The organism is Mesorhizobium sp. WSM3224, assembly GCF_000427725.1.
In the GTDB taxonomy this organism is placed as follows: Bacteria; Pseudomonadota; Alphaproteobacteria; order Rhizobiales; family Rhizobiaceae; genus Mesorhizobium.
Map to the genome: position 1 here is coordinate 222,964 of NZ_ATYO01000007.1, position 57,671 is coordinate 280,634.

The 57,671-nt window shown below is 64.2% G+C and carries 52 protein-coding genes (2 of these 52 only partly in view); 30 read left to right on the top strand and 22 right to left on the bottom strand.

The genetic code is table 11. The annotated features are described in order from the left end of the window. Positions 1-80, top strand: the final stretch of a protein-coding gene (locus YU3_RS0115145; protein WP_027167051.1) for a sugar-binding transcriptional regulator. The gene continues 877 nt to the left of window position 1, outside the view; only the last 80 of its 957 coding nucleotides appear in the window; its start codon lies off the left edge, out of view; it ends in the stop codon at positions 78-80. A 20-nt stretch (positions 81-100) separates the two neighbouring features. On the opposite strand, the gene YU3_RS0115150 is transcribed toward YU3_RS0115145, so the two are convergent. Beyond that, entirely contained in the window at positions 101-286 is a 186-nt protein-coding gene (locus YU3_RS0115150) for a hypothetical protein (protein ID WP_027167052.1), read from the bottom strand. Positions 287-396: 110 nt separating this feature from the next. On the opposite strand from YU3_RS0115150, the gene YU3_RS0115155 reads away from it, so the two are divergent. The 9 genes from YU3_RS0115155 (at position 397) to YU3_RS0115200 (ending at position 10,406) form a co-directional block, all read left to right on the top strand. Next, positions 397-1,305, top strand: a complete 909-nt coding sequence (locus YU3_RS0115155) for a LysR substrate-binding domain-containing protein (protein ID WP_027167053.1) — start codon at positions 397-399, stop codon at positions 1,303-1,305. Positions 1,306-1,480: 175 nt separating this feature from the next. Continuing rightward, positions 1,481-2,791, top strand: coding sequence for a sugar ABC transporter substrate-binding protein (locus YU3_RS0115160; protein ID WP_027167054.1), 1,311 nt, complete (start codon positions 1,481-1,483; stop codon positions 2,789-2,791). A 143-nt stretch (positions 2,792-2,934) separates the two neighbouring features. Further along, positions 2,935-3,807, top strand: coding sequence for a sugar ABC transporter permease (locus YU3_RS0115165; protein ID WP_027167055.1), 873 nt, complete (start codon positions 2,935-2,937; stop codon positions 3,805-3,807). A 9-nt stretch (positions 3,808-3,816) separates the two neighbouring features. Beyond that, a complete protein-coding gene (locus YU3_RS0115170) occupies positions 3,817-4,641 on the top strand; it encodes a carbohydrate ABC transporter permease (protein ID WP_027167056.1) in 825 nt (274 codons plus the stop codon). Positions 4,642-4,689: 48 nt separating this feature from the next. Next, positions 4,690-5,694: an ABC transporter ATP-binding protein gene (locus tag YU3_RS0115175; protein ID WP_027167057.1), complete on the top strand. Its 1,005-nt coding sequence runs from the start codon at positions 4,690-4,692 to the stop codon at positions 5,692-5,694. A gap of 10 nt (positions 5,695-5,704) precedes the next feature. After that, positions 5,705-6,475, top strand: a complete 771-nt coding sequence (locus tag YU3_RS0115180; RefSeq protein WP_027167058.1) for an L-iditol 2-dehydrogenase — start codon at positions 5,705-5,707, stop codon at positions 6,473-6,475. Between the two features lie 164 nt (positions 6,476-6,639). Then, positions 6,640-8,118: a mannitol dehydrogenase family protein gene (locus YU3_RS0115190; RefSeq protein ID WP_027167059.1), complete on the top strand. Its 1,479-nt coding sequence runs from the start codon at positions 6,640-6,642 to the stop codon at positions 8,116-8,118. Between the two features lie 21 nt (positions 8,119-8,139). After that, a complete protein-coding gene (locus tag YU3_RS0115195; protein WP_027167060.1) occupies positions 8,140-8,823 on the top strand; it encodes an HAD-IA family hydrolase in 684 nt (227 codons plus the stop codon). Further along, positions 8,820-10,406: an FGGY-family carbohydrate kinase gene (locus tag YU3_RS0115200; protein ID WP_027167061.1), complete on the top strand. Its 1,587-nt coding sequence runs from the start codon at positions 8,820-8,822 to the stop codon at positions 10,404-10,406. Before YU3_RS0115195 ends, YU3_RS0115200 begins: the two co-directional genes overlap by 4 nt. On the opposite strand, the gene ugpC is transcribed toward YU3_RS0115200, so the two are convergent. From ugpC to YU3_RS0115230, 6 genes are all read right to left on the bottom strand, one after another. Further along, a complete protein-coding gene (gene ugpC / locus YU3_RS0115205; protein WP_027167062.1) occupies positions 10,399-11,493 on the bottom strand; it encodes a sn-glycerol-3-phosphate ABC transporter ATP-binding protein UgpC in 1,095 nt (364 codons plus the stop codon). The two genes, YU3_RS0115200 and ugpC, sit on opposite strands and share 8 nt — an antisense overlap. A 3-nt stretch (positions 11,494-11,496) precedes the next feature. Then, positions 11,497-12,543, bottom strand: coding sequence for an NAD(P)-dependent alcohol dehydrogenase (locus YU3_RS0115210; RefSeq protein ID WP_027167063.1), 1,047 nt, complete (start codon positions 12,541-12,543; stop codon positions 11,497-11,499). Positions 12,544-12,557: 14 nt separating this feature from the next. After that, a complete protein-coding gene (locus YU3_RS0115215; RefSeq protein ID WP_245273509.1) occupies positions 12,558-13,385 on the bottom strand; it encodes a carbohydrate ABC transporter permease in 828 nt (275 codons plus the stop codon). Further along, the gene (locus tag YU3_RS0115220) at positions 13,382-14,248 is read right to left on the bottom strand and encodes a sugar ABC transporter permease (protein WP_027167065.1); all 867 of its coding nucleotides are present in this window, start codon (positions 14,246-14,248) and stop codon (positions 13,382-13,384) included. Before YU3_RS0115220 ends, YU3_RS0115215 begins: the two co-directional genes overlap by 4 nt. Before the next feature lie 109 nt (positions 14,249-14,357). Continuing rightward, positions 14,358-15,632, bottom strand: coding sequence for an extracellular solute-binding protein (locus tag YU3_RS0115225; protein WP_027167066.1), 1,275 nt, complete (start codon positions 15,630-15,632; stop codon positions 14,358-14,360). Between the two features lie 229 nt (positions 15,633-15,861). After that, entirely contained in the window at positions 15,862-16,779 is a 918-nt protein-coding gene (locus tag YU3_RS0115230) for an AraC family transcriptional regulator (protein WP_036258531.1), read from the bottom strand. Between the two features lie 246 nt (positions 16,780-17,025). Between YU3_RS0115230 and YU3_RS0115235 the strand changes: the two genes are divergently transcribed. The 6 genes from YU3_RS0115235 to YU3_RS0115260 all read left to right on the top strand — a co-directional run bounded on the left by YU3_RS0115235 (position 17,026) and on the right by YU3_RS0115260 (position 25,603). Further along, a complete protein-coding gene (locus tag YU3_RS0115235; RefSeq protein ID WP_027167068.1) occupies positions 17,026-18,429 on the top strand; it encodes an MATE family efflux transporter in 1,404 nt (467 codons plus the stop codon). 504 nt (positions 18,430-18,933) lie between these two features. Next, positions 18,934-20,118 (top strand): ROK family transcriptional regulator, encoded by a 1,185-nt coding sequence (locus YU3_RS0115240; protein ID WP_084508079.1) that lies wholly within the window; start codon positions 18,934-18,936, stop codon positions 20,116-20,118. A 78-nt stretch (positions 20,119-20,196) separates the two neighbouring features. Then, a complete protein-coding gene (locus tag YU3_RS0115245; protein ID WP_156913473.1) occupies positions 20,197-21,537 on the top strand; it encodes an extracellular solute-binding protein in 1,341 nt (446 codons plus the stop codon). Positions 21,538-21,614: 77 nt separating this feature from the next. Continuing rightward, positions 21,615-22,535 carry a sugar ABC transporter permease gene (locus YU3_RS0115250; RefSeq protein WP_027167071.1) on the top strand — a complete coding sequence of 307 codons (921 nt, stop codon included), beginning with the start codon at positions 21,615-21,617 and terminating at the stop codon, positions 22,533-22,535. Then, complete coding sequence (locus tag YU3_RS0115255) at positions 22,532-23,437, top strand: carbohydrate ABC transporter permease (protein WP_156913474.1); 906 nt, start codon at positions 22,532-22,534, stop codon at positions 23,435-23,437. Before YU3_RS0115250 ends, YU3_RS0115255 begins: the two co-directional genes overlap by 4 nt. 24 nt (positions 23,438-23,461) lie before the next feature. Next, on the top strand, positions 23,462-25,603 hold the full coding sequence (locus tag YU3_RS0115260) for a beta-galactosidase (protein WP_027167073.1): 2,142 nt from the start codon (positions 23,462-23,464) through the stop codon (positions 25,601-25,603). A gap of 164 nt (positions 25,604-25,767) precedes the next feature. Here the strand turns inward: YU3_RS0115260 and YU3_RS0115265 are convergent, their stop codons facing one another. The 10 genes from YU3_RS0115265 to speB form a co-directional block, all read right to left on the bottom strand. Beyond that, on the bottom strand, positions 25,768-26,511 hold the full coding sequence (locus YU3_RS0115265; protein WP_156913475.1) for an amino acid ABC transporter ATP-binding protein: 744 nt from the start codon (positions 26,509-26,511) through the stop codon (positions 25,768-25,770). Between the two features lie 26 nt (positions 26,512-26,537). After that, on the bottom strand, positions 26,538-27,212 hold the full coding sequence (locus tag YU3_RS0115270; RefSeq protein WP_027167075.1) for an amino acid ABC transporter permease: 675 nt from the start codon (positions 27,210-27,212) through the stop codon (positions 26,538-26,540). After that, positions 27,209-27,880, bottom strand: a complete 672-nt coding sequence (locus tag YU3_RS0115275) for an amino acid ABC transporter permease (protein ID WP_027167076.1) — start codon at positions 27,878-27,880, stop codon at positions 27,209-27,211. The genes YU3_RS0115270 and YU3_RS0115275 overlap by 4 nt, the downstream gene beginning before the upstream one ends. 113 nt (positions 27,881-27,993) lie before the next feature. Further along, positions 27,994-28,782, bottom strand: coding sequence for an ABC transporter substrate-binding protein (locus YU3_RS0115280; protein ID WP_027167077.1), 789 nt, complete (start codon positions 28,780-28,782; stop codon positions 27,994-27,996). Positions 28,783-28,882: 100 nt separating this feature from the next. Continuing rightward, on the bottom strand, positions 28,883-30,046 hold the full coding sequence (locus YU3_RS0115285) for a saccharopine dehydrogenase family protein (RefSeq protein ID WP_027167078.1): 1,164 nt from the start codon (positions 30,044-30,046) through the stop codon (positions 28,883-28,885). Further along, the gene (locus YU3_RS0115290) at positions 30,043-30,552 is read right to left on the bottom strand and encodes an Lrp/AsnC family transcriptional regulator (protein WP_027167079.1); all 510 of its coding nucleotides are present in this window, start codon (positions 30,550-30,552) and stop codon (positions 30,043-30,045) included. Before YU3_RS0115290 ends, YU3_RS0115285 begins: the two co-directional genes overlap by 4 nt. A 262-nt stretch (positions 30,553-30,814) precedes the next feature. Continuing rightward, the gene (locus YU3_RS0115295) at positions 30,815-31,459 is read right to left on the bottom strand and encodes an amino acid ABC transporter permease (RefSeq protein WP_027167080.1); all 645 of its coding nucleotides are present in this window, start codon (positions 31,457-31,459) and stop codon (positions 30,815-30,817) included. Continuing rightward, entirely contained in the window at positions 31,456-32,124 is a 669-nt protein-coding gene (locus YU3_RS0115300; protein ID WP_027167081.1) for an amino acid ABC transporter permease, read from the bottom strand. The genes YU3_RS0115295 and YU3_RS0115300 overlap by 4 nt, the downstream gene beginning before the upstream one ends. 80 nt (positions 32,125-32,204) lie before the next feature. Then, positions 32,205-33,011, bottom strand: a complete 807-nt coding sequence (locus YU3_RS0115305; protein ID WP_027167082.1) for a transporter substrate-binding domain-containing protein — start codon at positions 33,009-33,011, stop codon at positions 32,205-32,207. A gap of 75 nt (positions 33,012-33,086) precedes the next feature. Next, the gene (gene speB / locus YU3_RS0115310; protein ID WP_027167083.1) at positions 33,087-34,142 is read right to left on the bottom strand and encodes an agmatinase; all 1,056 of its coding nucleotides are present in this window, start codon (positions 34,140-34,142) and stop codon (positions 33,087-33,089) included. 215 nt (positions 34,143-34,357) lie between these two features. On the opposite strand from speB, the gene gcvA reads away from it, so the two are divergent. From gcvA to YU3_RS0115350, 8 genes are all read left to right on the top strand, one after another. Continuing rightward, positions 34,358-35,332 carry a transcriptional regulator GcvA gene (gene gcvA, locus YU3_RS0115315; RefSeq protein ID WP_027167084.1) on the top strand — a complete coding sequence of 325 codons (975 nt, stop codon included), beginning with the start codon at positions 34,358-34,360 and terminating at the stop codon, positions 35,330-35,332. A 219-nt stretch (positions 35,333-35,551) separates the two neighbouring features. Further along, on the top strand, positions 35,552-36,856 hold the full coding sequence (pncB, locus tag YU3_RS0115320; protein ID WP_027167085.1) for a nicotinate phosphoribosyltransferase: 1,305 nt from the start codon (positions 35,552-35,554) through the stop codon (positions 36,854-36,856). A gap of 194 nt (positions 36,857-37,050) precedes the next feature. Continuing rightward, positions 37,051-38,511, top strand: a complete 1,461-nt coding sequence (locus YU3_RS0115325) for a hypothetical protein (protein ID WP_027167086.1) — start codon at positions 37,051-37,053, stop codon at positions 38,509-38,511. Positions 38,512-38,657: 146 nt separating this feature from the next. Then, on the top strand, positions 38,658-39,962 hold the full coding sequence (locus YU3_RS0115330; RefSeq protein WP_027167087.1) for an ABC transporter substrate-binding protein: 1,305 nt from the start codon (positions 38,658-38,660) through the stop codon (positions 39,960-39,962). Between the two features lie 215 nt (positions 39,963-40,177). Continuing rightward, positions 40,178-41,059: a branched-chain amino acid ABC transporter permease gene (locus YU3_RS0115335; RefSeq protein WP_027167088.1), complete on the top strand. Its 882-nt coding sequence runs from the start codon at positions 40,178-40,180 to the stop codon at positions 41,057-41,059. Further along, a complete protein-coding gene (locus tag YU3_RS0115340) occupies positions 41,056-42,018 on the top strand; it encodes a branched-chain amino acid ABC transporter permease (RefSeq protein WP_027167089.1) in 963 nt (320 codons plus the stop codon). Before YU3_RS0115335 ends, YU3_RS0115340 begins: the two co-directional genes overlap by 4 nt. Then, the gene (locus YU3_RS0115345; protein WP_027167090.1) at positions 42,015-42,743 is read left to right on the top strand and encodes an ABC transporter ATP-binding protein; all 729 of its coding nucleotides are present in this window, start codon (positions 42,015-42,017) and stop codon (positions 42,741-42,743) included. The genes YU3_RS0115340 and YU3_RS0115345 overlap by 4 nt, the downstream gene beginning before the upstream one ends. After that, on the top strand, positions 42,736-43,464 hold the full coding sequence (locus YU3_RS0115350; RefSeq protein ID WP_027167091.1) for an ABC transporter ATP-binding protein: 729 nt from the start codon (positions 42,736-42,738) through the stop codon (positions 43,462-43,464). Before YU3_RS0115345 ends, YU3_RS0115350 begins: the two co-directional genes overlap by 8 nt. Positions 43,465-43,699: 235 nt before the next feature. Here YU3_RS0115350 and YU3_RS0115355 read toward each other — a convergent pair whose 3' ends face one another. After that, positions 43,700-45,082, bottom strand: a complete 1,383-nt coding sequence (locus YU3_RS0115355; RefSeq protein ID WP_027167092.1) for a sodium:proton antiporter — start codon at positions 45,080-45,082, stop codon at positions 43,700-43,702. A gap of 283 nt (positions 45,083-45,365) precedes the next feature. Next, positions 45,366-45,980, bottom strand: coding sequence for a bifunctional nicotinamidase/pyrazinamidase (pncA, locus tag YU3_RS0115360; protein ID WP_027167093.1), 615 nt, complete (start codon positions 45,978-45,980; stop codon positions 45,366-45,368). 290 nt (positions 45,981-46,270) lie between these two features. On the opposite strand from pncA, the gene YU3_RS0115370 reads away from it, so the two are divergent. Genes YU3_RS0115370 through YU3_RS0115395 form a run of 6 tightly spaced genes read left to right on the top strand, consistent with a single transcriptional unit; the run spans position 46,271 to position 53,395 of the window. Continuing rightward, entirely contained in the window at positions 46,271-47,128 is an 858-nt protein-coding gene (locus YU3_RS0115370) for a xanthine dehydrogenase family protein subunit M (protein ID WP_027167094.1), read from the top strand. A 32-nt stretch (positions 47,129-47,160) separates the two neighbouring features. Beyond that, positions 47,161-49,938: a molybdopterin-dependent oxidoreductase gene (locus YU3_RS0115375; RefSeq protein WP_051333952.1), complete on the top strand. Its 2,778-nt coding sequence runs from the start codon at positions 47,161-47,163 to the stop codon at positions 49,936-49,938. Further along, positions 49,935-51,476, top strand: coding sequence for a hypothetical protein (locus YU3_RS0115380; protein WP_027167096.1), 1,542 nt, complete (start codon positions 49,935-49,937; stop codon positions 51,474-51,476). Before YU3_RS0115375 ends, YU3_RS0115380 begins: the two co-directional genes overlap by 4 nt. Continuing rightward, complete coding sequence (locus tag YU3_RS0115385) at positions 51,476-52,360, top strand: thiamine biosynthesis protein ApbE (RefSeq protein WP_027167097.1); 885 nt, start codon at positions 51,476-51,478, stop codon at positions 52,358-52,360. The genes YU3_RS0115380 and YU3_RS0115385 overlap by 1 nt, the downstream gene beginning before the upstream one ends. After that, positions 52,353-52,937 carry an amino acid synthesis family protein gene (locus YU3_RS0115390; protein ID WP_027167098.1) on the top strand — a complete coding sequence of 195 codons (585 nt, stop codon included), beginning with the start codon at positions 52,353-52,355 and terminating at the stop codon, positions 52,935-52,937. Before YU3_RS0115385 ends, YU3_RS0115390 begins: the two co-directional genes overlap by 8 nt. Then, positions 52,934-53,395 (top strand): MarR family transcriptional regulator, encoded by a 462-nt coding sequence (locus YU3_RS0115395; RefSeq protein WP_027167099.1) that lies wholly within the window; start codon positions 52,934-52,936, stop codon positions 53,393-53,395. The genes YU3_RS0115390 and YU3_RS0115395 overlap by 4 nt, the downstream gene beginning before the upstream one ends. A gap of 145 nt (positions 53,396-53,540) precedes the next feature. Here the strand turns inward: YU3_RS0115395 and YU3_RS38645 are convergent, their stop codons facing one another. The 3 genes from YU3_RS38645 to YU3_RS0115410 all read right to left on the bottom strand — a co-directional run. Further along, positions 53,541-54,626, bottom strand: a complete 1,086-nt coding sequence (locus YU3_RS38645) for a phosphatase PAP2 family protein (protein ID WP_084508084.1) — start codon at positions 54,624-54,626, stop codon at positions 53,541-53,543. 126 nt (positions 54,627-54,752) lie between these two features. Further along, on the bottom strand, positions 54,753-56,459 hold the full coding sequence (locus tag YU3_RS36585; protein ID WP_036258554.1) for a hydantoinase B/oxoprolinase family protein: 1,707 nt from the start codon (positions 56,457-56,459) through the stop codon (positions 54,753-54,755). 241 nt (positions 56,460-56,700) lie between these two features. Then, positions 56,701-57,671 carry the 3' end of a hydantoinase/oxoprolinase family protein gene (locus tag YU3_RS0115410; protein WP_027167100.1) on the bottom strand. The gene runs 1,102 nt beyond the window's last position, so the window shows 971 of its 2,073 coding nt (coding positions 1,103-2,073); its start codon lies off the right edge, out of view — the gene reads right to left on this strand; it ends in the stop codon at positions 56,701-56,703.

Genomic DNA, 57,671 nt, shown 5'->3' on the forward strand with positions numbered 1-57,671 from the left:
TCCTGGCGGCCGTCAACCGCCGGCTGGTCAACGGCCTCATCACCGATGAACGGACGGCCGAAGCCCTGCTCGCCAGCTGATTGCCGATTAAAAGAGCCGGCTATTGCGAGCGGCCGCGTGGATCGTTGCCATCGAGAAAGCCCATGTCGCGCTGCAGATGCTCCGACAATTCCCGGACATCGATATGGCCGCGTCGGCGGCCCGAAAACCGCGAGAATTCCTGCGCCAGCATGAAAAACCAGCCGCGTACCGGGGTTGAAACGAGTTTTTCCTGAACCGTGACCATGATCTTCAGCCTTCGCCATGCTTGAACTGTATTGATCGTCGACCCCAAATATCGGGTTGGCCGGTTCGTGCTTCCAATTAAACCTCGATCATGACCCATAAGGAGGCCTTATGCCCGATCTCAGCTCTCCGCAGCTTGCGCCGCTGCCGCCGCTGCAGGCTATCCGGGTGTTCGAGGCGGTGGCCCGGCACCTGTCCTTCACCAAGGCGGCGCAGGAGCTGGGCATGACCCAGGCCGCGGCGAGCTACCAGATCAAGCTGCTCGAGGAACGCGTCGGCGCGCCGCTGTTCCTGCGCCGTCCACGGCAGATCGAATTGACCGAGCCCGGCCAGCGCCTGGCGCCCGCCGTCAGCGAGGCCTTCGCCATCCTGGGCCAGGCCTATGCCGCGGCGCGCGGCGGCGCCGACGGCCTGCTATGCGTCACCACCGTGCTGACCTTCGCCTCGAACTGGCTGGCGCAGCACCTGGGCGCGTTCCAGCTCGCCCATCCCGCGCTTGCCGTGCGGCTCGACACGTCGAGCCGCCTGACCGATTTCGCGCGCGAGGACGTCGATCTCGCCATCCGTTCGGGCGGCGGCAAGTGGCCGGGCCTGGAGGCGCACAAGCTGCTCGACGCTGATTTCACCCCGATGCTGAGCCCGAAGCTCGCCGCGAGCATTGGCGGCGTCAACGAGCCGGAGGACCTGTTGCGCTTGCCGATCCTCGACCCTGGCGACATCTGGTGGACGCAATGGTTCGAGGCCGCCGGCGTAAACGGGCATGACCTCGCCAAACGTCCCGGCTCAAGCATGGGCGCGCAGGCCTATGAGGCGAACGCGGCGATGGCCGGCCATGGCGTTGCGATCCTGACCCGTGCGCTGTTCAAGAACGAGATCGCCGACGGCCGCCTGATCCAGCCCTTCGAGCTGGTCGGCGATGACGGCCATGCCTATTGGCTGGTCTATCCGACGGCGCGCCGCAACGTGCCGAAGATCCGCGCCTTCCGCGACTGGATCCTGGCCGAGATCGCCTGTCCGTAGGCCAACAGCCCTCAGCTTCCTCCCCGAAAGAGCCCGGCCGCGCCGCCGGACCGGGGTCACGTCGCGTCATTTCTGCTGCGCCGCAGCATAGATTTCGGCTTGACATAATTCACACCAAGTGAGTAATTGCTCAAAGCCAAGGCAAATGCTCATCTTGGTTTAAGGGAGGAATTTGATGAAACTTCGCACGCTCACCCTGGGCCTGTTGTCGGCCAGCGCCCTTGCGTTCGCCGCGCATGCCGAATCCATCACCATCGCCACCGTCAACAACGCCGACATGATCCGCATGCAGACGCTGACGGACGACTTCGCCAAGGCGAACCCCGACATCAAGCTCAACTGGGTCACGCTCGAGGAGAATGTGCTGCGCGAGCGCGTCACCACCGACATCGCCACCAAGGGCGGCCAGTACGACGTCATGACCATCGGCACCTACGAGGTTCCGATCTGGGCCAAGCAGAGCTGGCTCCTGCCGCTCGACAAGCTCGGCGACGACTACGACGCCAAGGACATCCTGCCGGCCATTGCCGGCGGCCTTTCGGTCGACGGCAAGCTCTATGCCGCGCCCTTCTACGGCGAAAGCTCCTTCGTCATGTACCGCAAGGACCTGATGGACAAGGCCGGGCTGAAGATGCCCGACGCGCCGACTTGGGACTTCATCAAGCAGGCCGCCGACAAGATGACCGACCGCGCCAACGGCGTGAACGGCGTGTGCCTACGCGGCAAGGCCGGCTGGGGCGAGAACATGGCCTTCCTCACCGCCATGTCGAACTCCTTCGGCGCCCGCTGGTTCGACGAGAACTGGAAGCCGCAATTCGACCAGCCCGAATGGAAGAACACGCTGCAATTCTATGTCGACCTGATGAAGGCCGACGGCCCCGAGGGCGCTTCGTCCAACGGCTTCAACGAGAACCTGGCGCTGTTCCAGCAGGGCAAGTGCGGCATGTGGATCGATGCTACTGTCGCCGCATCCATGGTCTCCGACCCGAAGAGCTCGAAGGTCGCCGACAAGGTCGGCTACGCGCTGGCGCCCGACAACGGTCTCGGCAAGCGCGGCAACTGGCTGTGGGCATGGTCGCTGGCGATCCCCGCCGGCACCCAGAAGGCCGATGCCGCCGAGAAGTTCGTCTCCTGGGCAACCAGCAAGCATTACTCCGAGCTCGTCGCTTCCAAGCTGGGCTGGGCCAGCGCTCCTCCGGGAACGCGCACCTCGCTCTACGCCAATGCGGAGTACCAGAAGGCGGCGCCTTTCGCCAAGATGACGCTGGACTCCATCAACGCCGCCGATCCGACGCATCCGACGGTCAAGCCGGTGCCCTATGTCGGCGTGCAGTTCGTCGCCATTCCTGAATTCCAGGGCCTCGGCACCACCGTCGGCCAGCTCTTCTCGGCGGCACTTGCCGGCCAGTCGAGCGTCGACGATGCGCTGAAGCAGGCCCAGGACGCAGCCACCGCGGCGATGACCGAAGGCGGCTACATCAAGTAAGGCTCCTCCCGGTGCCGAATGCCGGTCGCGCATCATGACCGGCAGGTGGCCGCCCGAAACCCAGTTCGGGCGGCCACCCTTCAAAATCGGGAAAATTCTGGCGCAACACTGAAAATCCGGCTGACTTTGGGAGGGTGACCATCATGGCTACTCAGCAAACCCGTTCGCTTGCCCGTTTCATGATGGCCCCATCGGTCGTCCTGCTGTTTGTCTGGATGATCGTGCCGCTGGCCTTCACGCTGTGGTTCTCGTTCCAGCAGTACAATCCGCTCAATCCGATCCGCGATGGTTTCGTCGGTTTCTCCAATTACGCGCTGTTCTATTCCAACCCGGCCTTCCTGCAGTCGATCCTCAACACGCTCACCATCGTCGTCAGCGTGCTGGTCATCACCGTGGTCGGCGGCATTCTGCTCGCGCTGCTTATAGATCAGCCGATGTGGGGCCAGGGGATCGTGCGCATCCTGGTGATCTCGCCATTCTTCGTGATGCCGCCGGTCGCCGCCCTGGTGTGGAAGAACATGATCATGCATCCGCAATACGGTGTCTTTGCCGATATTGCGCGCTTCTTCGGCGCCGAGCCGGTCGACTGGTTCGGGCAGCATCCGCTCACCGCGATCATCATCATCGTCGCCTGGCAATGGCTGCCCTTCGCGACACTGATCCTGCTCACCTCCCTGCAGTCGCTCGACGGCGAGCAGAAGGAAGCCGCCGAGATGGACGGCGCCGGCTTTGTCAGCCGCTTCATCTACCTGACGCTGCCGCATATGTCGCGCGCCATCACCGTGGTCATCCTGATCCAGACGATCTTCCTGCTCTCGGTCTATGCCGAGATCCTGGTCACCACCAATGGCGGCCCGGGCTACGCCTCCACCAACCTGCCCTTCCTGGTCTACCAGAAGGCTCTGCTGGAGTTCAAAATCGGCCAGGCGTCGGCCGGCGGTGTCATCGCCGTCATTCTCGCCAACATCGTTGCCTTCTTCGCCATGCGCGCCGTCGGCAAGAACCTGGACAAGTAGGAGGATAAGATGGCACGCGCAGTCACCACCCAGCACAAGACCATTGCCACGGCCGCGGCCTGGATCGTTGCCCTGCTGATCTTCTTTCCGATCCTTTACACCATCATCACCTCGTTCAAATCGGAACAGGAAGCGATCCAGGGCTTCAACCTGATCCCATCGGGAACCTTCGAGAGCTATTCGGAGGTCCAGGCGCAGAGCGGCTACTTCAAGTTCTTCTTCAACTCGGTGCTGCTCTCGGTCGGCTCGACCATCCTGGCTTTGCTGGTCGCCATACCGGCTGCATGGTCCATGGCCTTCTCGCCGAGCAAGCGTACCAAGGACATCCTGATGTGGATGCTGTCCACCAAGATGATGCCGGCGGTCGCGGTGCTGTTTCCGATCTACCTGATCTTCCGCGACACCGGCCTGCTCGACAGCCGCATCGGCCTGATGATCATGCTGATGCTGATCAACCTGCCGATCGTGGTGTGGATGCTCTACACGTATTTCCGCGAGATCCCGGGCGAGATCCTCGAAGCGGCGCGCATGGACGGCGCCTCGTTATGGAACGAGATCATCTACGTGCTGACGCCGATGGCGGTGCCGGGCATTGCCTCGACCATGCTGCTCAACATCATCCTGGCCTGGAACGAAGCGTTCTGGACGATCCGGCTCACCACCACCAACGCAGCACCGCTCACCGCCTTCATCAGCTCCTTCTCAAGCCCGCAAGGCCTGTTCTGGGCCAAGCTGTCGGCGGCCTCGACGCTGGCGATCGCGCCGATCCTGATCATGGGCTGGTTCAGCCAGAAGCAGCTGGTGCGCGGCCTGACCTTTGGCGCCGTGAAGTAACAGCACCGCCAGGCAGCGGACGACGAAAACGATCCCCGGGAGGAAACCATGGGAAACATCACGCTCAAGAACGTCTCCAAGTCCTTCGGGTCGACGACGATCATTCCGAACATCGACCTCAGTATCGAGGACGGCGAGTTCGTCGTGTTCGTCGGCCCGTCCGGCTGCGGCAAGTCCACGCTGCTCCGGTTGATCGCCGGGCTCGAGGACACCAGCGGCGGCATCATCAGCATCGATGGCCGCGACGTCACCGGCGAGGCGCCGGCCAAACGCAAGCTCGCCATGGTGTTCCAGTCCTATGCGCTCTACCCGCATATGACCGTCGCCAAGAACATCGCCTTTCCGCTCAAGATGGCCGGTGAGGACCAGGCGACCATCGACAAGAAGGTGAAGGACGCCGCCCGCATCCTGAACCTCACCAACTATCTCGAGCGTCGTCCGGGCCAGCTCTCGGGCGGCCAGCGCCAGCGCGTCGCCATCGGCCGCGCCATCGTGCGCCAGCCTTCGGCCTTCCTGTTCGACGAGCCGCTGTCGAACCTCGACGCGGCGCTTCGCGGCACCATGCGCCTGGAGATCAGCGAGCTGCATCATCAGCTGAAGACGACGATGGTCTACGTCACCCACGACCAGGTCGAAGCCATGACCATGGCCGACAAGATCGTCGTGCTCAATGCCGGCAACATCGAACAGGTCGGCTCGCCGATGGAGCTTTACAAGACGCCGAAGAACCTCTTCGTCGCCGGCTTCATCGGCTCGCCCAAGATGAACATGATCGAAGGCGCGCCGGCGGAAAAATACGGCGCCAAGACCATCGGCATCCGGCCCGAGCACGTCAATATCTCGACCACAGCCGGCGACTGGAAGGCGACGGTGGGCGTTGCCGAGCACCTCGGCTCCGACACCTTCCTGCATGTCCAGACGGATGGCATCGGCACGATCAATGTGCGTGCCGACGGCGAGGTTGCGGTCAAGCATGGCGACACCGTCTACCTGACTCCCGACAAGTCCAAGCTCCATCGCTTCGGCGCCGACGGCAAGGCGCTGGCCCAGTGAGGATGGAACAGTGAGGTTGAAAGGCAAATCGGCGCTGATCACCGGGTCGGCGCGCGGCATCGGCAAGGCCTTCGCCGAAGCCTATGCGCGCGAAGGCGCGACGGTGGCGATTGCCGACATCGACCTCGAAGCGGCGCAAACGACGGCCAAGGCGATCGGTTCTGCGGCTTACGCGGTCCAGCTCGACGTCACCGACCAATCCTCGATCGAGGCGGCGGTGAAGGCGGTCGAGGCAAAGGCCGGCGGCCTTGATGTACTGGTCAACAACGCGGCGATCTTCGACCTGGCGCCGATCGTCGAGATCAGCCGGGCGAGCTACGAAAAGCTGTTCTCCGTCAATGTCGCCGGCACGCTGTTCATGTTGCAGGCCGCCGCCCGCTCGATGATTGCGCGTGGCAAGGGCGGCAGGATCATCAACATGGCGAGCCAGGCGGGCCGGCGCGGCGAGCCGCTGGTCGCGGTCTATTGCGCCACCAAGGCGGCCGTCATCTCGCTCACCCAGTCGGCGGGGCTCGATCTCATCAAGCACCGTATCAACGTCAACGGCATCGCGCCGGGCGTCGTCGACAGCGACATGTGGGACCAGGTCGACGCGCTGTTCGCCAAATATGAGAACCGGCCGAAAGGCGAGAAGAAACGGCTGGTCGGCGAAGGCGTTCCCTACGGCCGCATGGGCAAGCCGGAGGACCTCGCCGGCATGGCGGTCTTCCTCGCCAGCGACGAGGCCGAATACATTGTCGCCCAGACCTACAATGTCGATGGCGGCCAATGGATGAGTTGACGGAGATGGGTTGAGGGGGAGGCGCTTCTCTCTTTCCTCCGGAGAAGACGCCGCGAGGCAGGTGGGGGGCAGCATACTGGAACACCAGGTGCTGCCCCTCATCCTCGCTCTCCCGAAGGAGGCGGAAACAGTCGGGCTGCAGATCGGCCAAAGGGTAAAATGAGATGACCGTGAAACTCTCGTCCTCGAACCTCGCCAGGCTGCCGGCCAAGGTCGCCGGTCCGAAATATGACCGCTCCGCCTTGAAGGCAGGCATCGTCCATTTCGGCGTCGGCAACTTCCACCGCTCGCATCAGGCAGTCTATCTCGACGACCTGTTCGGCGCCGGCGAGGGCCATGACTGGGCGCTGATCGGCGCCGGCGTGTTCGAAGGCGAGAAGATCGGCCGCGCCAAGCTCGAAGAGCAGGATTGGCTGACCACGGTCGTGGAGCAGGACCAGGGCCATATGAGCGCCCGCGTCACCGGCGCGATGATCGATTTCCTGACGCCCGGCGACGCGGCCGCGACCATTGCGCGGCTTGCCGACCCGGCAATCAAGATCGTGTCGTTGACCATCACCGAAGGCGGCTATTTCATCGATCCGGCTTCCGGCAAGTTCAACCCGGCCCATCCCGACATCGTCGCCGATGCGCAAGCTGGCGCGGTACCGAAAACCGTCTTCGGCATCATCCTCGCCGGGCTGCTGCGCCGGCGCGCCGACGGCATCGTGCCGTTCACCGTCATGTCCTGCGACAACATCCCCCACAATGGCCATGTCACTTCCGACGGCGTCATCGGCCTCGCCCGGCTGATCGACGAGGACCTTGCCAAATGGGTGGAGGACAAGGTCGCGTTCCCGAACGGGATGGTCGACCGCATCACGCCCGCCACCACCGACCGCGAGCGAAAAATCCTGGCCGACGATTTCGGCCTGGAGGACAATTGGCCGGTATTCTGCGAGCCGTTCAAGCAATGGGTGCTGGAAGATCACTTCACCGCTGGCCGCCCGGCGCTGGAGAAGGTCGGCGTGCAGTTCGTCAAGGATGTCTCGCCTTACGAGCTGATGAAGATCCGCATCCTCAATGGCGGCCACGCCACCATCGCCTATCCGGCCGGGCTGATGGACATCCATTTCGTCCATGAAGGCATGCAGGAGCCGCTGGTGCGCGCCTTCCTTGCCAAGCTCGAGCATGACGAGATCATCCCGACCGTGCCGCCCGTGCCGGACACCGACCTGGAGGAGTATTACCAGCTCATCGAGCGCCGCTTCTCCAACCCGAAGATCGGCGACACCATCCGCCGGCTTTGCCTCGACGGCTCCAACCGCCAGCCGAAATTCATCATCCCGACGATTGCCGACCGGCTGAAGGCGGGCAAGGGCGTTGCCGGTCTCGCGCTGGAATCGGCCCTGTGGTGCCGCTACTGCTTCGGCACCACTGACAGCGGCGCCATCATCGAGCCGAACGATCCGAGCTGGGACCGCATGCAGGCGACCGCGAAGGCGGCCAAGGACGACCCGAAGGCCTGGCTGGCGATGGAGGACATCTATGGCGATGTCGGCCGCTCGCCCGTCTTCGCCGAGGCCTTCACCCATGCCTTGAAGGTCCTGTGGGCGAACGGCGCGCGCGAAACCCTGACGCGCTATCTCGCTGGCAAGCTCTAAAAACACCGGAAGCATGCCGCGATGACGCCTGAGCTGGTCATCTTCGACTGTGACGGCGTGTTGGTCGACAGCGAGGCGCTTTCGGTCTCGGCGCTGCTCGGCATGATCGAGCTCGCCGGCGGCACCGTCTCGGAGGACGCCGCCTACGAGCATTTCCTCGGCAAGAGCATGAAGAGCGTGCGCGAGATCCTCGGCCGCGATTTCGGGGTCGAGATCAGCGACCGGCACCTGACCGCCATGCGCGTCGACCTGATGCGCAAATTCCGCGAGGAGTTGAAGCCGATCGCCGGCGTCAAGGAAGTGTTGCCGAAGCTCGGCCGGCCCTGCTGCGTCGCCTCGTCCGGCACACTGGAACGCATCCGCTACGCCCTCGACGTCACGGGCCTGCTCCCGCTGCTCGAACCGCATCTCTTCAGCGCCACGATGGTCAAGCGTGGCAAGCCGGCCCCCGACCTTTTCCTCCATGCCGCCGCCAGCATGCGGGCGCATCCGCGCGATTGCCTGGTGATCGAGGACAGTCCCGCCGGCATCGCCGCCGCCCGCGCGGCGGGCATGCGCGTCTTTGCTTTCGCCGGTGGCTCGCATGCGTCCAACCCCGCCCTCAAGGCGCGGCTTGCGTCGACGGAGCCGGACTTTATATTCGCTGACATGCTGCAATTGCCCGATCTGATTGCAGGCCTGGGAGCGAGAGTAAAAGCATCTTGACGAAAAGCTTTGTTTGCGCGGTCGATGTCGGCACCGGGAGCGCTCGCGCGGGCATTCTCGACTCCGAAGGCAACCTGCTCGGCCGCGCCGATCATCCGATCGCCATGCATCAGCCCAAGCCCGATCACGCCGAGCACGATTCGGAAGATATCTGGTCGGCGGTGTGCAAATCCGTGCGGGACGCTCTCCAGAAATCCGGCGTCGCCGCCACAGACGTCGCCGGCATCTCTTTCGACGCCACCTGCTCGCTGGTCGCGCGCGACAGGCAGGGCGGCCAGCTCAGCGTCTCGGTCACCGGCGAGAAGCGCTGGGACACGATGGTTTGGCTCGATCATCGCGCCATTGCCGAGGCCGATGAGTGCACGACGAGCGGCCACGCCGTGCTCGATTACATCGGCGGCGTGATGTCGCCGGAGATGGAAACGCCGAAGCTGATGTGGCTGAAGCGTCACCTGCCGAAGACATGGAATGAAGCCGGCTATCTATTCGACCTCGCCGATTTCCTGACCTGGAAGGCATCAGGCTCGCTTGCCCGCTCGCAATGCACGCTGACGGCAAAATGGACCTATCTCGCGCATGAGGAAAGAAGCTGGCGGCGCGATTTCTTCGAGCTCGTCGGCCTCGGCGATCTGTTCGAGCATGGCAATCTGCCGGAAAAGGCAAGTCCGGTCGGTGCCGATATCGGTCCGCTGACGGCTGGGGCCGCGGCCGAACTTGGCCTGACCGAAAAATGCCGCGTCGGCGCCGGGGTCATCGACGCCTATGCCGGCGCGCTCGGCGTTCTGGGCGGCTTTGCCGGCGACGAGAAGAACATCAGCCGGCATCTGGCGCTGATTGCCGGCACATCGTCCTGTGTCATGGCGATGTCGCTCGACCCGCAGCCCTTTGCCGGCGTCTGGGGCCCCTACTACGGGGCGGCGTTGCCGACGCTGTGGCTGTCGGAAGGCGGCCAGTCGGCCACCGGCGCGCTGCTCGACCACATCATCCGCTGGCATGGCGCCGGTGGTGAGCCGGACGCGGCCATGCATATGAAGATCGCCAGGCGCGTTGCCGAGCTGCGCGCCGAGGACGGCGATGCGCTGGCGGCGCGGCTGCATGTGCTGCCGGATTTCCACGGCAACCGTTCGCCGCTCGCCGATCCGCATGCGGTCGGCGTCATCAGCGGGCTGACGCTCGATTCCTCCTTCGACAGCCTGTGCAAGCTATACTGGCGTACCGCCGTCGGCATCGCGCTCGGCGTGCGCCATGTGCTCGAGGCGCTGAACGAGAACGGCTATCTGATCGACACGCTGCATGTCACCGGCGGCCATACCAAGAACCCGCTGCTGATGGAGCTCTATGCCGACGCCACCGGCTGCACGGTGGTCGAGCCGCTGGCCGACGAGGCCGTGCTGCTCGGCACCGGCATGGTGGCGGCGACCGCCGCCGGTCTCTATGGCGATCTCAACGCGGCCTGTGTCGCCATGCAGCAGGGCGGCAGGACGCGCGCGCCCAACAAGGCCGCCGGCGCCCGCTTCGACCGCGACTACCGGATCTTCCTCGAAATGCACCGCCAACGGCAGGCGCTCGACGCGATCAATTAACTTGTTTGCGCAGCGACGCGCCGGTCTCCGCGTCGAACAAATGGATGCTTTCCTCGTCGAACGTATAGCGGACAGGCGCGCGCAACTCCGGACATTCGCGCGCCGGCACCAGCGCGCTGATCTCCTTGCCGCCCGAGCCGAACGTCACCAGCGCATCATTGCCGTGGAACTCGATAAGATCCGCCGTGCCGAGCAGCAGATTGCCGCCCGCATCGCGACTTGCCGTCTTTAGGTCCGGAGGCCGGATGCCGAGCACTGCGCGCTCACCGTGCTGCAGATGGAATCCCTGGCCCTCGATCGAAAGGACCGTTCCGACACCGTTCAGCGACCACCCCCTCTCGGCTCGGCCGACCGTGACTTCGATAAAGTTCATGTTCGGCGTGCCGATGAAGCCGGCTACAAACAAATTACCGGGACGGCGATAGATTTCCGCCGGCGAGCCGATCTGCTCGATCACGCCGTCCTTCAAAAGCACGATGCGGTCGGCGAGCGTCATCGCTTCGAGCTGGTCGTGCGTGACGTAGACGGTCGTCGTCTTCAGCGACTGGTGCAGCCTGGCGATCTCGACGCGCATGTGGTTGCGCAGCTTCGCGTCGAGGTTGGACAGCGGCTCGTCGAACAGGAACACTTTCGGCGTCTTGATCATGGCGCGCGCGATCGCCACGCGCTGTTGCTGGCCGCCGGAAAGCTCGGTCGGCTTACGGCCGAGATAGGGCTCCAGCCCGAGTGTCCTGGAGACCGCCTCGACCCGCTTCTTGATCTCGGCCGCCGGCACCTTCTGCCGCTTCAGCCCAAAGGCGATGTTGTCGAAGATGGTCATATGCGGATAGAGCGCGTAATTCTGGAACACCATGGCGATGCCTCGGTCGCCCGGGTCGAGATCGTTCACCACCTTGCCGCCGATCGACACCTCGCCGCCGCTGATGTCCTCCAGCCCCGCCAGCATCCTGAGCAGAGTGGACTTGCCGCAGCCGGACGGGCCGAGGAACACGACGAATTCGTGCTCCTCGATCGAGAGGTTGAGGTCGCGGATGACGGTGGTGGCGCCATAGGCCTTGTCGACATGCGAGCAAACGATCGCGGACATCCCTTATCCCTTCTCGCCGGTAAGCAGGATCTGCAGCTTGACGTCCTGCGGCTTGCCCTCGGCGGCGCGCTCGAACGCCTGGATGCTTTCGGAAAAATCGTAGGTGCCGGTGATCAGCGGCTTGAGGTCGACCTTGCCCGAGGCGATGAGCTGCAGGGCGCGGTCGAAGATGTTGGCATAGCGGAACACGGTCTCGATGCGCACTTCCTTGGAGATCGCCGCGGGCACATTGAGCTCGACTGCCTCGACCGGCAGCCCGACCAGCACCACCGCGCCGCCCGGCCGCACGATGTCGAACAGATTGGCGAAGGCCTTCGGGCTGCCGCTCGCCTCGAACACGATATCGGCGCCCCAATTGTCGGTCGTGGTCCGCACTGCATCGACCAGCGACTGCTCGCCGATATTGACCGGCACGATGCCGGGATACTGGGCGGCGATCTCCAGCTTGGGCGCGGAGAAATCGGAGATCAGCACTTTCGCGCAGCCGCCCGCCAGCGCGGCCAAGGCGATCATGATGCCGATCGGGCCGCAGCCGACGACGACGGCGACGTCGCCGGGCACGATGCGGGCCCGCGCCGCCGCCTGCATGCCGATGGCGAAGGGCTCGACCATCGCGCCCTCGGCGAAGGAGACATTGTCCGGCAGCTTGTAGGTGAAGGCCGCAGGATGAACGGCTTGAGGAGCGAGCACCCCATGCACCGGCGGCGTTGCCCAGAAGCGGACGTCCGGGTCGACATTGTAGATGCCGAGCTTCGTCGCGCGCGACGCCAGGTTCGGCACGCCGGGTTCCATGCAGACGCGGTCGCCGATCTTCAGGCTGGTGACATTGGCGCCGACCTCGACGATCGTGCCTGACGCCTCATGGCCGAGCACCATCGGCGCCCGCACGATATAGCTGCCGATGGCGCCATGCGTGTAGTAATGCACGTCGCTGCCGCAGACGCCGACGGTGTGGATGGCGATCCTGACATCGTCCGGCCCGACATCGAGCGGCAGCGCGATCTCGCGCAGCGACAGTTCGCCTTTTTTTTCAAGCACCAGTGCCCGCATCGGATATCCTCGCATCAACTTTTCTTTTGCCGGAAAACGGAATTCAGGAAGCCGCTCAAAATCCCGAGGAACAGCAGCGGCGGCAGCGACAAGAGCACGACCGAGGCATTGAGGATGCCCCAGGGTACGTTCATGCCTTGCTGCGACAGCTCGGAAGCGACGATCGGCAGGGTCTTGGCGTTGGAGCTCGACAGCATCAGCGCGATCAGGAACTCGTTCCAGACCAGCACGAAGCTGAAGGCGATGGCGCCGGCGAGCGAGCGTGCCGCGACCGGCAGCGCGATCCGCCAGAACACCGAATAGGCGCCGTAGCCGTCGACGAAGGCCGCTTCCTCGATCTCCTTCGGCACGCCCTGGAACGCCGGGATGGCGAGCCACATGATCACCGAGATGGTGAGCAGCGAGTAGGTGACGATCAAAGCCGGCAAAGTGTCGTAGAGCCCGACCTGCAGCCAGATCACCATCAGCGGAATGGCGACCGCCACCGGCGGCAGGAAGCGCAGCGACAGCACGAAGAACTGGATATCGCCGGCGAAGCGGTTGGGATAGCGCGCCACCGCATAGGCTGCCGGCAGGCCGAGCGCGACGCCGATCAGCACCGCCGAGCCGCAGGCGACGACCGAATTGTAGAGCCCGGTCAGCACGCTGTCGCGGCCGAGGATGTAGCCGATATTGGCGAGCGTCGGCGTGAATATCACCTTCGGCACGCGGGTGATGATGTCGACATTGTTCTTCAGCGCGTTGAGCGCCGTCCAGAGCAGCGGGAACACGGCCAGGAATCCGGCCAGCGCCAGGATGACCTTGGCGATCAGGCGGCCCAGTCTTATCGGATACAGCTTCATGCCTGCACCCGCTTCCACAGCATGGTGAAGGTGATGACCGTCGCGATCATCATCAGCACCGCCATTGCCGAAGCGTAGGAGACCTTGCCGGACTCGATGAAGCCTTGCGAGAAGGCATACATGTCGAGCGTCTCGGTCGCCACGCCGGGCCCGCCGCGCGTCATCACATAGATCAGGTCGAAGGAGCGCAGCGATTCGATCATCTTGACGAACATCAGGCTGATCAGCGGCGCTTTCAGCATCGGCAGGGTGACATAGGCGTGGATCTGCCAGCGCTTGGCGTGGTCGAGCCGCGCCGCCTCGATCGGCTGCGGCGGCAATGTCTCGAGGAGCTTCAGCACGATGACGGCGAAGAACAGCCCCCATTGCCAGACATCCACCGACGCCACGGCAAACAGGGCCGTCGCGGGCTTGGACAGCGGATCGAAGATCAGTCCGCCGGTGACGAGCCGGTAGGGATAGGTGGCGATGCCGTAGAGCGGATGATAGGCGAACTTCCATACGAAGGCCGCCGATACGCGCGGCAACAGCACCGGGATGATGAACAGCAGGCAGTAAAAATTGCGCAGGCGCGGCGAGGCGGCCTCGAACATCAGCACGCCGAGCCCGATCGCCACCGCCATCGTCGCCACGACGGTGACGATCTCCCATTTCACCGAAACCCAGACGGCGTTGAGGAAACGGCGGTCGAGGAAGAGGTCGGCGAAGTTCGAGAACCAGACCCAGGAATAGCCGGTCATGCTCAATTCGCGGTTCTGCAGCGCGATGACGATGGCATAGAGCGTCGGCACCATCGACAGCACCAGGAGGATGGCGAGGGTGGGAACGAGAAATGTGACCGGCAGGGAAGAGCGTCGGCGCATTGCCTATCCTCGATATAGCGGATGCATTCGGGTCGCTGGCGGGGACCCGTGGCGCGCAGGCCCCGGCACTCCGACGAGTGCCGCGGGCCGCGCGCCACGGGCGGGAGGATTACTTCTTCTTCACCAGTTCGTTGGCGTAGGCCTCAAGCTCGTTGAGACCGCCTTTGACGTCGGTGCGCGTGCCGGTCACCAGCTCCTCGAGGATGATGCCCCAACGGTCGCCGAGATCGGGCCAGCGCGGATCCTGCCAGAAGTTCACCGCCGTCACTTTGCCGGTATCGGCCAGCGCCTTGCCGAGATCGGCGCCGTAGATGTCGGCGAATTCCTTGCTGGACAGGATGCTGGTGCGGTTGAGCTCGCCGAACTGGTGCGCGTCGAGCCGGCGCTTCTCGTTCTCCTTCGAGGTCGCCCAGGCGATGAACAGGCCGGCGCACTTCTTCGAGGCGTCGTCCGCATTGGCCTTGGTGCCGATGGCCAGCCCATGACCGTAGCCGCCGCCCGGCAGCGGCGAGGGCGGCGGCAGGAAGCCGACCTTGCCGACCACCTGCGAGGTCTTGGGATCGACCGCCATGCCCGACAGCGGCGTCGATTCGACCAGGATGGCGACCTGGCCGGAGAGGAAGGCGCCGGTCGATTCATCCCAGCTTCCGGTCTGCGTGCCCGGGGCCGAGTCCTTGAACAGCTTCAGATAGGTTTCCGTCGCCTTCACGGCGGCATCCGAATTGAAAGCCGGCTTGTCGCCGTCGAACCACTTGCCGCCATAGGCCTTGAAGAACGGCATCCAGCGCCAGACATTGGCGCCCGAGCCGCGCGCGCCGCGCAGCGCGATGCCGTACATGCCCTTGTCGGGGTCGTTCAGCTTCGCCACGTCGGCGACCAGCTCTTCCAGCGTCTTCGGCGGCTGGATGCCGGCGGCCTCCAGCACGTCCTTGCGGTAGACCATGAGGTCGCCGCCGCCGGTCAGCGGCGCGAACCAGACCTTGCCGTCGTAGGTGGCGACCTTCTGGCGGCCCGGATCGAAATCGGCGAAATCGTATTCAGCAGGATAATAATCGGTCAGCGGCGCGATCCAGCCCGAGGAGGCGAACAGCGCGACATTGGCCTCGTCGACATAGTAGACGTTGTAATTGCCGACGGTGGAAGCGTCGGCGCGCGACTTGGCGCGGCGATCGTTCTCGTTGAGGTAGTCGATCTGGAACGAGGCGCCGGAGAGCTTCTTGAACTCGTCCTTGGAATCCTCAAGAAGCGTCAGCCCGTCGCGCGGCTGCGCCAGCACCTTGACCGGCGCCGGGCAGACCGGCGCCTGCGCCAGCGCCGCGGTTGATACGGAAGCGGTAAGCACGAACGCTGCGCCAAGGCTGGCAGCGAGCCGATATGTTTTCATTGATTTTTCTCCTCCAGGAAAGCTCGCGGGAAGCGGAGGTCCTCGGGCTAGGCGATCCTCACCGTCGCCCTTGTGACCTGCCACCCGCCGCCAAAATGAGCGGTTGGGAAGAGCGAGACTAGAAGCCCCGTTGCAGCAGACATGTACTTTTATGCATTGTGCAGCGCAAAAAACGGCACTGGTAGAGTCTGCCCGTCACACGAGTATCAGTGCTATCAGGAGTAGCCGATCAGGCCCGCAGCGTCAGCCGTTGCCGTGACAGCTTGCGATAGGACGACGGCGTCATCTTGTGCTTGCGCAGGAAGGCGCGGTTGAAGTTCGAGATGTTCATGTAGCCGACCTGGAAGCAGATGTCGGTGATCGCGATATCGGTGTCGGCGAGCAGCTTGCAGGCCTGCCAGAGCCTCAGCTTGGCGACATGGTCGCTGAAGGAATTGCCGGTGTTCTTCTGGAAGAAGCGCGAAAAAGTGCTTTCGCTCATGCCGGCCAATGCCGCCACGTCCGGCAGCTTCAGGTCTTCGGCGAAATGCTGGAACAGATAGGTCAGCGAGCGCTGGATGATGTCCAGTGACTCGGCGTCGAGCAGCGGAGAGAAGTCAGGTGACGACAAAAGCTCGTATTCGTCGGTGGCAGCCAGAAGGTCGAGCAGTTCGAGGAACAGGCGGAACCTTGTCAGCCCTTGCACCTCACCCATTCTTTCCATCAGTCCGGCGCCGTCGAGCGCGGTGCGGCCATGGAAGACCATGCCGCGCAGCGAGCGCTCCAGGAACGGCTCCAGCTCACGCAGCTCCGGCAGCAGCCCGGCCGAGCCGCGCAGCCGCTCGGGGTCGAACTGCAGCACGATATCGCGGCCTTCGATCAGCTCGCCGGGCTGCACCGCCGTCACCCAGTCATGCGGTAGGCCGCCGCCGACGATGGTCAGGTAGCCCGGCCCGAATTCGCCGATATGGTCGCCGACCAGCACGACGCCGGACGATTTCCTGAGCAGGTGGATTTCGTATTCGGGATGAAAATTCCAGACATTGCGCTCCCACGGATAATCGTCCAGCCGCCACAGGAAACTGTCGCTCGCCTCGGTCACGATGTGCTCGAAGGCGGGCGCCGTGCGCGGGATCGCGGCCGTGTTCTTTCTGCGTCTGAACGGCATCCATTCCTCCCGGCATGGTGCGCCGGCTGCCGCACATGCCTGGGCATCCGTAGCAGCCCAAGGGCGGCAAATGAAAGAGGCGCCGAGGAAACCCGGCTCCGTCTGGATCAATCGCTACCCGGCCCTCCTCCCTTGCCAACATGTCGCATTTCGTTCACAAGGCGACGCAAATGGCGCCATTTCGCGCCGTTGCTGTGCGGCTTCCGGTCCTTTGGCCGACGCGCCGTGTTCTGAAAGAGCGGAACAATGTCTGCGGTCGAAACCGGCGCTTGCGTGCCGGAAAACCTTTGGCGTCAGGAAATCAGGGCGACGATCGCGCTCGCCTGGCCGATGGTGCTCACCAATCTCGGTCAGACCGCCATGACCGCGACCGACGTCATGATGATGGGCCGGCTGGGCCCCGATACGTTGGCCGCCGGGGCGCTCGGCTCCAACCTCTATTTCATGCCGATGATCTTCGGCTTGGGCCTGATGCTTGCCACCTCGCCGATGATGGCGACCGAGCTCGGCCGCCGCCGCCATTCGGTGCGTGACCTGCGCCGCACCGTGCGCCAGGGCCTGTGGCTGGCGATACTGATCTCCCTGCCGATATGGATTTTCCTCTCGCATGGCGAAGAGGTGCTTTTGGCCATGGGCCAGAAGCCGGAACTCGCGCATCAGGCTGGCATCTACCTGCACTGGCTGCAATGGGCCGTGTTGCCCTTCTATGGCTACATTGTGCTGCGCTCCTTCATCTCGGCGCTTGAGCGGCCGGGCTGGGCGCTGATCATCGTTTTCGTCGCGGTCGCCTGCAACGCCTTCTTCAACTGGGTGTTCATGTTCGGCAATCTCGGCGTCAAATCGATGGGCATTGCCGGCTCGGGTCTCGCCACCACTTTGTCCAGCGCGCTGATGTTCGTCGGCATGGCGGCCGTGGTGATGCTGGAGAAGAAGTTCCGCCGCTATCGTCTGTTCGGCCGCTTCTGGCGCTCCGACTGGCCGCGTTTCCGCGGCCTGCTCAGGCTCGGCCTGCCGATCGCCGGCATCCTCGCCTTCGAGGTGACGATCTTCAACGCGGCGGCCCTGCTGATGGGCCTGATCGATGCGGATTCGCTGGCAGCCCATGCGATCGCCATCCAGATCGCCTCGATCTCCTTCATGGTGCCGCTCGGCCTCAACCAGGCGGTAACCGTGCGCGTCGGCCTGGCGCATGGCGCCGGCAATCCGGAAGGTGTTTCGCGTGCCGGCTGGACCGCCTTTGTCATCGGCGTCTCGTTCATGGCGCTGATGGGCTTGGTGATGATCCTGTGGCCGCATGCGCTGATCAGTGCTTTCATCGATCTCGCCGACCCGGCCAATGCCAGGGTGATCGCGCTTGCCGTGTCGTTCCTGGCGTTCGCGGCGCTGTTCCAGATCTTCGACGGCGCGCAGGCGGTGGCCGCCGGCATGCTGCGCGGCCTGCACGACACCAAGGTGCCGATGATCTATGCCGCGATCGGCTATTGGGGCGTCGGCCTGCCGCTCGGCGTGCTGCTTGCCTTCCATTTCGGCTTGAACGGCGTCGGCATCTGGATCGGCCTGGCATCGGGACTGGCCGTGGTGGCGGCACTGCTGCTGGCGCGCTGGCTGCGTCGCGACCGCATCGCGCCGCCGCCAGTGTTCAGGCATTAAAAAGCACAAGCGGCCGTCGGTCCGGCGGTTGTTGTGTCCCAACATTGGGGCGCATCGGACGTCGCCTTCGGAACCGTCGCAAAACGTCCCCAAGCGCCATCTCCGGACGCCTGCCATCGAGGAGATGAACATCGCATATGGGGCCGTTAACGGCCTGGCAGCTTTCAGGATGACTGGCAAGAAGCCTACCGTTGCGTCCAGCGTTGCGCGGACCGCTTTGCGCCAAAAGCGGTCATTGATGTTAGTTCCGCGCCAAAGGCGGACGAGCTCGTAAGCGATTGAAGCAACCGGTGGCAGTCATTTGCACGAGTAAGCGTAATGACTCCGGAGGGCTCGGGCGCCCGCTAGTGATCGCCGCAATCATTGGACGGACTACCGCGGTAGCTTTCACTGCGGAGCGACAACTGACGTTCGGCGTCTTCAGAAAAAGGCGGACTCTGGCACGGTTCTGGTCTATGCCGACGCTCGTTGCCGGTCCGCCGGCCTTTTGCAACTGGTCCATGAATGAAGCGCCAGCCCAGGACGTCGAGCCTGTTACGCCGACTCAATCGTTCGGCCGTGGTGGATTTGATCCGCACCGAAGGAGTGGCATCACCTTCGAGCCTCGCCGAGCGACTGAACATCAGCATCCCGACGGTAATGCGGGTGATCGAGGATCTGATTGCCGAGGATTTGGTGGCGTATGACGGGTTTGACGAGGCCAATGTCCGGGGCCGTCCCCGGGCACGCATCAAGTTCCGCGGCGCGGCGCATGCGATCATCGGCATCGAGGCCGGCAAGGGCGAGTTCTATGGCGCCGTGGCCAATCTCGAGGGCGTCATGCAGACCGAAATGCACGAGACCGCCGACGATGACGGCGAGCGCAATTTCGAGAAGCTGGTCGGCCTGATCCGCCGGTTGATGGCGGCTCCCCGCCCACGCGGCCAAACCATTCGCGGCATCGGCATTGGCCTGCCCTCGATCGTCAGGCAGCCGGCGGGCGAAGTGGTGCTGACGCTCGGGCTCGGCTGGCGCGACATGCCGTTGCGGGCGCGGCTCAGCGAGCATTTTCAGATGCCCATCGTCGTCGAAAACGGGCGCAACCTCGCCGCCGTAGGCGAATGGGGATTCGGGGCCGGGCGTGGCGCCGACAGCGTCGTGAGCCTCTCGATCGGGCCCGGCGCCGGCGCGGGCGTCGTCATCGACGGCAAGCTCTATGGCGGGCACTCGCATGCGGCGGGCGAGCTCAGCTGGTATCTCGATGACCCCCTGCTCACCGGGCGGCCGTTCGAACATCTGGGCGACAAGCAATCGCTGCGCTTTTTCGGCATCCCCGAACAGGCGACCAAGATGCTCGAAGAGGCCAACACCCAGTATGCGGCGGGAAAGCTCACCCTGGCGGCCGTCACCGACCGGCAGGCGGACAAAATCGCGCCGGTTGTCACTGAGTTGCTCGACTATGCGACGATGGCGGTGGGCAGTGTTGCTGCCTTCATGAACCCCGAAATCATCGTACTGGCGGGCCGGGTCGTCGGCGGCGGTGATCTGGTGCTCGATGTGCTGCGGCACCGCCTCATGGGCAATGTGTACGACGCGCCGCGCCTCGTGATGGGCGCGCTGGGGCACCGCGACATCGTGCTTGGAGCGGTGCGTCTGGTGCTCGATGCGACGACCCTCAACCCTGCCGACAGCCTCGTGATGGCCGACTGAAGATCAATCGATCGCAATTGACAGCGACTGTATGTCGGCATTAAGTTTCTAACTGAAAGAAAAACTGCGCCCTGCATCGTGTGGGAGCGTATCTTTCGTGGGAGGACTTCAATGACGAAGATTTTCAATCCGCTTGGGCGGACGATGCAGCGTCGTGACTTCTTGAAAGTTGCGGGTGCGAGCGTTGCGGTTGCAGCCCTGCCGGCGGCAGTTCGCGGTGCCGATCCCGTCAAGCTGCTTCTGTGGTCCTGGTTGCCGGATTTCCAGACACAGGTCGACATGTTCAACGCCGCGCATCCGGGCATCCAGGTCAAACTCGTGAATGCCGGCCAGGGCGCCCCGGAGTATCAGGCGGTCCGTGCGGGCCTGAAGGCGGGCAGCGGCCTGCCCGACGTCGTCCATATCGAATTCCAGTTCCTCGAGAGCTTCCGCCAGATCGACGCGTTCGCCGATATCGGCCAGTGGGCAAACCCGCACAAGGCGGAGTTCCCCGAAGGCACGTGGACCCAAGTCGGCAAGGGTGATGTTGTCAGCGGCATGCCATGGGATTCCGGTCCGATGGCGATGCTCTACCGCAAGGACATTCTCGACAAGCATGGCATCACGCCGCCCGCGACCTGGGCGGAATTTGCCGATGCCGCCAAGAAGCTGCATGCGGCCGACCCCAATGTCTTCCTGACGGACGCGTTGCTCACCAATGGCGGCTGGGTCAATGGTCTTCTGTGGCCGATGGGTTGGAAGCCGATCAGCCGCGATGGCGACAAGCTCGCGATCAACATCAACGACAAGATTTCTAAGGACTTCGCTGCCTATTGGCAGGACCTTATTACCGCGGGTGTCATCGAGACCAAGCCGGGGTTCAACAATGAGTGGTACACCGGCCTCGACTCGGGCCGCTATGCCACCTGGCTCACCGCCGGCTGGGGTCCGGTGTTCCTGACCTCGGTCGCCAAGACCAGCGTGGGCCAGTGGCGTGCCGCCGATCTGCCGCAGTGGGACGCGAGCAAGTTCGCGACCGGCAATTGGGGTGGCTCAGCGCTGGCCGTGATGAAAGCGACCCAGCATCTGCCCGAGGCCGCCGAACTCGCGATCTGGCTGACTACGAATGCCGAAGCCACAAAGCTCTACACCACCAAGCAGTTCCTGTTCCCATGCACCACCGCTCTGCTGACCAGCGCCGAGTTCGCCGGACAGAAGATGGACTTCTACGGTGGCCAGGCGGTCAATAAAGTGTTCGCCAAATCGGCGGCCGCAGTCAGCAACTTTGAGTGGAGCCCGTTCCAGGACTTCTTGTATCAGTCGATGGAAGATGAATTCGGCGCCTCGATCAGCGGCAAGGGCACGCTGTCGGATGCGTTCGACCGCATCCAGGACGCCGTGGTCACCTACGCGAAGGAACAAGGCTTCACCGTAGACTGAGTCCTCCCGGGCAACGGCCGGGCGCGCTTGATCGGCGCGCCCGATCTCTTCATCTTGCCGCACGGGGGACCATGACAATGTCGAATTGGCCAGCCGCAGCGACGCGCCCAGCGCGACCGGGCGGTTTTACGTTACGAAAGCTCGCGCCCTATCTGTTCCTGGCGCCCTTCGTGCTGCTATTTATCGCCTTCATCGTCGCGCCGCTGGTTTATGCGTTCTATATGAGCCTCTACCGCGACACGCTGGTGGGCGGACGGCAATTCGCGGGTGCAGCCAGCTACATCAAGGTCACGGGCGACGCCAAATTCTGGGGCGGCGTGTGGAACCTCGTTCTGTTCGGCATCGTGCAGGTGCCGATCATGCTGGGCCTGGCGCTGTTGTTCGCCATCGTGCTCGATCGCGGCCAGGTCTATGCCAAGGGCGTCTTCCGGCTCGGCTTCTTCCTCCCCTACGCCGTGCCGAGCGTGATCGCGACGATCATGTGGGGTTATCTCTACGGCCCCAACTTCGGCCCGTTCACGCAGATGGCCAAGGCGTTCAACCTGCCGCCGCCGGACTTCCTGTCGCCGGGCGCGATGATCTTCTCATTGGCCAATATCGTGACGTGGGAATATGTCGGCTACAATATGGTGATCTACTACGCCGCGCTGAAGACGATCCCGTCGGACCTCGTCGAGGCCTCGCGGATCGATGGCGCCTCGGCCTGGCAATTTGCGCGGCTGATCCAGCTGCCGCTGCTGTGGCCGGCGATCCTGCTCACCATCATCTTTTCGATCAACGGCACACTGCAGCTGTTCAATGAGCCGTATTTGATGCGCGCGCTCGCCAGAAACACCATCGATTCGAGCTACACGCCGAACCTCTATGCCTATTCGCTGGCGACTTCGAACCAGCAGTATGGCTATGCGGCCGCCGTCTCGTTCGTGCTTGGCATCGTGATCGCCGGTGCCTCCTACATCTTCACCCTGATCACCAACCGTCGTCGGCCGGAGCAATGATGACTGCGACCATCGACATCGCCACTTTCGAAGCTGCCAAGCGCCGGCCCGGCGAACGGCGGCGCTCGCGGATCATCCTCACGCTGCTGCTGTCGGTGTTCCTCCTCTACAGCTTCGTGCCGCTGGTCTATCTGGTCCTGTCGGCAACGAAGACGAATGGCGACCTCTTCACCACGTTCGGCTTCGGCTTCGGCACCGAGTTCAATCTCTGGCAGAATCTGAGCGATCTGCTGGCGCGCGATAACGGCGTCTTCATGCGCTGGATGTTCAACAGCTTGCTCTATTCGACCGTCGCCGGGCTCGGTGCCGCGATCTTTGCTACCGCGGCAGGCTATGCGTTCGCCAAGTTCAAATTCGTCGGCCGCAATCTGCTGTTCGCGCTGGTCTTGGGCGCCGTGATGATCCCGCAGACGGCCCTCGTCGTGCCGATCTTCCTGCTGCTGGCGCTTTCGGGTCTCAGCGACAATCCGCTGGGCGTGATCCTGCCCTCGATGATCTCGCCGATCGGCGTCTATCTGATGCGCGTCTATATCGAGCAAGGCGTCGACGACGAACTGCTCGACGCAGCGCGTATCGATGGCGCCGGCGAGTTCTTGATCTTCCGCGCGATCGTGCTGCGGCTGGTGGCGCCGGGCATGGTGACCGTGGCGCTGCTCTCGTTCGTCGGGACCTGGAACAATTACTTCCTGCCGCTCATCGTGCTGCGCTCGCAGGAGTACCAGCCGATCACAGTGGGCCTTGCGACCTGGTATCAGCTCGCGCAGCAGGGCGGTGGCGGCGGAGAGGTGCTGTTCTCGATCATCATCACCGGCGCGCTGGTCAGCATCATCCCGGTCATCGTGGTGTTCCTGCTGCTGCAGCGGTTCTGGCAGGGCGGCCTCACCGCCGGCTCCATCAAATAGACTATCGCCTGGAGTTTTCCGACTATGACGACTGCCTCGAAATCCGCGCCGCTCTCTGTCTGGCGGCCGATCGCGACCGACACTTTCCTCGTCGGTACCCCGCATTACCCGGAGCATGTCGATGAGACCTATTGGCAGCGCGACGCCGACCGCATGGCCGCGGCGGGCTTCAACACGGTGCGGCTTGCGGAATTCGCCTGGCATATTGTCGAGCCACATGAGGGGACGTTCGACTTCGATTTGTTCGACCACGCCATAGATGTGCTGGGCAAGGCTGGCATCAAGACCATCATGTGCACGCCGACGGCGACGCCGCCGCGCTGGCTGACGGCGCGTTATCCCGAAGTGTTGCGCGTCGATGCCAATGGCCGCGCCACGAGCCATGGCTCGCGCCAGCACGCCAATCTTGCGAGCGGAGTGTTCCGCGAGCATTCGAAGCGCATCACTGAAGCGATGGCCCAGCATTATCGCGGCAATTCGCACATCATCGGCTGGCAGACGGACAATGAGCTCAATACCTCTGGATCGCTGTCCTACGGTCCGGTGACTCTGGCCGAGTTCCAGGCCTTCCTCAAGGACAAGTACAAGACCATCGCCGCGCTCAACGATGCGTGGGGCGGGCATTTCTGGGCCACCGCCTACGACGATTTCGATCAAGTGGTGCTGCCCCTCGACTACGCCCCGGCCCCGGTCGGGCCGACCCATGTGGTCGACTATCACCGCTTCCTCGCCTTCGTCACGGCGCGGTTCCAGCACGATCAGGTGCTGATCCTGCGCGCCACCAATCCAGACTGGTTCGTCTTCCACAATCTGGGGCGGATCGACGACATCGACTTCCGCGGCGAGTTCTCGACCGATCTCGATTTTCTCGGCTTCGACATCTACCCGCATCTCTATGACGAGATGCAGCGGGTCGGCGGAGTCGGCGAGGTGCAGGCGCTGCATCTCGACATCTGCCGCGGCTTCACCGGCAACTTCATCGTGCCCGAGCAGCAATCGGGCTTCGGTGCGCAGCCGAACTTCTCGACGCTGACGCCCGAACCCGGCGAGATGCGCCGCATGGCCTATACGTCAGTGGCGCGTGGCGCCGATGGCGTGATGTTCTTCCGCTGGCGGCCGGCGCATTTCGGCGCCGAGATCTATTGGATGGGCATCATCGATCACGACGACATCCCGCGGCGGCGCTATGACGAGGCCAAGCAGTTCGCGGGTGAGGTCACGGCGCTCAAGGACAAGATACTCGGCACGCATGTGCGCATGGATTTGGGCATCGCCGGATCAGATTTCGACAATCAGGAGATGCACCGCTCCTACCCCATCGGCATGCCGAGCCCGCAGGACGACGCGACGCTGCTGCACCGCTTTTGCTATCGCCACAACATCGCCTGCGGCTTCATCCATCCCGAGGACGATCTATCGAAGCTCAAGGCACTCTATGTGCCGCATTGGCTGAAATGGACCGATGCGTGGACGGTGCGGATCGAGGCCTTCGCTAAGGCGGGTGGAACGGTAATCCTGGGCGGCCGCACCGGATCACGCGACGTTAACAACCACGTCATCCGCGACACCTCGCCGGGCAAGACGCTCTCGGCGCTGGCCGGTATCACGGTCGAGGAGTTCGGGTTGCTGACGCCGATCGGCGGCGACGGCCTGTTCGAGCATGGCGGCCGCTTCGGCGCCAACACGGTGCGCAAGAAGCTGCCGGCGACGTCGGCGAGCCGCCAATACAAGCTCAAGATCGGGAATGCGCAGGTGACGGCGGCGCATCTTTATGAGCTGCTTAACGTCGCGCCCGGCACGGAGGTTATCGGCAGGTGGGCCAGCCGCTTCGCCGAGGGCCAAGCCGCGATGACGTCGCGCAAAGTCGGTAAGGGCAATGTGATTTACCTCGGCACGTACCTCAGCGATGCTCTGGTCGAGGTGCTGGCCGATCAAGTGCTGGCGCCCGCAGGTATCGTGCCGCTCATCGCCGACATGCCGGCCGGCGTCGAAGCGACCATCCGCGAGAGCGAGGACCGCCGCCTGCTGTTCATCCTCAACACGCTGGGTGAGCCGGCAAGCATCGGCAATGTCCCCGCGGGCAAGGATTTGCTCGGCGATGGCAAAGTACGCGGCGGTAAGCTATCGCTCCCGGCCTATGGCTGCAGCATCATCGAACTCGACTAGGGATGTTGTCGCGAGGCCTTGGGAAACGCTCAATATCTTCTGTCCCAGTGATCTTAGATTGGGCAGCAATCCCCACTCTAGGCATCTTTGTGCTGCCACGTGCCACGACTTTCGGTGCGACCGTTGTTCGACGCCGGCGGCAGCCAGCCGACTGGATCTTGACCCTAGTGCCGCAGGATCTTGCTTAGGAAGGCGCGGCTGCGGTCGGTCTTCGGGTCGGAGAAAAATTCCTCCGGAGTGCCGGCCTCGACGATCGCGCCGGCATCCATGAACACCACGCGCTGGGCGACCTTGCGGGCGAAGCCCATTTCGTGGGTCACGACCATCATGGTCATGCCCTCCTCGGCGACCGCGACCATGACGTCGAGCACTTCCGAGATCATCTCGGGGTCGAGCGCCGAAGTCGGCTCGTCGAACAGCATGATCTTGGGGCGCATGCCGAGGCAGCGTGCAATTGCGACGCGCTGTTGCTGGCCGCCGGAGAGCTGCGCGGGATAGGCATTGACCTTGTCGGCTAGGCCGACCTTGGCGAGCAGCTCTCGCCCGGCCTTGTCGGCCTCGGCGCGCGGGATCTTGCGGACATGGATCGGCGCCAGCGTGACGTTCTCCAGCGCGGTCTTGTGCGGATAGAGGTTGAACGATTGGAAGACGAAGCCGATCTCGGTGCGCAGCCGCGTCATATTGGTGGCGGGATCGCCGAGGCGCTGTCCGTCGACGACGAGATCGCCGTCCTTGATCGTCTCCAGGCCGTTGATGCAGCGGATCAAGGTGCTCTTGCCCGAGCCGCTCGGGCCGCAGACGACGACAACCTCGCGCGGCTCGACGCTCAGCGTGATGTCCTTCAACACGTTGAGCGCGCCGAACCATTTGTTGACGCCGCGAAAGTCGATCATGCCCGTTTTGGTCATGTTTTCTGGGCCTTTGAGGTTCGATGTCAAAGCTGCACCTCGCCATGAGCGGCACCCATGCGGCGTTCGAGCCGGCGCGCCAGCATGATCAAGGGATAGCAGACGATGAAATAGCCGACGCCAACGAGGAAGAAGACCAGCAGGCCGTTCGGCACACGCTGCACCACAAGCCAGCCGACGCGGGTGAGATCGGTGAGGCCGATCGCCGAGACGACCGAAGAGTCCTTGATCAGCAGCACATATTGCCCGACCAGCGGCGGCAGCACGATGCGCATCGCCTGCGGCAGCACCACCTGGCGCATGCGCTGCCAGCGCGACAGGCCGGATGCGAGCGCCGCCTCGACCTGGCCGGTCGGCACGGACCGAATGCCGGCGGCGACGATCTCGCAGATGAAGCAGGCGGCGAGGTTGGTCAGCGCGATGATGCCAGCGGTGAAGGCGTCGAGCTCGATGCCCAATTCCGGCAGGATGAAGAAGATCAGGAAGATCTGCACCAGGAACGGCGTGCCGCGGATCAGGTCGACCCAGGCGCCGATGACGCTGGCGGCCAGCCGGTTGCCGCCGGTCCGCAGGATGCCGAGGCCAAAACCGAGAGCCGTGCCCAGCACCAGGCTGATCAGCGAAAGCATCACCGTCATGCCGAGGCCGCGCAAGGCGAGGGGATAGCTGCCGGCGAGGCTGAGGAACTGTTGCCAGATCATATGCGCGCCCCCGCCGTGCCGAGCCAGCGGCTGGAGAGAACAGCCAATCCTTTGAGGCCGTAGTAGAGCAGGAGGTAGAAGGCTGCGATGGTGATGAACCCTTCCGCCGGCATGAAACGGTCGGAGGCAAGCAATTGTCCGGCGCGGGTCAGCTCGGCAACCGAGATCAGCGACAACAGCGCCGAATCCTTGACCAGCACGATCGCCTGTCCGAGCAGCGGCGGGATCGTCACCTTGAAGGCTTGCGGCAAGATCACCAGGCGCATGCGCTGGGCATAGGTCATGCCCGAAGCGACGCTGGCTTCGACCTGGCCGCGTGGGATCGACAATATGCCGGCGCGAATGATCTCGGCGACATAGGCGCCGCTGTTCAGCGACAAAGCGAGGATGCCGACGACCAGTTCAGGCAGGACGAAGCCGAGCCGCGGCAGGCCGAAATAGAGGAAATAGAGCTGCGCCAGCAAGGGCGTGGCGCGCACCGCGTCGATATAGGCCTTGGCCGGCGCGCGAAACATCCATGCACGCTGCAAATTCGCAGCGCACAGCACGATGCCAACGACAAGCGCGCCGATGAAGGACAGCGCCGACAGCCATACGGTCGTGACCAGGCCCTGCCCGAAAAGGGGCAGGTATTCGGCGATGGTGCGGAAGCTGAAGTTCTCGAGCATGGGGTGAACTGCGAGTAGGGAGTAGGGAGTAGTGAGTAGTGAGTAGACGGTAGGCAGTAGCGAAGCGCGGAATGGCGATCCGCTATTTCCTACTCACTACTCCCCCTAATTCCTCAGTGATCCTTCTTCCAGGCGTCGGAATTGACCCAGTAGTCGAGGTTCTTCTGCAGGCGGCCGTCGATGCTGACCTGGTTGAGGAACAGGTTCATCCAGACCAGCAGGTCGGGCTCGTCGTAGCGCGTGGCGAAGGCAAGCGGTTCCTTCGACAGGAGATCCGGCATGATGGTGAAGGTGCCGGCCGGGTAAGCGGTCGACTGGCCCGTGACGGCCGAGACGTCATTGACGCCGCAATCGGCCTGGCCGTTGTTGACGGCGTCGAGCAGCAGCGGGCCGCCGCCCTTGTAGCTCTTGATGTCGGCATCGGGGAAGGCGGTCTTGGCTTCCTTCTCGCCGGTGGCGCCTAGCAGCACGGCGATCTTGGTGCCCTTGGCCTTGCAGTCCTCGGTGGTCTTGAACTTGCTGTCGGCCTTGGTGAAGACGGTACTGCCCGTATACATGTAAGGCGTGGTGAAGGCGACCTTCATGCCGCGCGCCAGTGTCGGCGTCATGTCGGCGACCAAGAGGTCGGCCTTGCCCGACAGCAGCGCCGGGATCAGCCCGTCCCAATCGAAGTCGAGGAAGGTGACCTTGACGCCCATTTCCTTGGCCATCAGCTCGGCGAGTTCAACCGAGCTGCCGGTGCGTTCGCCATTGGCGCCGACCAGCGAGAAGGGCGGTCCTTGCGTCTGCACCGCGACGCGCAGTTCGCCGCGCTTGGTGATGTCGTCCAGCGTTCCGGCGCTGGCCGCGGTGGCGAGCCCGGCGAGCGCAAGTCCGGCGATGAAAAGTCTGGCAATCTTCATGTGGCATTCCTCCCAGTTGGTTGTTGTTTGCCCGCGGACTCCCTTGGGCTCTTTTTGAGCGGCGGCGCCGTTGCCGGCGGCAGCCACCGTTCGAAAATTCTCAGTCCCAGGCCACCGTCTCGGCAACCTTGATGCCGCGTTTGGCCAGTTCGTCGAAGAAGGGACCGTCAGGCACGTCGAGCAGCGGGTTGAGCAGGCCGGGCTTGGCGATGTCACCGCGCGCGAGCATCTGCGCCACGATGCTGGCGGGATAGCCGACGCCAAGGCTCATGCCGAACAGGCCTGAAGCCAGGTCGCGCTCGATGATCAGGTCCGATGTCACCGTCTTGGCCCGGCCGCCTTCGAGACCGGAAAAGACGTTGCGCATCACGCAAAGGTCCTTTTCGCCGGGGCCATATTGCAATTGCGGGCCGAGCAACCGGCCGAGAAACTCGCGCGGGCTGGCGCCGGTGCCGGCAACCTTGTCGTCGGACAGGAAGCCGAGCTCCTTCAGCGGCGCCCAGAACGCCGACCATCCCGGCCAGCGCAGCGTGTAGCGGCCGGAGCGGCGCAGTCCCCTGGCGGCGGCCAGCATCTCGACGTAATGCAGGGCGTCGCCATTGGGAAAGGCTTCGAGCTTGCCGAGGCCCTCGACCTCGATTTCGTGGATAAAGTGATTGTCGTGCTGGCGCGCCGCCGGCACCGCGATGCGTTGCCCGTCCTCGATCATCACGCTGTCGCGGTTCTGGCTGACCAGGACCATGTCGAAGTTCCAGCTCACCTTGTAGCATAGCGGCTTGGCCATCGCCTTCGGCTCGGGGATGCCGCCGCAATAGGAATCGATCGCGGTGATCGTATCGAACTGCTTTGCGGCGCGCGCGTAGAGCACCAGGTCGATGCCGGGATCGAGCCCGCATTCGGTCATGATCGACACCCCGGCCTGTTCGGCGACCGGCGCAAGGTCGGCGATGGCCTTGCCGTAATTGGTGGTGACCAGCGGCGTGCGGGTCGCGATGGCGGCCTGGACCGCCTCGCGCATCAGCGGCTGCGGTAACAAATCGATGACGGCGTCGACATCTGCCAGCACGTTGGCGAGCACCGGAGCGATTGCGCCTTCCGGCACGACGAAGCGGACGCGCGAAAGGTCGGTCAGGCCGCCAAGCCGGGCCGCACCGTCGGGTGCGGTATCGACGCAGACCACCTGTTCGACGCCGTCGCTGGCGACGAGATCGGCGATCGCCGCCCGGCCTTGCAGGCCGAGGCCGCCGAGAACCGCGATCTTCATGCTGTTTCCTTGCGTGCCGGGGTTTCGTCCGACCAGCAGCCTTCCGGCAGGCTGACCCACTTGTTGCAGGAGGCCATGACGACAAAGGTCTCGCTGCGCACGACTTCGCCCGGCTCGCCTGCGCCGGGGATCAATTCGCTGGTGACGCGGTAGAGATCGGCGACGTCGCCGGCCACCGTCACGTCGACGATGATGTCGAAGCGCCCGGTAACCACCGAGGCCGAGTTCACGAATGGCAGTTCGGAGATGCGCTGCGCCAGTTCCCGCGCCCGGCCGCGCCCCTGCGCGTTGATGCCGACCACCGCCGAGATCAGCTCCGGACGCTCGGTCAGGTTCAGCAGCCCGACGATCTTGAGCAGGTTGCGGTCGAGCAAATTGCGCAGCCGCATGCGCACCGTCGGCACCGAGATCGCCATCTTCTCGGCAAGGCGATTGACGCCAAGCTGCGCGTCCTGCGACAGCAGCTTGACCAGTCGCCGGTCAGTCTGATCGAGATGTTCCCGCAAATGCCCAGGCTTTCACAAAGGGAAAGAATTGAATGAGTTTTCTTTCACATATGAAAAACACATACGGGATATTATTTGAAACTGCAAGAGAGTTCGGCCGCGGTTAACAAGCGCCGAATGGCAGAAATTCGCACAGCGAGACAGGCGACGTTCGACGTGGTTCGATCAGAAGCGACACAGGCTCCCTGTCGCCATCACTATCGATCGTGTCCACAGTCAAGAACGAGCGTTTCGTGCTCGATCAATCACGACATGCTTGCGGCTAGCGCGCCGCCGCGCGCTCCAGCCGCCGCGCATATTGCGTCAGCGGAAAGCACATGACGAAGAAGATCAGCGCCACCAGCCCGTAGACCTTGAACGGCTCGAAGGTCGCGTTGTTGATGGCGTTGGAGGTCCTGACCAGTTCCTCGAAGCCGATGATCGAGGTCAGCGCCGTCGATTTGATGAGCTGCACCAGGAAGCCGACGGTCGGCGCGCGAGTGATCGCGAAGGCCTGCGGCAGGATGATAAGCCTCAGCTCCTGCAGGTAATGCAGCCCGAGGCTGGCGCCGGCGTCCCACTGGCCGCGCGGCAGCGCGTCGACGCCGCTGCGCCAGATCTCGGCCAGATAGGCGCTGGCGAAGAAGGTGAGCCCGAGCACCGCCGCCGTCCACGGTTCGATGCGCAGGCCCAGCATCGGCAGGCCGAAGAACATCATGAAGAGCTGCATCAAAAGCGGCGTGCCCTGGAACAGCGCGATATAGCCCGAGGCGACCCGCTTGCTCCATTTGTTCTTGGCAATGCGGAAGAACAGCACCACCAGCCCGACCAGCGCGCCGCCGACGAAGGCTGCAAGCGACAGCAGCACCGTCCAGCGCGCGGCGAGCAGAAGGTTGCGAACGATGTCCCAGAAGGTGAACTCGATCACGACACGCCGGCTCCGAGAACGCGGCGTCCGCTGCCGACCAGCAGCCGGCGCAGCCCCATCGACAGGACGAGATAGACCATGGTCACGACGAAATAGGTCTCGAAGGCGCGAAAAGTGCGCGCCTGCAGCATGTCGGCCTCGTAGGTCAGCTCACGCACCGCGATCTGCGACACCACGGCCGATTCCAGCATCATGATCACGATCTGGCTGGTCAGCGCCGGATAGATCACCTTGAGCGCCTGCGGCAGCACGATCTTGATGAACACCTGGCGCGGTCGCAGGCCCAGCGCCAGCGCGGCTTCCGTCTGCCCGCGCGGCACGGCGTCGAGGCCGGCGCCGACGATCTCGATCGTATAGGCCGCCATGTTGAGCGTCATCGCCAGCATCGCAGCCAGGATCGGGTCGAGCCTGATGCCGAGGCTGGGCAGGCCGAAGAAAATAAAGAACAGCTGCACCAGGAACGGCGTGTTGCGCATCACCTCGACATAGGCCGCAATCGCCAGCCGAAGCGTCTTCGGGCCATTTCTTTTGCCGGCGGCGCCAAGGATGCTGAGGAAGGTTCCCGCCAGCGTGGTGACGGCGATCAGAAGGACCGTCGTCGCCGCGCCGCGCGCGATTGCGCCCACCGCACCCGCAAGCCAGCCGAAGTCGAGGCTGTAGCCCATGGCGTTTGACCTTGTTGGGAAGCGCGGAGCGCAAGAGAGCGGTTCGACGCCAGTAGAGAGCGCCTGAACCGCTCCGGAGATCAATCCTTGAGGTTGTCGGGATTGAGCGGCGTCTTCAGCCAGGCCTTCGAGCTCTCGTCCAGCTTGCCGTCGGCCAGCATCTTGGCGACCGCGTCGTTGACCGCTTTCTTCAGCCTGTCCTCGTTCTTGTTGAGGCCGATATGCGAGGGCGAGGTGAGGAGCTGGAACTTCTGTTCGGGCTTCAGCGCATCCTGCTTGGCCAGCACCTGCGCGCCGACGTCGTTGCCGACGACCATCAGTTGCGTCTGGCCCGAGATGAAGGCCTGGATGACGGAATTGTAGTTGTCGAAGCGGCGGACATCGGCCGAAGCCGGAGCCGCCTGGGTCAAAGAAGTATCCTCAAGCGTGCCGCGATTGACGGCGATCGACTTGTCGGCGAGGTCCTCCTTGCCTTTGACCGCGAGCGCGGCCGGGCCGATGACGGCGATATAATAGGGCGCATAGGCGACGGCGAAATCGATCACCTGCTCGCGTTCCTTGGAGTAGCCGACGCTCATCAGGATATCGACGCGCTTGTCGGTGAGATAGGGGATGCGGTTCTGGCCGGTGACGCTGACCAGGTTGAGCTTCACCTTCAGGGAATCGGCGATCGCCTGCGCGACGTCGATGTCGTAGCCCTTGATGCTCATGTCGGCGCTGGCCGAGGAGAAGGGCGGAAAGTCGGAGAAGATGCCGACATTGATGGCGCCGGCCTTGGTGATGTCGTCGACGGCGTCGGCCTTCGCTTGCGTGGCGAGGGCGAAGCCCGCCGTGGCGAGCATCATCGCCGCGGCAATGGATGACTTGAACTTGGCATGGATTGTCATTGTTATTCCCCTGCTGGAAGCTTGTTGTTGAAACCAGCCGCCGGCTCCAGCGCGGCGGCCGTGTTTGTTTGGTGTTCAGCCCTTCTTGATCGCCGGGCTGAACACCATCAGGCTGAGGATCTCGAACAGCACCTGGGCGCCGACATGGGCGGTGTTGGTGGTCGCGTCGTATTGCGGCGCCACCTCGACGACGTCGCCGCCGACGATGTTGAGGCCTTTCAGGCCGCGCAGCAGCTCGAGCACCTCGCGCGTCGTCAGCCCGCCGACCTCAGGCGTGCCGGTGCCCGGCGCGAAGGCCGGATCGATGCTGTCGACGTCGAAGGAGATGTAGGTCGGGCCGTCGCCGACGATTTTCCTGGCTTTCTCGATGATGGCGGGAATGCCGAGCCCGGTCACCTCCTCGGCATGCACGACGGTCATGCCGGACTCGTAGGTGAATTCCCACAGATATTCGGCCGAACCGCGGATGCCAATCTGGATGGTGCGCGATGGATCGAGCACGCCATCCAGCACCGCGTTGCGGAACGGGCCGCCATGGTGGAACTTGGTCATGTCGAACAGCCCGCTGGTGTCGCAGTGGGCGTCGATATGGATCATGCCGACCGGCGCTTTTTTTCCAACCGCTTTCAGGATCGGATGGCTGATCGAGTGGTCGCCGCCGATCGAGAGCGGCAGCACGCCGGCATCGACGATCTGGTTGGTGCGCTTTTCGATGTCCTCATGACTGATCTCCAGCCGGTAGCGGCTGCGGAACGGCGTGTCGCCGATGTCGGCGACGCGAAGCTCATGCGTCGGCGCGCATTCCAGCACATGGTTGTAGGGCCCGATGCGCTCGATGGCGCGCAGCGCGCGCGGCCCGAAGCGCGCGCCGGGACGGTTGGTGACGCCGAGGTCCATCGGCACGCCGATCATCGCCACCTGCAGGTCGCCGAAATCAGGGTTCTCGGCCGCAATCTCGCGATAGGGCGCGGCGAGGAAGGTCGGGATGCCGGAATAGGGCGCGAGCCTTGTGCCCGACTTGTTGAAGATCTTGTCGGCGACCTTGCGGAATTTCGGGTCGAACATCTCGCCGCCATAGCTCTCGCCATATTTGCGACGCAACGCTTCGAGCTTGCCGCGATCGTAACCCATGTCCGGTTCTCCTCTCTTGCCTGCTTGCAGCGCTGCCCGCATGGACTGTTTGCCAAGCCAGCCTGTTGCCCGGCTGGATCGTTGCCCGCTGACGCCCGCGGATTCCACGTCTCTTGAAGCTGTTCCGGGCAAAAGTGTCGGGCAGCCGCATTGAAAAATCAATTGATATTGTTAGGGTCTTTGTTGTGAGAAAATCTCACAAAGTAGGAGCTCCCATGGCCAAGCGCCTGCCACCGCTGAACCCGTTGCGCGCCTTCGAGGCCACGGCACGGCACGCCTCGCTGACCAAGGCCGCGGGCGAGCTCAGCGTCACGCACGGCGCCGTCAGTCACCAGATCAAGGCGCTCGAGCAGTCGCTCGGCGTAAAGCTGTTCGAGCGCACCGGTCAGCGCGTGAAGCTGACGCCGCATGGCGCCGAATTCCTTCCCGCCGTCTCGGCTGCGTTCGACGGCATCGCCGCCGCCACCCAGCGCATGACGCGCCCGGCAAGCGCCGGTGCGCTGTCCGTGTCCTGCGTGCCGGCGCTGCTGCTGCTCTGGATGACGCCGCGGCTCGGCTCCTTCACCGCGCAATACCCGGACATACAGCTCACCCTGATCCCGTCCAACGATGCCCGCGATATTCGTGCTCCGCAGATCGATGTCTGCGTGCATTACGGCGACGGCAGCTGGACCGACTGCTGGATGCGCAAATGGTCGGGCCTGGAGCTCTTCCCGGTGGTCAGCCCGACATTGATCAACAACCGGCCGATCCGCAGCGTCCGAGACCTTGCCGATCACGTCTTCCTGCATGGCGACGACGGCCGCGAATGGCACACCTGGCTGGCCGCCGCCGACGCGCTCGATCTGGAGCGCGGCCGCCGCCACCATCTGGGCGATGCGCGTATGGCGACGGAGGCGGCGGTGCACGGCCATGGCGTGGCGCTTGGCGATTCCGTGACGGCGCGCGCCTTGCTCGCCAGGGGCATGCTCGTCGCGCCCTTCACCTTGTCGGTGCCGGCGGTCGACGATTTCTACGTCGTCTGCCGCAACGAAATGCGCTCGGCCCCGATCGTCCAGCTCTTCATCGACTGGCTGTTCGCCGAAAAGGAGCAGGACGAAGGCCGCGCCGACGCGCCGGTGGCCGGCCGTGTGCCCAGCCGCAGGAAACGCCCCGCCCTCAAGGTTATCGGCGCCAGGGCCGGATCCTGACGGCTGGACTTGCATAGCTGGTTTTTGTCGGGCCAGCTTGCAAAGCGGGAAGCGCGTTCGAAAATACAGTGCTAAGAGGCATCTCCGCGGCTCGAGCATGATCCCGAAAAGTGGGAACCGGTTTTCGGGAAAGATCATGTTCCAACAGAAAGTTAGATCAGGATGGCGATTCAACGAAACGTCATCCTGATCTAGCGAGCGACGAAAGCGCATTGAGACATGACAAAAACCGATATAGCGCGGCGCGTCTACAACCATACATGGAAGCTCGATCCGATCGTCCGCAGCCTGCTGGACACCGACTTCTACAAGCTTTTGATGCTGCAGATGATCTGGGGCATGTATCCCAAGGTCGACGCCACCTTCACGCTGATCAACCGCACGACCTCGGTGCGCCTCGCCGATGACATCGACGAGGGCGAGTTGCGCGAGCAGCTCGACCACGCTCGCACGTTGCGCTTCTCCAAGAAGGAGATGATCTGGCTCGGCGGTAACAATTTCTATGGCCGCAAGCAGATCTTCGAGCCGGAATTCCTCGCCTGGCTGGAGGATTTCCGCCTGCCCGACTACGAGCTTTCCAGGCGCGACGGCCAGTACGAGCTCTCCTTCCCCGGCCCCTGGATGTACACGACGCTCTGGGAAATCCCGGCGCTGGCTATTATCAATGAACTCCGATCCCGCGCGGCGATGCGTTCCTACGGCCCCTTCGCGCTCGACGTGCTCTATGCCCGCGCCAAGGCCAAGATGTGGGCCAAGACCGAGCGGCTGAAGGCGCTGCCGGGCATCCGCATTTCCGACTTCGGCACGCGCCGTCGCCACTCCTTCCTCTGGCAGCGCTGGTGCGTCGAGGCGCTGAAGGAAGGCATCGGCGATGCCTTCGCCGGCACCTCCAACGTGCTTCTTGCCATGGACAACGACCTCGAGGCTTTGGGCACCAACGCGCATGAACTGCCCATGGTGTTTGCCGCCCTTGCCAATTCCGAGGAGGAACTGCGCGAGGCGCCCTACAAGGTGCTGCAGGACTGGCAGCGCTATTATGGCGGCAATCTATTGATTGTGCTGCCCGACACTTTCGGCACTGCTGCGTTCCTGCGCGATGCGCCGGACTGGATCGCCGACTGGACCGGCTTCCGCCCCGACAGCGCGCCGCCGATCGAGGGCGGCGAAAAAATCATCGACTGGTGGCGCAAGAAGGGCAAGGACCCCAAGCAGAAGCTGCTCATCTTCTCCGACGGGCTCGAGGTCGAGAGCATCGAGGAAACCTACAGGCACTTCCGCGGCAAGGTGCGCATGTCCTTCGGCTGGGGCACCAACCTCACCAACGACTTCGAAGGCTGCGCCCCGACCGAAACCAAGAGCCTCGACGCCATCTCGCTGGTCTGCAAGGTCAGCGAAGCCAATGGCAGGCCGGCGGTGAAGCTGTCGGACAACCCGGCCAAGGCGACGGGGGATGCGAAGGAGATCAAGCGGTATTTGCGCATCTTCGGCGAGAAGGGGCGGGTCGAGCAGCTGGTGAAGGTGTGATGGGCTGCCCGATCTAGCCGCACCGGCTGTAAGGAATTTCGGATAAGTTGAGTTCCCGCCCACCCCCCTCTGTCCTGCCGGACATCTCCCCCGCAAGGGGGGAGATCAGCAGTTCATTCAGGGGGCGCTTTTCCTGCGACGCCGGCGGTTGGCGAAAGCGGCGACGACAGCCAATCTCCCCCCTTGCGGGGGAGATGTCCGGCAGGACAGAGGGGGGTGCGAAGGATCTCGACGCTGGAGGCAATCCCCTTGGGCCTCATATTATCGCAGCCGCCTTGGCGCTGACTCCGCTCCTCCCCACTCCCGCCCTCGCCCACGCCTCCGACCGCGGCCACGTGCTGCTTCTCCCGACCGGCTACTATATCGCCGGCGGCGCTTTTGCCGTGGCCATAAGCTTCCTTGTCCTGGCGCTTCTGCCGCCTGCCGCCCTCGACAATTTCTTGCGCCGACGCGTCTCCCTGTTCACCCTCGGCGACAGTCCACGCGCCGTCGTCAGCCTGATATCCTTTGCCGGCTTCGCGCTGCTTATCGCCGCCGGCCTCTTCGGCAGCCGCGACCCGCTGTCGAACCCGCTGCCGCTGGTGATCTGGACGCTGCTCTGGGCCGGCTTCACGCTGCTGCAGGGCGTGTTCGGCGATCTCTGGTCGTGGGTAAATCCATGGTATGGACCGTGGCGCGTCATAAGCCGGCTTGTTGGCGGACGACGGAGCGGAAACGAGCGGTCGCGTCTGCCTGAATGGCTCGGCTTCTGGCCGGCTTTTGTGCTGTTCTTCGCCTTCGCCTGGTTCGAGCTGATCGATCCGGCGCCCGACGACCCGGCCCGGTTGGCATATGCCGCCGGCATCTACTGGCTGGTGAGCTTTATCGCGATGCTTCTCTTCGGCTACGACGACTGGAGCCGGCGCGGCGAATTCCTGACCGTCTTTTTCTCCATGGTCGCCCGCTTCGCGCCTTTCGAGCGCCGTGATGGTCGCCTCTCGTTCTGCTGGCCCGGCGCCAGGCTGCTGGCGGCCGAGCCGCTGCCGGTGAGTAGCACGGCTTTCCTTCTGCTGGCGCTGTCGTCGGTATCCTTCGACGGCCTGTCCAAAACCTTCTTCTGGCTCGGCCTGTCCGGCGTCAATCCGCTGGAATACCCTGGCCGCACCGCGCTGATCGGCATCGGCAGCATCGGCCTCGTGCTCACCTTCTTTCTGCTTGCGGCGGTGTTCGCGCTCGCTGTCTTTCTCGGCCAGCGCCTGGCAGGCGACAGGCATTCGTTCGGTGAGGCCGCCGGCCTGCTGGTCTGGTCGATCGTGCCGATCGCGCTTGCCTATCACATCGCGCATTACCTCACCGTGCTGCTGGTCGACGGCCAGTATGCGCTGGTCGCCTTTTCCGATCCGTTCGCGCGCGGCTGGAACCTGTTCGGCACCGCCAATATGATGGTCGAGGCGGGCGTCGTCGCCGGCGCCGAGTCGGCCTGGTGGCTGTGGAATATCCAGGCCGGCGTCATCATCTCTGGCCATTTGCTGGCGGTTCTCGTCGCGCATGGCCTCGCCTGGCGGCTGCACAAGCAGGCATCGCGCGCCGCGCTCAGCCAACTCCCGCTTACCCTGTTGATGATCGCCTACACGATCTTCGGCCTCTGGTTGCTTGCCACGCCGACCGCCGGATGAGACAAGGTTGTGTCCTTGGGGAAGCTCGCTTGCCACGTCAGGGCTTTGGTGATTTAGTTTGTACACATGCAATTTTTCCATCCTCCAGGCGAGGACGGTTTAGTCGCCTTATCGCTGGTCAAAACTGAAAAAACAGGGGAACGGACATGGCTGACAAGAATGGATTTTTCGACCTCTCCAAGACGACGCTTTCGCGCCGCACCGCGCTGAAGGGGATCGCCGCCGGCGCTGGCCTTGCGCTGGCGCCCGGTTTCGTCCGCTACAGCCAGGCGCAGAGCTCGGCGCCGATCAAGATCGGTTTCCAGTCGCACCGCACCGGCATCGGCGCCGCCTATGGCCGCTGGTACGAGAAGACAAGTACCGCCGCCGTCAAGGCGATCAACGACGCCGGCGGCATAAGCGGCCGCAAGGTCGAGCTGGTCATCGAGGATGACGGCACCGATCCCGCCCGCGGCGCCGAAGTGGTGGCCAAGTTCGCCAAGCAGCACAAGACCGACATCGTCTTCGGCACCTTGTTCTCGCATGTCGTGATCGGCTCGGCGCCGGCCGCCGGTGAGAACAAGATCCCCTATTTCGTCGTCAGCGAAGGCCATCACGTCGCCTCGACCAAGCTCAACCGCTACGTCTTCCAGCCGGGCATCACCGACGTGAAGAGCCAGATCCAGTCGATGGCGCCGTGGATTGCCGCCAATGCCGGCAAGAAGGTGACGCAGATCTTCCCCGACTTCGCCTTCGGCTACGACCATCGCGACTACCTGCCGCCGGCGCTGAAGGCGCAAGGCGCCGACGTGATCGCGCAGATCGCCATCCCGCCGACGGAAAGCTCCTTCACCAAATACTTCCCGCAGATCCCGGCTGAAACGGAGGTGATCTACCACGTCATGGTCGGCCCTGCCGTGCTCACCTTCGTCAAGGAACTCGGCGAGTTCTACGGCTCCAACCGGCCGCAGCTCTTCGGCTTCATCGATTCGCTCGAAGCCGTCGACATCAACAGCCCCGGCCTCGAATTCCTCGACGGCAGCCATTTCTGGGAAGGCTCGCCGCGCTACGCGCAGCCCGACGATTCCGCTGCGCAAAAAGCCTACCGCGCCGCCGTGGGCATCGACGACAATGGCGCCGCCGTCGGCGACCCCAAGGACGTCTCCACCGCCGCCCACATGTTCGGCTGCTGGGAAACGCTCTATGTCGTCAAGAAGGCGATGGAGGATGCCGGCTACAAGGGACCGGAAGACCGCGCGAAGTTGGTCGAGGCGACCGAGGCGCTGAAGGAATTCGCCGAGGGCACGGAGCATCCGCAAGGGCCGAAAACCTTCAACGGCAAGATCCACCAGTGCTTCGGCATCCAGAACATCTCCAAGGTCGAAGGCGGCAAGCTCAAGGTCGTGCACAAGACCAAGATCGAGGACGGCCTGTACGAGCCGGAAGGGGATTACACGACGCAGGCGCTGTGAGCGACGCTGCTCCACCAAACGTGAGCGCCAAGGCACCCCCCTCTGTCCTGCCGGACATCTCCCCCGCAAGGGGGGAGATTAGCTGTCGTCGCGGGTTTCGCCAATCACCAAGGTTGCGAGGTCGCCTTCGCAGAAACTGCCAATCTCCCCCCTTGCGGGGGAGATGCCCGGCAGGGCAGAGGGGGGTGCCTCGCGCATCTCTCGGCAAATAACCCATGCATTTCGGCCCCCACCTCCTCCTCGCCGCCCTCGAAGGCCTGGTCACCTCCGCCGTGCTGGCGCTGACGGCGCTGGGCCTGTCGCTGGTGTTCGGCGTCATGCGCGTCGTCAATGTCGCCCATGGCGAGTTCTTCATGCTCGGCGCGGTGCTTGCCTGGGCGATCTCGACGGCGATTTCCGGTCATCCGGCGGTCGGCTTCGTGGCAGCGCTCGTCGTCGCGCCCTTGCTCGTCGGGCTGGTCGCGCTGGTTGCCGAGCGCCTGGTGCTGCGCCGGCTCAACTACAATCCGGAAGGCACCATCGTCGCCACCATCGGCATGCTCTACATCATCCAGCAACTGGCGCTGACCTTCTACGGCCCCGAGGCGCGGCCGGTCGAGCCGCCCTTCAACTACCGCATCCTCCTGCCGTGGTTCGGCTATTCCGGCTACAAGCTCTCGGTCGTCGCCGCTTCCGCCATTTTGCTGGTGATCACCTGGCTTGTGCTGACGCGCACCAGGATCGGCCTGATCATGCGCGCCACGCAATATGACCGCGAGACGGCGCAGGCTTTCGGCGTCCCGGTCGAGCGCGTCTATGCCGGCGTCTTCGCCGTCGGCGCCATGCTGGCCGCGATCGCCGCGGTGCTGATCGTGCCGATCAGCCAGGCGCATTACCTGATGGGGCAGGACCCGCTGCTCTTGTCCTTCATCGTCGTCATCATCGGCGGGCTTGGCTCGCTGCGCGGCACCGTGGTTGCGGCCATCCTGATCGGCCTCTCCGACGGCATCATCTCGATGTTCTTCTCGCCGACCTTGGCCAAGATCATCGCCACGCTGGTGGTCGCCATGGTGTTGGTGTTCCGGCCGCAAGGCCTGTTCGGGACCACGCCGCGATGAGGGATGCTTCGCCGGCAAAGGCCTACGCGCTGCATGTCGGCGTCATCGCGCTTCTGTTCGCGCTCAACTTCGTCCTGCCGGATTACCACCAGGGCCTGTTTGCCCGCATCATGGCGCTCGCCGTCTTCGCCATGGGCTACAACTTGCTCTTCGGCTATGTCGGCCTGCTCAGCCTCGGCCACGCCATGTTCTTCTCGGCCGGCCTCTATGGCGCGGGGCTGACGGTCCATCATCTCGGCTGGGGCGTGCCGGAAGCGTTTATCGCAGGGGTCACCTGCGGCGCGCTGCTCGCTTTGGTCATCGGCCTGCTGGCGCTGCGTACCTCCGGTGTCGCCTTCATGATCGTCACCATGATGTTCGCCCAGGTCTTCTATCTGCTCATCCTCTATTTCGCCGCCTGGACCGGCGGCGACCAGGGCCTGGTCGTCCAGCAGGCGTCGCGCACCCTCAATCTCGGTGGCGCCTCGCTCGACTTGACCGATCCGACCGTGCGCTACATGAGCGCGCTGGCGTTGTTCGCGGTCGTGCTGCTCATCACCCTTACCGTCGTCCGCTCGCGCTTCGGTCGCGTGTTGGTTGCGATCCGCGAGAATGAGGAGCGGACAAAGATGCTCGGCTACGACACGGTCGCCAACAAGCTCGCCGCGGTCGTTGCCTCCGGCGCCATCTGCGCGGCGTCGGGTGCCGCCTATGCGCTGCTGTTCGGCTATGTCGGATCGAGCTTCGCCGGCGTGCAGTATTCGATCCTGCCACTGCTCTGGGTGCTGCTCGGCGGCGCCGCGACGACGCTCGGTCCGCTGGTCGGCACGCTGTTCATGTACTACGTCACCGACATCACCAGCGGCTTCACCTCCGCCTACCTCTTGATCGTCGGCGTCGCGCTCATCCTTTTGGTGCTGTTCTTCCCGAAGGGCATCCTGGGCAGCATCCGTGAGCGCTGGCTGGGATGGCTGCCATGACGCCGCTGCTCACCACCAAGGGCCTGTCCCGCCACTTCGGCGGCCTGCGTGCTGTCGACGTCGTCGACTTTGCGCTGATCCCGGGCGAGATCCGCGCCATCATCGGCCCCAACGGCGCCGGCAAGACCACTTTCGTCAGCCTGCTCTCAGGCCGCATCCGGCCGTCCTCCGGCATGGTCGTCTTCGACGGCGCCGACATCACCACCATGCCGGCTTATCGAAGGGTCAGGCTTGGCGTCGCCTACACTTTCCAGATCACCAGCGTCTTTGCCAACCTCACGGCGTTCGACAATGTCGCGCTGCCGGTGCAGCGCACGCTGACCGACGGCCGCTCGAAGGGGCAGGTCAGGAGCGGCGTCATGGCGGCGCTGGAGCGCACCGGGCTTGCCGACCGCGCCGGCACGCTAGCCGGGCAATTGTCCTACGGCCACCAGCGCCTGCTCGAAGTGGCTATGGGCCTGGCGCTGAAGCCGCGCCTGCTGATCCTCGACGAGCCGACGCAAGGCCTCGCCGACAGCGAGATCGACAATTTCATCACCCTGGTGCGCGAGATCGCCAGGGGCGCAACGGTACTTTTGATCGAGCACAACATGCCGGTCGTCATGCAGCTCGCCGACCGCATCACCGTCTTCAATTCGGGAAAGATCCTCGCCGAGGGCACGCCGGAACAGATCCGCGCCAACGCCGAGGTCCAGGATGCTTATCTCGGAGCGACCCATGGCTGAGCCTATCATGGCCGACCGAGGTCTGCTCGCCATTTCCGGCCTCGACTGCTTCTACGGCGAGGTCCAGGTGCTCTATGGCCTCGACCTCGTCCTCAACAAGGGCGAGGTGCTGTGCCTGTTCGGTCGCAATGGCGCCGGCAAGACGACGACGCTGAAGGCGATCATGGGGCTGGTGCCGGCGGCGGCCGGCTCGATCAAATTGGACGGCAAGGAACTGACCGGGCTCGCCGCGCATGACGTGCCGAAGGCCGGCGTCGCTTATGTGCCGCAGGGCAGGCGCTTGTTCGCCGAGATGAGTGTGGCGGAAAACATCGAGATCGGCCTGATGGCGCGCGGCAAGGGCAAGCAGACACGCGAAAACGTCCTCGATCTCTTCCCGCTGCTCAGGGAGCGGCTGAAGCAGCGCTCGGGCACGCTGTCCGGCGGCGAGCAGCAGATGCTGGCCATGGCCCGCGCGCTCTGCCTCGAGCCGCAGGTGCTTCTGCTCGACGAGCCGACCGAAGGGCTGATGCCCTCGATGATCGCCAAGATCCGCGAGACCGTGGCGAAGTTGCGTGAACTTGGCGTCTCGACCATCCTGGTCGAGCAGCGCGTCGACGCCGTGCTGTCGGTCGCGGATCGGGTTTGCTTCATCGAAAATGGCCGTAACCGCGAGACGGTCGATGTCGAGCAACTGCGCGCCGACCCGTCGGCGGTGCGGAGATATGTCGGGGTAGGATAAGTCGATGAATTCGCTGTCGGTGCCAACACTATAGATCGTCGCGCCGCCCCTCATTGCCCTGCCGGGCATTTCTCCCCGTGCACGGGGAGCAAGAAGCTGGCCGCGGCCCTGTCACTCGTTCTGCAACGTTGGCGATTGGCGAAATCGGCGGCAGCTCCCTTCTCCCCGTTCACGGGGAGAAGATGGCGGCAGCCAGATGAGGGGCAGCGCAGACGATGGAATTGAATAGCTTGGCTCACCTGAAGAACAAAAATCCCGCGATCAGAAACGTCGGGATCAGCACCAGGCCCGACCAAGCCATATAGCCGAAGAAGCCGGGCATCTTCACGCCGCGATGCCTGGCGATGGCATAGACCATGAAGTTGGGCGCGTTGCCGATATAGGTGTTGGCGCCCATGAACACCGCGCCGGCTGATATTGCGGCAAGCGTCGAGGCCGCCTCCGTCATCAGGTGCCTTGCATCGCCGCCGGCAAGCTCGAAGAACACCAGATAGGTGGGCGCGTTGTCGAGGAAGGACGACAGAGCCCCGGTCAGCCAGAAATAGGCGAGGTCGTTGGGCTGGCCATCGGCGGACGTGACCAGTGCCACCAGCGATGCCAGCGCGCCGTCGTGACCGGCGCGCAGGATGGCGATCACCGGTACGATGCAGATGAAGATGCCGGCAAACAATTTCGCCACCTCGGCGATCGGCCCCCAGGTGAAGCCGTTCGCTTCGCGGTGGCTCTTGTAGGAGACGCGAAGCGAGAGAAAGGCCAGGGCCAGGATGATCGCGTCGCGTACCAGGTTCTGCAGTTCCAGGCCGACGCCGAGGATGGAAAAGCTCACCCCCGGTTTCCAGCTCGCCGAAAGCAAGATCGCGCCGATGACGCCGGCGAGCAGCGGCAAATTGGCCAGCCCGCGCAGGCGCACCTTCGTGTCCGGGGTCGGGTCCTTGATCTTCGGCATGCCGGCTTCGCGGCGGTGCAGGATGATGTCGATCGCAAGGAAAACCGCCAGCACCAGGCCGCCGACGAAGAGCGTGTCGGGCAGGATGTGCACCGTCGTCCAGAAGAAATCGACGCCGCGCAGGAAGCCGACGAACAAAGGCGGGTCGCCGAGCGGTGTCAGCGAGCCGCCGATGTTGGAGACCAGGAAGATGAAGAAGATCACCACATGGGCGTTGAACGGCCGGTTGTCGTTGGCGCGCAGGATCGGCCGGATCAGGATCATCGAGGCGCCGGTCGTGCCGATGACCGAGGCGAGCAGCGCCCCAACAAGCAGCAGGCCGGCATTGACCAGCGGCGTGCCGTGGATGTTGCCGGCAAGCAGGATGCCGCCCGAGATCGTGTAGAGCGCGAACAAAAGGATGATGAAGGACATATATTCGGTGAGCAGCGTGTGCAGCACTGCCTCGCCTGCCACCGGAATGCCGAACGCGACCGCGAGTGGAACCACGGCAAGCGCTGCCCAACCCGCGGCGATCTTGCCGTAGTGATGTTCCCAGAGGTGATGAAAGAGCAGCGGCCCGGTTGCGATCGACAGCAGCAAGCCGGCAAAGGGTAGCGCCCACCAGAGTGACATCGCGGCGCCGGGCAGTCCGTGTTCCTCGGCCGCGAAGGCCTGTGCCGGAAGCAGCATTGCAGCGGCGAGCGTGGCAAATAGGAAAAGGCCGCTGCGCGGCCTCCCTTCTCCCCTTGTGGGAGAAGGTGGATCGGCGCGCAGCGCCGAGACGGATGAGGGGTGCTCCAGCGGAGTGAGACGTCGGCGTTCCCTGGAACACCCCTCATCCGTCGCCTTCGGCGACACCTTCTCCCACAAGGGGAGAAGGGGGAGCCCGCATCCCGGCGCCGCAAACTGGCGGGTGAGGGGGTCTCCCCACCAGGAAGATACGAAAGGAACTTTCGCCTGCCCCACCGGCGGATCAGTCCGCCGAATGATCTTCGAGCGTCACGCCGACGTCCTGCATCCGTTTCAGCATCGCCTCGACCGAGCCGTTGAGATCGATGCCGCGGCACGCATCGAGCCGCACCGTCGTCTTGAAGCCTTGCTTGACCGCATCGAGTGCCGAAAAGGCGACACAGAAATCGGTGGCGAGGCCGACCAGGGTCACCGTATCGATGCCGCGCTCTTTCAGATGGCCTCCGAGGCCGGTCGGCGTCGTATGGTCGTTCTCGAAGAAGGCCGAATAGCTGTCGATCGCGGCGCGGAACCCCTTGCGGATCACCATTTCCGCCTTGGTCCAGGCGAGGCCGGAATGGAAATCGGAACCGAGGCTGCCCTGGATGCAGTGGTCCGGCCAGAGCGTCTGCGGCCCGTAAGGCATCTCGATGGTCTCGAAGGCCTGCTTGCCGGGATGGCTGGAAGCGAAGCTCGAATGTCCAGCGGGGTGCCAGTCCTGCGTCAGGATCACATGCTCGCTGCGCCGGATCAGGTCGTTGACCAGCGGCACGATCTCGTCGCCGCCGGCCACCGCCAGCGCGCCGCCGGGGCAAAAATCATTCTGCAGGTCGATGACGATAAGCGCTTCTTCGGCCATGCAGCTTCCTTCTCGTTTCGGGCTTGGGCTCCAATCGGATGCCGTTGACGCGACCGGAGGCAGAACCTTGACCAGATGGCCGGCGGCGTCAACCTCCGGCGCCATAACAATCGCGTTCAGGCCTTCGCGGCGCCAACTCCGGCTTTGACAATTCCGGCCGGCCTGATATCATTTGCATACGAATGAATTTGACCGGCCCACGGGCCGTCAAGAACACCCCGGACCGGCACTTCGGGAGGCCCGGGGACGGCCCGATTGTCTGGAAGGCCCAATTGTCTGGAAGGCAGAGCGTGATCCGTTACGCGAAACCCACCACAGTCGTCGAGGCGCTGGCTTTGCTTGGCGAGGATCGCTGGCGCATTCTCGCCGGCGGCACGGACTTCTATCCGGCGCAGGGCGCGAAACCTTTCCGCGACAATGTCCTCGACATTAACGGTCTCGCCGAACTGCGCGGCATCGCCGCGACGGACGATCATTGGCGGATCGGTGCCCGCACCACCTGGACCGACCTTGTGCGCCAACCGCTGCCGGTGGCGTTCGACGCGCTCAAGGCGGCCGCGCGCGAAGTCGGCTCGGTGCAGATCCAGAATGTCGCTTCCGTGGCCGGCAATCTCTGCAACGCCTCGCCCGCCGCCGACGGCGTGCCGGGGTTGCTGGCGCTCGACGCCGATGTCGAATTGCGCTCGGCGAAAACCACCCGCCATCTGCTGCTCGGCGAATTCATCCTTGGCAATCGCCGCACCGCGCTGCAGCCAGGTGAGATGGTCACCGCCATTCGCGTGCCGAAGTCTTCCGCGGTCGGCGCCTCGGCTTTCGTCAAGCTCGGCGCCCGGCGCTATCTCGTCATCTCGATTGCGATGGCCGCGGCGCGGCTTGTGGTCGAGGATGGCATGATCGCCGATGCGGCGATTGCCGTCGGCTCCTGCTCGGCGGTCGCACGCCGTCTCGCCGGCGTCGAGGCGGCGTTGCGCGGCCAACCCATCACGGCTGCACTTGCCGATGCCGTGCTGACCGCGCCGATCGATGAACTCTCGCCGATCGCCGACGTGCGCGGCAGCGCCGAGTACCGGCAGGATGCGGCACGCGAGATCGTCGTCCGCGCGGTGCGCGCCGCTGTTGGCCGTGGCGAAGGCAAGGTGGCGGCATGAGCATGGTCCAATCAAGCATGGCCCCTTCCGGCATGGCCCAGTCCGGCCCCGCCCAATCCGGTATGGAACGCGCCGACATAGCCTTCGAGGTCAATGGCGCGGCTGTCAGCGTGTCGGTGCCGCCGGTGCGGAGGCTGTCGCAGGTCTTGCGCGACGAGTTGCGGCTGACCGGCACCAAGGTCGGCTGCGACGCCGGCGATTGCGGCGCCTGCACGGTGCTGATCGACGGCGATCCGGTCTGCGCCTGCCTTGTGCCGGCGGCCTCGGTGGCCGGCGCTTCCGTCACCACGGTCGAAGGCCTCTCCAACGGCCGGCTCTCGGCCTTGCAGGCCTCGTTCCTCGAGCGCGGCGCCGCGCAATGCGGCATCTGCACGCCGGGCCTGCTGGTGGCGGCCACTGCGCTTTTGGAGCGCAACCCGACGCCCAGCGAGACCGAGACGCAGGATGCGCTGGGCGGCGTGCTCTGCCGCTGCACCGGCTACCGAAAGATCGTCGCGGCGGTGATGCAGGCCTCACAGCATATGAACGGCGTCGACCATCGCCTGCCGGACGTCGGCCGTGCCGTCGGCGCCTCGCCGATCCGCCTCGACGGCGTGCCGAAAGTCACGGGCGACGAGAAGTTCGGCGGCGACTCCTTCCCGGCCAATGCGCTTTCGGTGCTGGTGGTCCGCTCGCCGCACCACCATGCCCGTTTCAGCTTCGGCGATCTCGGCGCCTGGACGAAAGCGCATCCAGGTATCGCCGGTGTCTTCACCGCTTCCGATATTCCCGGCAAGAATTGTTTTGGCGTTATCGGCCCCTTTGCCGACCAGCCGGCCTTGGCCGAGGATTTCGCTCGCTTGCGTGGCGAGGCGGTGGCGCTGGTGGCGGGCGAACGCGAAGCCATCCTCGATCTCGACCTGACGGATTTTCCGGTCGCCTGGACCGAGCTGCCGCATATGCTGCAGCCGCGTGAGGCGAAAGCCGATGGCGCAACGCTGATCCATCAGCATCGCCCGGCCAACTTGCTCACCTCCGGCTATGTCGAGCGCGGCGATCCCGACGGCGCGCTGGCTGGCGCCGCCTTCACCGCATCCGGCGCCATCGAGACGTCCTTCGTCGAGCACGCCTATATCGAGCCGGAAGCCGGCTATGCCTACATGGACGGCGATACGCTGGTCGTCGTCGCCTGTACGCAGGCTCCTTACATGGACCGCGACGACACCGCCAAGGTGCTCGGCCTGCCGGTCGAAAAGGTGCGCATCGTGCCGACCGCCACCGGTGGCGGGTTCGGCTCGAAACTCGACGTTTCGCTGCAGCCTCTCATCGGCCTCGTGGCGATGAAGACGGGCCGACCGGCGGCGCTTGCCTACACGCGCAACGAGTCGATGATGTCGACCACCAAGCGCCATCCGGCCGAGATGAGGGCGACCATCGGCGCCGATGCCGAGGGCCGTGTCACAGGCATGGTCTTCGAGGGCGATTTCAACACCGGCGCCTATGCCAGCTGGGGGCCGACGGTCGCGAACCGCGTGCCGGTGCATGCCTCAGGCCCCTATCTGACACCGAACTACCGGGCGACCGGCTACGCCATCCACACCAACGGCCCGATCGCCGGCGCCTTCCGCGGCTTCGGCGTGCCGCAGGCCACCATCATGCAGGAAACGCTCTATGACGAACTCGCCGGCAGGCTCGGCATGGATCGGCTCGACTTTCGCCTGAAGAACTGCCTGCGCGACGGCTGCGAAACGGTCACCGGCCAGCGCCTGGAGTCGGGCGTCGGCATCGGCGAGTGCCTGGAACAGCTTGAGCCGCACTGGTCGCGTGCGCTGGCGGAAGCGAAGGCGTTCAATGCGAACCATACCGCAAGCAAACGCGGTGTCGGCGTCGCCTCCTGCTGGTATGGCTGCGGCAACACCTCGCTGCCCAATCCCTCGACCATCAAGGTCGGCATCTCGGCCTCGGGTGACGTCGTCCTGCACCAGGGCGCGGTCGATATCGGCCAGGGCTCCAACACCGTCATCGCGCAAATCTGCGCCGACGCGCTCGGCCTGCCGCTGGACAAGTTCAAGCTAAAGAGCGCCGATACAGCCATCACGCCCGATGCCGGCAAGACATCCGCCTCGCGGCAGACCTTTGTCACCGGCAAGGCCGCCGAGAAGGCTGGTCGCGCCTTGCGTGAAAAGATCCTGCGCTTCGCCAATGTCTCCGGTCAGGCGACGATCGCGCTCGAAGGATCAAGCCTCGCAATTCGTGAAGGCGATGCGGCTCGGCGCATTGATCTCGCGGCGCTGAAGGCCGATGCCGACGGCCTGGTCTTCGTCGCCGAAGAAACCTACGACCCGCCGACGTTGCCGCTCGACGCCAAGGGCCAGGGCAAGCCTTACGCCGTCTATGGCTATGGCGCGCAGATCGCCGAGCTCGAGGTCGATCTCAAGCTTGGCACTGTCAAGCTGATCAAGATCACCGCCGCTCACGACGTCGGCAAGGCGATCAACCCGCTGCTGGTCGAAGGCCAGATCGAAGGCGGCATCGCGCAGGGCATCGGCATGGCGCTGATGGAGGAATACATCCCCGGCCGCACCGAGAACCTGCACGACTATCTCATCCCGACCATCGGCGACGTGCCGCCGGTCGAGCATATCCTGGTCGAGGTTCCGGATCCGGAGGGGCCATTCGGCGCCAAGGGCCTGGGCGAGCATGTGCTGATCCCGACGGCGCCGGCGATCCTCAACGCCATCCGCCATGCCACCGGCGTTCTGGTCACCAAGGTGCCGGCGACGCCGAGCCGCATCCTGGCGGCGATCCGTGAAAAGGAGGCGCGCCGATGAGCGAGCTTGCCGAACGTTTCGAAACCCATGATCCTGGCGAGAAGCAGGTGGCGGAAAAGATCCGCTGCGATGCCTGCCCGGTCATGTGCTACATCGCCGACGGCCGCACCGGCGCCTGCGACCGCTACGGCAATGTCGGCGGCCGCATCGTACGCATGGACCCGCTGACCATCCTCGACCACGCGGCCGAGACCGGCGGCGCGGTAGTGCCTTTCGTCGCCGAGGGCGAAGCCTGGAACGGCGAGCTGGTCAACACCGGCCGGCGTTTCGTCACCGCGATCGGCGCCGGCACAACCTATCCCGACTACAAGCCGGCGCCCTTCATCGTCAGCCAGGAGGTCGAGGGCGTCGATCTCGTCACCGTCGTCACCGAAGGCATCTTCTCCTACTGCGGCGTCAAGGTGAAGATCGACACCGACCGCCATATCGGCGACGAGACGGCGATCGTGCGCTCGGAAGGCGAGGCGATCGGCCACGTCACGACGGGCGAATACGGCTCGCAGATGCTGTCGCTCGGCGGCGTCCATCATCTGACCGGCGGCTCGAAGGCCGAGGGACGCGCCACCTGCGACGCGCTGCTCAATCTGTGCAACAGGAAGCCGGTCGAACTCGCCATCGACGGCGGTGCGACGGTCATCGTCGAGGCCGGCAAGGCGCCGGTCATCGACGGCAAGGTCGAGCACCGCATGCGCGTCGGCTGCGGCTCGGCCACCATCGGCATGTTCGCCACGCAATGGCGTGGGCTGGTCGATGAGGTCGTGGTGGTCGACGACCACATCACCGGCGTCGTCTCCGAGCATCAGGCCGGCAAGGTGCTGGGCTGGCAGGACACTGGCATCAAGATCATCGGCCGCCGCTCGACGCCAGGCCGCTACTTCAAGGTGTCCGAGCCTGGCCTCGGCTGGGGCGGCACGACGATCTCCGACCCGCTGTCGATCCTCGGCGACTGGAACGCCAAGAAGGGCGCGCGTCCCGGCTTGTCGTTGCTGATGGTTTCGACCACCGGCGAGCAGTTCGCCTATTACGAGTTGGACGACCAGCTGAAGCCGGTCCAAAAGCCTTTCCCCGAGCGGCTGCAGAAATCCGTCGGCCTGATCGAGGACAATTGCGAGCCGGCACTGTGCACCGTGCTGTTCATCGGCGGCGCCGGCGGCTCGCTGCGTGCCGGCGTCACCGAAAACCCGGTCAACCTGACGCGCTCGGTGCAGGGCCTGAAGACCTATGTGACGGTCGGCGGCGCGCCGGTCTATGTCTGGCCGGGCGGCGGCATCACGCTGATGGTCGACGTCACCCGCGTGCCGGAAGGCGCCTTCGGCTATGTGCCGACGCCGGCGTTGGTGGCGCCTATAGAATTCACCATGCGCCGCGACGACTATGTCCGGCTCGGCGGTTATGAGAACGAGATCCGCAGCGTCGAGGATATCCTCGCCAAAGGCGGCGAGTATCTCAATCCGCGCCGCGGCGCCGGCGCGCCGGTCAGCAACCCCTGGCCGCCGCTGGCGCAGTTGCGTCGCGCCGCGGCAAACGGTGCCGGGTGATGAACGGCCCGCAGGTGCATTGGCTGACCGACGGCAGGCGGCTCCATCTCAACCATGGGCCGATCGACCTCATTGTCGAGACGTTTGGTTCTGAAGACGAACGTCGCGGAGCATGCGAGCAGGCAGTTGCGCGCTTTCAGACGATCCTGATTGAGCTGGTCGAAGAGCTTCCCGAATTGCGCCTCCCGGCCTTCTTCCTGGCGCCGCGCGACTTCGCAGGCCCGACCGCGCGCCGCATGGAGGCAGCCGTCATGCCGTTGGCGGAATGCTTTATCACGCCGATGGCTGCCGTTGCCGGTTCGGTAGCCGACGAAATTCTTGGCGCAATGCTCGCCGGTCGCCGGCTCGACCGTGCCTACGTCAACAATGGCGGCGATTGCGCTCTCCATCTTGGCATCGGCCGGTCGATGACAGTGGCGATAGCCGGCACCGGGAATGGCATGGCCGACCGCGTCGCCATCCGCGCCGAGGATAGCGTGCGCGGCGTTGCCACCAGCGGTTGGCGCGGCCGCTCGTTTTCGCTCGGCATTGCCGATGCCGTCACCGTTCTTGCACGCACCGGCGCCGAGGCCGACGCAGCGGCCACGCTGATTGCCAATGCCGTCGACCTGCCCGGCCATCCCGCCATCACGCGCGTTTCGGCGCGCGACCTGTCGCCTGATAGCGACCTGGGTGAGCAACTGGTGACGCAAAACGTCGGCGCGCTTGCACCGGGCGAGGTTGCCCGGGCGCTGGACAACGGCCTTGCCGTCGCCGAAGATTTTCGCCGGCGCGGCCTGATTGCCGCCTCGGCGCTGTTTCTGGCGGGCGAAGCCCGCATCAGTGGCTCCGTGGCGCTCGCCGCGTCCAACAAGCATGCCCAGGAGGAATTTGCCCATGCCTGACTTTCCGATCCGCAAGGTCGCGGTGCTGACCGAGGAGATCTTCCACGATGGAGGTCCCGTGGCCAGGGAGCCGCGCCTGCGCGCTGCCGCTCTCGCCGTGGTAAAGAATCCCTTTGCCGGCCGCTATGTCGAGGATTTGCAGGCCGCGATGGAGGATCTGAAGCCGCTCGGGCTTCTGCTCTCGGACAAGCTGATCGCAGCGCTCGGCGGCGACGTGAAGAAGATCGACGGCTACGGCAAGGGCGCCATTGTCGGTTCCGCCGGCGAGCTGGAACATGGCGCGCTGTGGCATGTGCCCGGCGGCTACGCCATGCGCGAACGGCTCGGCGACGCCAAGGCGATCGTGCCGTCGGCCAAGAAGGTCGGCGCCTTCGGGTCAAAGCTCGACGTGCCGCTCGGCCACATCAACGCCGCTTATGTGCGCAGCCATTTCGACGCCATGGAGGTCGGCATCAGCGACGGCCCGCGTCCCGACGAAATCCTGTTCTGCCTCGCCATGACCTGTGGCCCGCGCGTCCACAACCGCATGGGCGGCCTTGCGGCGCAAGACATCAAGGCATGGGACGGCTTGCGATGAGCGGCGAGGACAATCTGCTCAAGCTCGTCGAGGCCGAAGAGCCTGACGATCATGATTACCGCTTGCAGAACCAGGTTGGCTTCATCCTGCGCAAGGCGCATCAGCGCCATGTCTCGATCTTCGCCTCGCATATCGGCGACCTGACGCCGCCGCAATTCGCCGCCTTGGCCAAGCTCTACGACATCGGCGAAACCTCGCAGAACCAGTTGGGAACGCTGATCGCCATGGATGCCGCCACGGTGAAGGGCGTCATCGACCGCTTGAAGGCGCGCGGACTGGTCGAAGTCTCCAAGCACGAGGTCGACAAAAGGCGGCTGCTGGTCAATCTGACCCCGCAAGGCCGTGCGGCCATCGAGCGGCTGATCCCGCTTGCCCGCGCCATCACCGAGGAAACGCTGGCGCCGCTGACGGCAAAGGAATCCGCGACTTTCCTGCGGCTGCTGGCGAAGCTTGCCTAGAGCAATTCCAGGGAAAGTGTGAGCGGTTTTCCTTCCGGAATTGCGTCAAAACAAAGAGATAGGGCGGTTCGCCGTTTCCATGAAACGGTGAAACGCTCTAGAGCGATTGCTGCCGACAAAAGCCGCGCGGGCTTGTGTCTGTCGGTCAGGTAGCGGGCGAGGGGTACAATGCGTCCGTCGTCGAGCCGGAAGCAGCAAGCTTGCCGTCGCTGATGCTCACGGTACGTTGCCAGATCACGGCGACGACGAGCATCGCAATATAGCCATCAACAGCATAGTGCCAGCCGGTATACACGGACCCAAATAGGATGACGATCGCAAATGCCCAGCCCGCAATCCCGACCCAGCGGTTGAGGCGCCCAAGATAAAAGGCGTTTAGCGTGGCGATCGCCACATGCACGCTGGGCATGGCGGAAATCCCGGAACCAAGCGCCGGCTTGTCGGCCTTGTACACCGCAAGAAGGTAGTTGGAATAAGACAGCACATGCTCGTTGTAGGAGTGCTGCTTCAACACTTCCAGAAGTTCTGCGTAGCGCTCGCCTCCCAGGAACTCATCATAGAAGATTGGGCCGACCGAGGAAAACAGCGTCGCCAAGACGGTTCCCACCAACATAACGACCAGGGCCATCGCGGTGAGATATCGCAGATGCACCGGCTGATTGGCGAATAGTGCCGCAAAAAACACTAAGCCGAACCACTCTAGAAACCAGAGATTGGCATAGGTCACCGCCACGACCATCGCCAAAACATCGGAATCGAATGCGTGAGCGATTCGCCATGGCGCTTGACCGTGCAGCAATTCGCCGATGTCGGCAAAGGCCTTGTCGCAGTAAAAGGGAACGATGTCAGGTATGTTCACCTTGTAGACGGTGAATGCGGCAATCAACAGGATGAACACGGTCACGACAATCGCCGCCCGCAGCCCGTTGGTGCGGATTGACGTTGCGATGAATGTGAGCGGAGCCTTGGGTGAGATGATCATGGCCGCCGGGATCATCACGACCAGAAAGGCGGGTGGCCCGAAGACGAAGAGCCGCTGCAGATAAATTTCCACCATCGCAGCGTATGCCGATGGCCATATCAGAGCCGCTCCGGAAATATAGACCAGGCAGAGCGCAAGCAGTTTTTGCGGGACATTGCCTATTCTCAGGAGGTTCGCCTGCCGACCTTGGTGGCGCCACGCCTGGTCAGGCAAATTTGCATCATCGAGTGCATTGCAGGATAAGTCCATGAGCGCCCCCAAAACGCCGCCGCGACTTCTATCTATAGTTGTCGGCTTAACATACCGTTATCGGATTAACTCGCGTTTGAGGTGTCGAGAAAACAATTTAGCAATGTAAAATACAAGGAACTATACTTAAAAGACGGCCGGTGGGGGAATAATCGTGCCGAACATCTCCCTGGCCTGTTCGGGCGTATAATAGCCGAGCCTGACATCCTCCGCGACCAGCTTGGAATCGCGATCGCGGGGATCGCCATAGCCGCCACCGCCGGGCGTGCCGACCCGCACGCGGTCGCCGGCCTTGAGCGCGATGTCTTGTTCCTTGGAGAGATGCGGTGGCACATGCGCCTCGCCGCCCCGGAACACGGTTACGGTGTTGGGAGCGCCGTCCTTGCCGCCGAGCGCGCCTTGCGGGCCGAAGCGGCCGTGATCCATGACGAAGGACGCGCGGGCTTCACCGCGCAATATCTCGACTTCATAGGCAAGCCCGAAGCCGCCGCGATGTCTTCCCGCGCCGCCGGAGCCTTCGCGCAGCGCATAGTGCCGGTAGAGCACCGGAAAGGCCTGTTCCATGATCTCGACCGGCGGCGATTTCGAAATGCCGATGGTCGAGCAGCCATTGCTCAAGCCGTCATGGCCGGCATTGCCGCCATAGCCGCCGCCGGAAATCTGGTACATGACATAGTCGCGGCCGCGCGCTGGATCGTTGCCGCCGAGCGCGAAATTGCCGCTGGAGCCGGCCGGCGCCGCCGTCACCTTCTCCGGCAATGCCTGTACCATGGCGGCGAACACCGCTTCGGCGATCCGCTGTGAAACCTCCGCGGCGCAGCCTGAAACCGGGCGCGGATATTTCGCGTCCAGGAATGTGCCTTCCGGCCGCCTGACGTTCAGCGGCTCGAAGGCGCCGGCGCTGATCGGCACTTCCGGAAAAATATGGCGCATGGCGAGATAGACCGATGACAAGGTCGTCGCCAGCACGCTGTTCATCGGCCCGGCGCAAGGCTTCGACGAGCCGGCGAAATCGAAGGTCAGCGTATCGCCCCTCTTCTCGACTGCCAGATTGATGGTCAGCGGCTCGTTCACCACCCCGTCGGAATCGACGAAGGCCTGCGAGCGGTAGATGCCGTCCGGTATGGCGGCGATCGAGGCACGCATCTGCTCGGCGGCGCGACGGCGCAGCTCGGCGATCGCTTCGACGACGGTTTCGTCGCCGTAACGATCCAGGATTTCATTGAGCCGGTCCTGGCCGATCAGCAAGGCCGCAGCCTGCGCGCGGATATCGCCGATGCGCTGGTCCGCAACGCGGATGTTCGAACAGATGATGGCGTAGATCTCCGGATCGAGCACGCCCTTCTTGAACAGCTTCACCGGCGGCAGCCGCAGACCTTCTTGCTCGACGGCGGTGGCCGAGGCGGAAAAGCCGCCCGGCACCGAGCCGCCGATGTCCGGCCAATGGCCCGTGTTGGACAGCCAGCAGAAGATCTTGCCGTCCCGGTAGACCGGCATGACGAAGCGCACGTCCATCAGATGCGTGCCACCGAGATAGGGGTCGTTGACGATGTAGATGTCGCCTTGTTCCGGGGCGAGGCAGCGGCCGTCGGCGATCATCTCGATCACCGTCCTGGTCGAATATTGCATGACGCCGACGAACACCGGCAGACCCTGGCTGCCTTGCGCGATCAGCGAGCCGTCGACCGCCGAATAGATCCCGTCCGAGCGGTCATTGGCTTCCGCGATGACCGGCGAGAAGGCGGCGCGGGAAAACGTCAAATCCATCTCGTCGCAGACCTGCTGCAGGGCCGCCTGGAGGACGGAGAGCGTGATGGCGTCGAGAGTGATCATCCGCGCGCCTCAAGTTGGACGAGGCAGGCGTTAATTTTGTACGCCGAGGGCTGGCATACGGATTCTGACGAAGAGGGACTCCCACCCCTAACCCCTCCCCACAAGGGGGAGGGGGATTCTCGGCGGCGCTGAAAGCAGCAAATCGCTGCGTGTCCATGCCGGGAACTGGTGGCTCGGCCAAGTCCCCCTCCCCCTTGTGGGGAGGGGCTAGGGGTGGGGGTCCTCTTCGAGGAAAGTCTTATCATAACTGCCCGACCTCTATGATCATGTTGCCGTCGGCGTCCGAGCGCGCGTGGTCGCCGGGTTCGAGCACCGTTGTTGCGTCCATCTGCTCCAGGATCGCCGGACCCTCGATGACGGCGTCGAGCGGCAGCTTTTCGCGGGCGTAGACCGGCGTGTCGTGCCAGCGACCGCTATACCAGACCGGCCGGATTTCGCGCCTGGCCTCATCGAGCGTTGCCACGCGGCCTGCCGGGTCGATCAGGCGCGACAGGTCGATCTGCGGCCGCACGCCGGTTACCGAGGTATTGAGGTTGACGAGGTTGGCACGGATCTCCGGCAGCTCGACCTTGAAGCGCGCGAAATAAGCTTTCTCGAACAATTGCTGCAGCGTTTCTCGTGAAACCGATGAGGAGGGCAGCGGCACGTTGATGATGTGGGTCTGGCCGACGAACTGCATGTCGGCCGAATGGGTGACGCGGATCGCGTCCGGCTTCACCGCCTCCTTGGCGATCAGCGCCTCGCCTTCGTTACGGTGCCGTTCCAATACCTCGCGAAGCATAGCTTCGTCGAGCCCACCGACCGGCATGTTGATTGTGTTGACGAAGTCGTGGCGCAAATCCGCGACCACGCAGCCGAGCGCGTTGGTGATGCCGGGCCGCGCCGGCACCAGCACCTTGGGCAGGCCGAGCTCGCGCGCCAGCGCCGTCGCATGCAGCGGTCCGGCGCCGCCGAAGGCGAACAGCGCAAAGTCGCGCGGGTCGTGGCCGCGCGACACCGAGACCATGCGGATGGCGCCCGCCATCTTCATGTTGCCCAGTCTGAGCACCGCGCCCGCCGCTTCGACGCCGGAAAGACCGGTCCTCTTGCCGATCTTGTCGTCGAAGATCGAGGTCACGCGCTCGACGGTGACCGGGTTGTCGACCGCCAGCAGCTTCTTCGGCGCCAGCCGCCCCAGCACCAGGTTTGCGTCGGTGATGGTCGGCTCGCTGC

Bases quoted from the DNA above. Each gene is read 5' to 3' on its own strand.
- YU3_RS0115355 (WP_027167092.1), bottom strand. From the start codon at position 45,082: ATGCTGCTTCCGGCACAGGCCTTCGCGGCCGAGGAACACGGACTGCCC.
- YU3_RS0115280 (WP_027167077.1), bottom strand. From the start codon at position 28,782: ATGAAGATTGCCAGACTTTTCATCGCCGGACTTGCGCTCGCCGGGCTC.
- YU3_RS0115275 (WP_027167076.1), bottom strand. From the start codon at position 27,880: ATGCTCGAGAACTTCAGCTTCCGCACCATCGCCGAATACCTGCCCCTT.
- YU3_RS0115380 (WP_027167096.1), top strand. From the start codon at position 49,935: ATGAGCGAGCTTGCCGAACGTTTCGAAACCCATGATCCTGGCGAGAAG.
- YU3_RS0115175 (WP_027167057.1), top strand. From the start codon at position 4,690: ATGGGAAACATCACGCTCAAGAACGTCTCCAAGTCCTTCGGGTCGACG.
- YU3_RS0115350 (WP_027167091.1), top strand. From the start codon at position 42,736: ATGGCTGAGCCTATCATGGCCGACCGAGGTCTGCTCGCCATTTCCGGC.
- YU3_RS0115150 (WP_027167052.1), bottom strand. From the start codon at position 286: ATGGTCACGGTTCAGGAAAAACTCGTTTCAACCCCGGTACGCGGCTGG.
- YU3_RS0115160 (WP_027167054.1), top strand. From the start codon at position 1,481: ATGAAACTTCGCACGCTCACCCTGGGCCTGTTGTCGGCCAGCGCCCTT.
- YU3_RS0115235 (WP_027167068.1), top strand. From the start codon at position 17,026: ATGTCTGCGGTCGAAACCGGCGCTTGCGTGCCGGAAAACCTTTGGCGT.
- gcvA (WP_027167084.1), top strand. From the start codon at position 34,358: ATGGCCAAGCGCCTGCCACCGCTGAACCCGTTGCGCGCCTTCGAGGCC.
- YU3_RS0115215 (WP_245273509.1), bottom strand. From the start codon at position 13,385: ATGAAGCTGTATCCGATAAGACTGGGCCGCCTGATCGCCAAGGTCATC.
- YU3_RS0115270 (WP_027167075.1), bottom strand. From the start codon at position 27,212: ATGATCTGGCAACAGTTCCTCAGCCTCGCCGGCAGCTATCCCCTCGCC.
- pncB (WP_027167085.1), top strand. From the start codon at position 35,552: ATGACAAAAACCGATATAGCGCGGCGCGTCTACAACCATACATGGAAG.
- YU3_RS0115265 (WP_156913475.1), bottom strand. From the start codon at position 26,511: ATGACCAAAACGGGCATGATCGACTTTCGCGGCGTCAACAAATGGTTC.
- YU3_RS0115330 (WP_027167087.1), top strand. From the start codon at position 38,658: ATGGCTGACAAGAATGGATTTTTCGACCTCTCCAAGACGACGCTTTCG.
- YU3_RS0115285 (WP_027167078.1), bottom strand. From the start codon at position 30,046: ATGAAGATCGCGGTTCTCGGCGGCCTCGGCCTGCAAGGCCGGGCGGCG.
- YU3_RS0115390 (WP_027167098.1), top strand. From the start codon at position 52,353: ATGCCTGACTTTCCGATCCGCAAGGTCGCGGTGCTGACCGAGGAGATC.
- YU3_RS0115240 (WP_084508079.1), top strand. From the start codon at position 18,934: ATGAAGCGCCAGCCCAGGACGTCGAGCCTGTTACGCCGACTCAATCGT.
- YU3_RS0115165 (WP_027167055.1), top strand. From the start codon at position 2,935: ATGGCTACTCAGCAAACCCGTTCGCTTGCCCGTTTCATGATGGCCCCA.
- ugpC (WP_027167062.1), bottom strand. From the start codon at position 11,493: ATGTCCGCGATCGTTTGCTCGCATGTCGACAAGGCCTATGGCGCCACC.
- YU3_RS0115305 (WP_027167082.1), bottom strand. From the start codon at position 33,011: ATGACAATCCATGCCAAGTTCAAGTCATCCATTGCCGCGGCGATGATG.
- pncA (WP_027167093.1), bottom strand. From the start codon at position 45,980: ATGGCCGAAGAAGCGCTTATCGTCATCGACCTGCAGAATGATTTTTGC.
- YU3_RS0115340 (WP_027167089.1), top strand. From the start codon at position 41,056: ATGAGGGATGCTTCGCCGGCAAAGGCCTACGCGCTGCATGTCGGCGTC.
- YU3_RS0115225 (WP_027167066.1), bottom strand. From the start codon at position 15,632: ATGAAAACATATCGGCTCGCTGCCAGCCTTGGCGCAGCGTTCGTGCTT.
- YU3_RS0115375 (WP_051333952.1), top strand. From the start codon at position 47,161: ATGGCCCAGTCCGGCCCCGCCCAATCCGGTATGGAACGCGCCGACATA.
- YU3_RS0115255 (WP_156913474.1), top strand. From the start codon at position 22,532: ATGATGACTGCGACCATCGACATCGCCACTTTCGAAGCTGCCAAGCGC.
- YU3_RS0115300 (WP_027167081.1), bottom strand. From the start codon at position 32,124: ATGGGCTACAGCCTCGACTTCGGCTGGCTTGCGGGTGCGGTGGGCGCA.
- YU3_RS0115195 (WP_027167060.1), top strand. From the start codon at position 8,140: ATGACGCCTGAGCTGGTCATCTTCGACTGTGACGGCGTGTTGGTCGAC.
- YU3_RS0115260 (WP_027167073.1), top strand. From the start codon at position 23,462: ATGACGACTGCCTCGAAATCCGCGCCGCTCTCTGTCTGGCGGCCGATC.
- YU3_RS0115210 (WP_027167063.1), bottom strand. From the start codon at position 12,543: ATGCGGGCACTGGTGCTTGAAAAAAAAGGCGAACTGTCGCTGCGCGAG.
- YU3_RS0115220 (WP_027167065.1), bottom strand. From the start codon at position 14,248: ATGCGCCGACGCTCTTCCCTGCCGGTCACATTTCTCGTTCCCACCCTC.
- YU3_RS0115325 (WP_027167086.1), top strand. From the start codon at position 37,051: ATGTCCGGCAGGACAGAGGGGGGTGCGAAGGATCTCGACGCTGGAGGC.
- YU3_RS36585 (WP_036258554.1), bottom strand. From the start codon at position 56,459: ATGATCACTCTCGACGCCATCACGCTCTCCGTCCTCCAGGCGGCCCTG.
- YU3_RS0115395 (WP_027167099.1), top strand. From the start codon at position 52,934: ATGAGCGGCGAGGACAATCTGCTCAAGCTCGTCGAGGCCGAAGAGCCT.
- YU3_RS0115335 (WP_027167088.1), top strand. From the start codon at position 40,178: ATGCATTTCGGCCCCCACCTCCTCCTCGCCGCCCTCGAAGGCCTGGTC.
- speB (WP_027167083.1), bottom strand. From the start codon at position 34,142: ATGGGTTACGATCGCGGCAAGCTCGAAGCGTTGCGTCGCAAATATGGC.
- YU3_RS0115155 (WP_027167053.1), top strand. From the start codon at position 397: ATGCCCGATCTCAGCTCTCCGCAGCTTGCGCCGCTGCCGCCGCTGCAG.
- YU3_RS38645 (WP_084508084.1), bottom strand. From the start codon at position 54,626: ATGGACTTATCCTGCAATGCACTCGATGATGCAAATTTGCCTGACCAG.
- YU3_RS0115190 (WP_027167059.1), top strand. From the start codon at position 6,640: ATGACCGTGAAACTCTCGTCCTCGAACCTCGCCAGGCTGCCGGCCAAG.
- YU3_RS0115345 (WP_027167090.1), top strand. From the start codon at position 42,015: ATGACGCCGCTGCTCACCACCAAGGGCCTGTCCCGCCACTTCGGCGGC.
- YU3_RS0115250 (WP_027167071.1), top strand. From the start codon at position 21,615: ATGTCGAATTGGCCAGCCGCAGCGACGCGCCCAGCGCGACCGGGCGGT.
- YU3_RS0115230 (WP_036258531.1), bottom strand. From the start codon at position 16,779: ATGCCGTTCAGACGCAGAAAGAACACGGCCGCGATCCCGCGCACGGCG.
- YU3_RS0115170 (WP_027167056.1), top strand. From the start codon at position 3,817: ATGGCACGCGCAGTCACCACCCAGCACAAGACCATTGCCACGGCCGCG.
- YU3_RS0115385 (WP_027167097.1), top strand. From the start codon at position 51,476: ATGAACGGCCCGCAGGTGCATTGGCTGACCGACGGCAGGCGGCTCCAT.